This window comes from Flavobacterium sp., assembly GCF_031411595.1.
GTDB lineage: Bacteria > Bacteroidota > Bacteroidia > Flavobacteriales > Flavobacteriaceae > Flavobacterium.
Genome location: NZ_JANOBI010000053.1, coordinates 1 through 57,671, shown reverse-complemented (window position 1 = coordinate 57,671; position 57,671 = coordinate 1). Strand labels below are relative to the sequence as shown.

At 37.2% G+C, this 57,671-nt stretch carries 45 protein-coding genes and 2 tRNA genes (1 of these 47 running past the window's edge); 30 read left to right on the top strand and 17 right to left on the bottom strand.

Features of this window, described 5'->3' with window-relative positions; translation table 11 throughout:
- Positions 1-1,591, bottom strand: partial view of a protein O-mannosyl-transferase family gene (locus RMO03_RS12645; protein WP_309642467.1) — the beginning only. Its footprint begins 1,634 nt before the window's first position; only the first 1,591 of its 3,225 coding nucleotides appear in the window; the start codon lies at positions 1,589-1,591; its stop codon lies beyond the left edge, outside the window.
- Between the two features lie 217 nt (positions 1,592-1,808).
- On the opposite strand from RMO03_RS12645, the gene RMO03_RS12640 reads away from it, so the two are divergent.
- Positions 1,809-1,879: transfer RNA gene (locus RMO03_RS12640), tRNA-Gln, on the top strand.
- A 54-nt stretch (positions 1,880-1,933) separates the two neighbouring features.
- Here the strand turns inward: RMO03_RS12640 and RMO03_RS12635 are convergent.
- A complete protein-coding gene (locus tag RMO03_RS12635; protein WP_309642466.1) occupies positions 1,934-2,758 on the bottom strand; it encodes a universal stress protein in 825 nt (274 codons plus the stop codon).
- Between the two features lie 175 nt (positions 2,759-2,933).
- Between RMO03_RS12635 and rimP the strand changes: the two genes are divergently transcribed.
- The 3 genes from rimP (at position 2,934) to infB (ending at position 7,505) form a co-directional block, all read left to right on the top strand.
- Positions 2,934-3,398 carry a ribosome assembly cofactor RimP gene (gene rimP, locus RMO03_RS12630; RefSeq protein ID WP_309642465.1) on the top strand — a complete coding sequence of 155 codons (465 nt, stop codon included), beginning with the start codon at positions 2,934-2,936 and terminating at the stop codon, positions 3,396-3,398.
- A gap of 14 nt (positions 3,399-3,412) precedes the next feature.
- Positions 3,413-4,657, top strand: coding sequence for a transcription termination factor NusA (nusA, locus tag RMO03_RS12625; RefSeq protein ID WP_309642464.1), 1,245 nt, complete (start codon positions 3,413-3,415; stop codon positions 4,655-4,657).
- A 91-nt stretch (positions 4,658-4,748) separates the two neighbouring features.
- Positions 4,749-7,505: a translation initiation factor IF-2 gene (gene infB, locus RMO03_RS12620; RefSeq protein WP_309642463.1), complete on the top strand. Its 2,757-nt coding sequence runs from the start codon at positions 4,749-4,751 to the stop codon at positions 7,503-7,505.
- A 103-nt stretch (positions 7,506-7,608) separates the two neighbouring features.
- On the opposite strand, the gene RMO03_RS12615 is transcribed toward infB, so the two are convergent.
- Positions 7,609-7,998 (bottom strand): SPOR domain-containing protein, encoded by a 390-nt coding sequence (locus RMO03_RS12615; protein WP_309642462.1) that lies wholly within the window; start codon positions 7,996-7,998, stop codon positions 7,609-7,611.
- A 216-nt stretch (positions 7,999-8,214) separates the two neighbouring features.
- On the opposite strand from RMO03_RS12615, the gene RMO03_RS12610 reads away from it, so the two are divergent.
- The 13 genes from RMO03_RS12610 to RMO03_RS12550 all read left to right on the top strand — a co-directional run bounded on the left by RMO03_RS12610 (position 8,215) and on the right by RMO03_RS12550 (position 24,671).
- A complete protein-coding gene (locus tag RMO03_RS12610) occupies positions 8,215-9,555 on the top strand; it encodes a c-type cytochrome (RefSeq protein ID WP_309642461.1) in 1,341 nt (446 codons plus the stop codon).
- A gap of 36 nt (positions 9,556-9,591) precedes the next feature.
- On the top strand, positions 9,592-12,651 hold the full coding sequence (locus tag RMO03_RS12605) for a TAT-variant-translocated molybdopterin oxidoreductase (protein ID WP_309642460.1): 3,060 nt from the start codon (positions 9,592-9,594) through the stop codon (positions 12,649-12,651).
- A gap of 27 nt (positions 12,652-12,678) precedes the next feature.
- Positions 12,679-14,082 carry an NrfD/PsrC family molybdoenzyme membrane anchor subunit gene (gene nrfD / locus RMO03_RS12600; protein WP_309642459.1) on the top strand — a complete coding sequence of 468 codons (1,404 nt, stop codon included), beginning with the start codon at positions 12,679-12,681 and terminating at the stop codon, positions 14,080-14,082.
- On the top strand, positions 14,075-14,602 hold the full coding sequence (locus RMO03_RS12595; protein ID WP_309642458.1) for a DUF3341 domain-containing protein: 528 nt from the start codon (positions 14,075-14,077) through the stop codon (positions 14,600-14,602). Before nrfD ends, RMO03_RS12595 begins: the two co-directional genes overlap by 8 nt.
- A 4-nt stretch (positions 14,603-14,606) precedes the next feature.
- Positions 14,607-15,149 carry a cytochrome c gene (locus RMO03_RS12590; protein ID WP_309642457.1) on the top strand — a complete coding sequence of 181 codons (543 nt, stop codon included), beginning with the start codon at positions 14,607-14,609 and terminating at the stop codon, positions 15,147-15,149.
- A 30-nt stretch (positions 15,150-15,179) separates the two neighbouring features.
- Positions 15,180-16,649, top strand: coding sequence for a quinol:cytochrome C oxidoreductase (locus tag RMO03_RS12585; protein WP_309642456.1), 1,470 nt, complete (start codon positions 15,180-15,182; stop codon positions 16,647-16,649).
- Positions 16,650-16,667: 18 nt separating this feature from the next.
- Positions 16,668-17,825: a cytochrome c oxidase subunit II gene (locus RMO03_RS12580; RefSeq protein WP_309642455.1), complete on the top strand. Its 1,158-nt coding sequence runs from the start codon at positions 16,668-16,670 to the stop codon at positions 17,823-17,825.
- Between the two features lie 22 nt (positions 17,826-17,847).
- The gene (locus RMO03_RS12575; RefSeq protein WP_309642454.1) at positions 17,848-19,656 is read left to right on the top strand and encodes a cbb3-type cytochrome c oxidase subunit I; all 1,809 of its coding nucleotides are present in this window, start codon (positions 17,848-17,850) and stop codon (positions 19,654-19,656) included.
- A gap of 81 nt (positions 19,657-19,737) precedes the next feature.
- Entirely contained in the window at positions 19,738-20,760 is a 1,023-nt protein-coding gene (ruvB, locus tag RMO03_RS12570) for a Holliday junction branch migration DNA helicase RuvB (protein ID WP_309642453.1), read from the top strand.
- Between the two features lie 10 nt (positions 20,761-20,770).
- Complete coding sequence (locus tag RMO03_RS12565; protein WP_309642452.1) at positions 20,771-22,117, top strand: cytochrome P450; 1,347 nt, start codon at positions 20,771-20,773, stop codon at positions 22,115-22,117.
- Positions 22,114-23,043 carry a tRNA epoxyqueuosine(34) reductase QueG gene (queG, locus tag RMO03_RS12560; protein ID WP_309642451.1) on the top strand — a complete coding sequence of 310 codons (930 nt, stop codon included), beginning with the start codon at positions 22,114-22,116 and terminating at the stop codon, positions 23,041-23,043. The genes RMO03_RS12565 and queG overlap by 4 nt, the downstream gene beginning before the upstream one ends.
- Before the next feature lie 26 nt (positions 23,044-23,069).
- A complete protein-coding gene (locus RMO03_RS12555; RefSeq protein WP_309642450.1) occupies positions 23,070-23,930 on the top strand; it encodes a hypothetical protein in 861 nt (286 codons plus the stop codon).
- Positions 23,931-24,008: 78 nt separating this feature from the next.
- Positions 24,009-24,671 (top strand): VanZ family protein, encoded by a 663-nt coding sequence (locus tag RMO03_RS12550; RefSeq protein WP_309642449.1) that lies wholly within the window; start codon positions 24,009-24,011, stop codon positions 24,669-24,671.
- A 58-nt stretch (positions 24,672-24,729) separates the two neighbouring features.
- On the opposite strand, the gene RMO03_RS12545 is transcribed toward RMO03_RS12550, so the two are convergent.
- Positions 24,730-24,802 (bottom strand) — tRNA-Phe (locus tag RMO03_RS12545).
- Positions 24,803-24,902: 100 nt separating this feature from the next.
- Between RMO03_RS12545 and RMO03_RS12540 the strand changes: the two genes are divergently transcribed.
- The 6 genes from RMO03_RS12540 to RMO03_RS12515 all read left to right on the top strand — a co-directional run bounded on the left by RMO03_RS12540 (position 24,903) and on the right by RMO03_RS12515 (position 31,142).
- Positions 24,903-25,637 carry a type III pantothenate kinase gene (locus RMO03_RS12540; protein ID WP_309642448.1) on the top strand — a complete coding sequence of 245 codons (735 nt, stop codon included), beginning with the start codon at positions 24,903-24,905 and terminating at the stop codon, positions 25,635-25,637.
- Complete coding sequence (locus RMO03_RS12535) at positions 25,630-26,874, top strand: hypothetical protein (RefSeq protein WP_309642447.1); 1,245 nt, start codon at positions 25,630-25,632, stop codon at positions 26,872-26,874. The genes RMO03_RS12540 and RMO03_RS12535 overlap by 8 nt, the downstream gene beginning before the upstream one ends.
- Positions 26,875-26,920: 46 nt before the next feature.
- The gene (gene lptC, locus RMO03_RS12530; protein ID WP_309642446.1) at positions 26,921-27,475 is read left to right on the top strand and encodes an LPS export ABC transporter periplasmic protein LptC; all 555 of its coding nucleotides are present in this window, start codon (positions 26,921-26,923) and stop codon (positions 27,473-27,475) included.
- 14 nt (positions 27,476-27,489) lie between these two features.
- Positions 27,490-27,675 carry a hypothetical protein gene (locus tag RMO03_RS12525; protein ID WP_309642445.1) on the top strand — a complete coding sequence of 62 codons (186 nt, stop codon included), beginning with the start codon at positions 27,490-27,492 and terminating at the stop codon, positions 27,673-27,675.
- A 3-nt stretch (positions 27,676-27,678) separates the two neighbouring features.
- Positions 27,679-28,938, top strand: a complete 1,260-nt coding sequence (locus tag RMO03_RS12520; protein WP_309642444.1) for a hemolysin family protein — start codon at positions 27,679-27,681, stop codon at positions 28,936-28,938.
- Positions 28,939-29,045: 107 nt separating this feature from the next.
- A complete protein-coding gene (locus RMO03_RS12515) occupies positions 29,046-31,142 on the top strand; it encodes a peptidylprolyl isomerase (protein WP_309642443.1) in 2,097 nt (698 codons plus the stop codon).
- Between the two features lie 54 nt (positions 31,143-31,196).
- Here the strand turns inward: RMO03_RS12515 and RMO03_RS12510 are convergent, their stop codons facing one another.
- Together RMO03_RS12510 and RMO03_RS12505 are read right to left on the bottom strand one after the other, a co-directional pair.
- A complete protein-coding gene (locus RMO03_RS12510; protein ID WP_309642442.1) occupies positions 31,197-32,108 on the bottom strand; it encodes a GYDIA family GHMP kinase in 912 nt (303 codons plus the stop codon).
- Positions 32,109-32,309: 201 nt separating this feature from the next.
- Entirely contained in the window at positions 32,310-33,632 is a 1,323-nt protein-coding gene (locus tag RMO03_RS12505) for a hydroxymethylglutaryl-CoA reductase, degradative (protein WP_309642441.1), read from the bottom strand.
- 175 nt (positions 33,633-33,807) lie between these two features.
- Here RMO03_RS12505 and RMO03_RS12500 point away from each other — a divergent pair, with 175 nt between their 5' ends.
- The 6 genes from RMO03_RS12500 to RMO03_RS12475 all read left to right on the top strand — a co-directional run bounded on the left by RMO03_RS12500 (position 33,808) and on the right by RMO03_RS12475 (position 42,690).
- A complete protein-coding gene (locus RMO03_RS12500) occupies positions 33,808-34,887 on the top strand; it encodes a PA0069 family radical SAM protein (RefSeq protein WP_309642440.1) in 1,080 nt (359 codons plus the stop codon).
- A gap of 134 nt (positions 34,888-35,021) precedes the next feature.
- On the top strand, positions 35,022-37,193 hold the full coding sequence (locus tag RMO03_RS12495; protein WP_309642439.1) for a S9 family peptidase: 2,172 nt from the start codon (positions 35,022-35,024) through the stop codon (positions 37,191-37,193).
- A 36-nt stretch (positions 37,194-37,229) separates the two neighbouring features.
- Complete coding sequence (locus RMO03_RS12490; RefSeq protein ID WP_309642438.1) at positions 37,230-38,927, top strand: peptide MFS transporter; 1,698 nt, start codon at positions 37,230-37,232, stop codon at positions 38,925-38,927.
- A 76-nt stretch (positions 38,928-39,003) separates the two neighbouring features.
- Positions 39,004-40,662 carry a peptide MFS transporter gene (locus tag RMO03_RS12485; RefSeq protein ID WP_309642472.1) on the top strand — a complete coding sequence of 553 codons (1,659 nt, stop codon included), beginning with the start codon at positions 39,004-39,006 and terminating at the stop codon, positions 40,660-40,662.
- Between the two features lie 9 nt (positions 40,663-40,671).
- Positions 40,672-42,171: a peptide MFS transporter gene (locus RMO03_RS12480; protein ID WP_309642437.1), complete on the top strand. Its 1,500-nt coding sequence runs from the start codon at positions 40,672-40,674 to the stop codon at positions 42,169-42,171.
- A gap of 54 nt (positions 42,172-42,225) precedes the next feature.
- Positions 42,226-42,690 carry a thioredoxin family protein gene (locus RMO03_RS12475; protein ID WP_309642436.1) on the top strand — a complete coding sequence of 155 codons (465 nt, stop codon included), beginning with the start codon at positions 42,226-42,228 and terminating at the stop codon, positions 42,688-42,690.
- Here RMO03_RS12475 and RMO03_RS12470 read toward each other — a convergent pair whose 3' ends face one another.
- Genes RMO03_RS12470 through surE form a run of 5 tightly spaced genes read right to left on the bottom strand, consistent with a single transcriptional unit; the run spans position 42,691 to position 47,647 of the window.
- Positions 42,691-44,721, bottom strand: coding sequence for a ComEC/Rec2 family competence protein (locus RMO03_RS12470; RefSeq protein ID WP_309642435.1), 2,031 nt, complete (start codon positions 44,719-44,721; stop codon positions 42,691-42,693).
- Positions 44,722-44,761: 40 nt separating this feature from the next.
- Positions 44,762-45,406 (bottom strand): NlpC/P60 family protein, encoded by a 645-nt coding sequence (locus RMO03_RS12465; protein WP_309642434.1) that lies wholly within the window; start codon positions 45,404-45,406, stop codon positions 44,762-44,764.
- A 35-nt stretch (positions 45,407-45,441) separates the two neighbouring features.
- On the bottom strand, positions 45,442-46,554 hold the full coding sequence (gene lpxB / locus RMO03_RS12460; RefSeq protein ID WP_309642433.1) for a lipid-A-disaccharide synthase: 1,113 nt from the start codon (positions 46,552-46,554) through the stop codon (positions 45,442-45,444).
- 12 nt (positions 46,555-46,566) lie between these two features.
- The gene (locus RMO03_RS12455) at positions 46,567-46,839 is read right to left on the bottom strand and encodes a hypothetical protein (protein WP_309642432.1); all 273 of its coding nucleotides are present in this window, start codon (positions 46,837-46,839) and stop codon (positions 46,567-46,569) included.
- A 31-nt stretch (positions 46,840-46,870) separates the two neighbouring features.
- On the bottom strand, positions 46,871-47,647 hold the full coding sequence (gene surE, locus RMO03_RS12450) for a 5'/3'-nucleotidase SurE (RefSeq protein ID WP_309642431.1): 777 nt from the start codon (positions 47,645-47,647) through the stop codon (positions 46,871-46,873).
- 277 nt (positions 47,648-47,924) lie between these two features.
- Here surE and RMO03_RS12445 point away from each other — a divergent pair, with 277 nt between their 5' ends.
- Positions 47,925-50,171 (top strand): carboxy terminal-processing peptidase, encoded by a 2,247-nt coding sequence (locus RMO03_RS12445; RefSeq protein ID WP_309642430.1) that lies wholly within the window; start codon positions 47,925-47,927, stop codon positions 50,169-50,171.
- 127 nt (positions 50,172-50,298) lie between these two features.
- Here the strand turns inward: RMO03_RS12445 and rodA are convergent, their stop codons facing one another.
- The 6 genes from rodA to purH all read right to left on the bottom strand — a co-directional run bounded on the left by rodA (position 50,299) and on the right by purH (position 57,510).
- Positions 50,299-51,555, bottom strand: coding sequence for a rod shape-determining protein RodA (gene rodA, locus RMO03_RS12440; RefSeq protein ID WP_309642429.1), 1,257 nt, complete (start codon positions 51,553-51,555; stop codon positions 50,299-50,301).
- Positions 51,556-51,561: 6 nt separating this feature from the next.
- The gene (mrdA, locus tag RMO03_RS12435) at positions 51,562-53,511 is read right to left on the bottom strand and encodes a penicillin-binding protein 2 (RefSeq protein ID WP_309642428.1); all 1,950 of its coding nucleotides are present in this window, start codon (positions 53,509-53,511) and stop codon (positions 51,562-51,564) included.
- Positions 53,508-54,014: a rod shape-determining protein MreD gene (locus RMO03_RS12430; RefSeq protein WP_309642427.1), complete on the bottom strand. Its 507-nt coding sequence runs from the start codon at positions 54,012-54,014 to the stop codon at positions 53,508-53,510. Before RMO03_RS12430 ends, mrdA begins: the two co-directional genes overlap by 4 nt.
- A complete protein-coding gene (gene mreC, locus RMO03_RS12425) occupies positions 54,007-54,828 on the bottom strand; it encodes a rod shape-determining protein MreC (RefSeq protein WP_309642426.1) in 822 nt (273 codons plus the stop codon). The genes RMO03_RS12430 and mreC overlap by 8 nt, the downstream gene beginning before the upstream one ends.
- Before the next feature lie 69 nt (positions 54,829-54,897).
- Entirely contained in the window at positions 54,898-55,926 is a 1,029-nt protein-coding gene (locus RMO03_RS12420; RefSeq protein WP_298221270.1) for a rod shape-determining protein, read from the bottom strand.
- 57 nt (positions 55,927-55,983) lie between these two features.
- On the bottom strand, positions 55,984-57,510 hold the full coding sequence (purH, locus tag RMO03_RS12415) for a bifunctional phosphoribosylaminoimidazolecarboxamide formyltransferase/IMP cyclohydrolase (protein WP_309642425.1): 1,527 nt from the start codon (positions 57,508-57,510) through the stop codon (positions 55,984-55,986).
- Positions 57,511-57,671 lie beyond the last annotated feature (161 nt).

Here is a 57,671-nt window from a genome sequence, read left to right as displayed (position 1 = left end):
CATCAATAAACGGAATTCCGCTAAGCCAATTGCCGTCGAGATTGTCATATTTTCCTTGAATGTCGTTTTGTCTTCCGGTGAAATTCCACATCAAATAACGCCAATACATATAACCGAATTGGTATTCAAACATAAAGCTAAGGTTGTCAATTGCAGAAGGTTTTTCGATAATCAAATAATCGCCATAACTTTTTAAGAAAGAAATATAACCATCAGTGTCGATTTGTTTTTGGGCATATGCTTTTCTAAATTCTGCAATGATATCGACCAATTCTTTTTCTTCAGAATACTCGGGTTTGATTTTAAATTCGGGCACATGACTAAAATTGATATAGTTTTCGATATGCTCCGTACTCCACATTCTCGGAAGAATGGCTTTGTGCGCATCACTACTGTTTTGCTCCGCATTTTTGAAGTTGTTGGTAATGATGTATTTTTTGGTTTTATAATCTCTTTCGTAGTTAGGCGCTTTGTCTAAATAGGGTGTTTCTTCATCGAGTCCGGCGAATGAATCTGTATACTGAGGGCCGTAGAATAAGGGGTTTATACCGTATTGTTCTCTGTTGTAATACGCTAAAACTTCAGCGGCATCAGAAGGTTTGTTTTCATTAATAACGGTATTGGCATTGGCGCGAATCGGCAACATCATCCAGGTGGAAAATCCAATTAAGATGAATAAGATACAAAGGATAATGGTGTTGTAGAACACGAGTCCTTTTTGTTTGGTATAGCGCAATCCAAAATAAAAGAAAGCTGCAAATAATAGCGCGACGAATATCGTTCCTGAATCGAATGGTAGTCCAAATTCATTGACCATAAAAATTTCCGTCTTTCCGAAAAAAGCCATTGTCCAAGGTAAAAGCGACTTATAGATGAAAAGAAAAATCGCTACCACAATAAGATTCGCAATGATAAAATTCTTGACGGTTACGGTTTTGTAATGTTTGAAGAAATACATCAATCCAATCGAAGGAATGGTCAATAAAGCCATGAAGTGAACGCCGAATGAAAGTCCGATTACGAGACTGATGATCAATAACCATTTGTTTCCTCTTGCGGTGTGCATGTCTTGTTCCCAACGCAATCCGAGCCAAAATAATAATGATATAAATAAGGTTGCCATTGCATAAACTTCGGCTTCAACAGCATTAAACCAGAAGCTGTCTGAAAAAGTAAAAGCCAAAGCGCCTACGAACGAACTTCCAAGAATGACAATCGCATTGCTATTAGTCAATTGAGTATCTTCTCCTTTCGCTTCAGCGGAAAACCCTGTGATTTTTCTCATCACAATGGTTGATGACCAGAAAAGGAATAAAATGGTAAAGGCACTTGAAAAAACCGACATCATATTGACCATCAACGCCACGTGTTTGGCATTGGTTGCAAACATCGCGAAAAAGGCACCAATCATTTGGAATAATGGTGCTCCGGGTGGATGACCAACTTCTAATTTTGCGGCGGTTGCTATATATTCGCCACAATCCCAAAAACTCATAGTGGGTTCGACGGTAAGCGTATATGTTGTTAATGCAATAGCGAAAGCCAGCCAGCCTATAATGGTATTCCATTTTTTAAAGTTCAATGTCGTCATACAGAATCGATATGGTTTTTTTAAGTGATACAAAGAAACTATTTTTTTATGTAAAGAAAGTTGCATTAACAAAAAATTCTACACTATAAAAAGCGAATTGAATTTCTGATTTTCAGCGAAGTGATTCCTTTGAAATTATTTTTTAATAAAATATCTATAAATAGTTGCTCAAAATAAAATTTATATTAAATTTGCACTCGCTTAACAGCAATGGAATTGGTCTATGGTGTAATGGTAACACAACTGTTTTTGGTGCAGTCTTTCAAGGTTCGAGTCCTTGTAGACCAACAAAAAACTCCTCAAGTAATTGAGGAGTTTTTTTATTTTAGGGTTAAATAGAATTTATATTTTGAAAGTAATTACCGGTCGAACAGCGTGATTCACCAAATCTTCACTTATGCTTCCGTTGAAGAAATGCGCGAAACCAGTTCTGCCGTGCGTGCACATTCCGATTAAATCAGCATTGACACTATTGGAGAAATTCAGAATTCCTTTTTCAACATTGACATCATTATAGATGTGTAAAGTGTAATTAGGATAATTAAACTCCTTCATAAAATCGTTCATGATTTTCTCTGCAACGTGTGTTGGTTTAAAGCTGTTAGGTGTGTTGATCATGACCAAACTCAACTTAGAATCAAATGATTTTGCAAAGTCGACCAATTGAGCAAAAGGTTTTTTAATTTCACTTGAAAAATCTGAAGCGAAAACAAAATTCCCGGCTTTGAAACCATCATTTTTATTTTTAATCACTAAAACAGGAGCTTCAGAAAAGCGAACTACTTTTTCAGTATTCGATCCGATAAACATTTCTTGAAAACCGCTAGTTCCGTGAGAACCCATAACGACAAGGTCAACATTGTTTTTTTTGCTGACTGCTAAAATACCATCGAATGCTTTTTCGAATTGAATGATTTCTGAAACATTAATTCCTTCCAAATAATCTACATCCATTAAATCTTCGAGATTGCTGATGGCTTGGTCCTTATAAAACATAATTTCAGGAATTTGATGTCCACTTCCTATTGCATCACCGGCTTGATGAGGTAACTCTAACATATGCAGCAATATAATTTCGCTATTATTCTCTTTGGCAATTTGCGCTGCAACTCTTAAGGCGTATTCAGCATGTTCGGAAAAATCGGTTGGGACTAAGATTCGTTTCATAATAGAAGTGTAAGAAATTTTATAAATCGGTTAGATACATTAATGGAATAAAAGTAATATTTTTTTTTTACAACTCCTATGATTTTTGAATTATAAAAAAACACTATATTTGCACGGTTATTTATTAAAAACTAAATAATGAGGGAAGCAATGCTTCCCTCTTTTTATAAAAAATATGGCATTTAAAGAAAAAGTACATCAATTATTAGCAACAGGATTAGAAGAAAAACCTGAAATCTTTTTAATTGATTTGACGATTACTGAAGCTTTCAAGATTATTGTAACTTTAGATGGAGATCACGGTGTGCAATTGCAAGATTGTATTGATGTCAGTCGCGTCATCGAACATAATCTGGATCGCGAAGAACAAGATTTTTCTTTAGAAGTAGCATCAGTTGGCGTAGGTTCGCCGTTGAAGTTAGTGCGTCAATACATCAAAAATATCGGCAGAACATTAATCGTAAAATTAGCAAATGAAACTATCGAAGCCCAATTGATAGCTGCTAATGAAAATTTTATAACTTTAGCATGGGAAGCTAGAGAACCAAAAAAGATCGGAAAAGGTAAAGAAACGGTTCAGAAAAAACAGGAAATACCTTATTCGGAAATCAAAGAAGCAATTGTTACAGTAACATTTTAAATTAAAAAGTTGGCATGGAAAATTTAGCATTAATCGATTCATTTTCAGAGTTTAAAGACGATAAACTTATTGATCGTGTAACGCTTATGGCGATTTTGGAAGATGTATTTAGAAATGCATTGAAGAAAAAATTCGGGTCGGATGATAATTTTGATATCATCATCAATCCTGATAAAGGTGATATGGAAATCTGGAGAAGAAGAGTTATCGTTGCAGATGAGGACTTGGATTTAGAGAATGAAGAAATTACATTAACCGAAGCCAGAAAAATAGAACCTGATTTCGAAATAGGCGAAGAAGTTTCTGAAGAAGTAAAATTAATCGATTTGGGTAGAAGAGCAATTTTGGCTTTGCGTCAAAACTTGATTTCTAAAATCCACGAACATGATAACACTAATCTTTACAAGCAATTTAAAGATTTAATCGGTGAAATATACACAGCGGAAGTACACCACGTGCGTCCAAGAGTGGTAATTTTGGTTGATGATGAAGGAAACGAAATCGTATTGCCAAAAGAAAAACAAATTCCATCAGACTTTTTCCGTAAAGGGGATAACGTTCGCGGTATCATTGAAAGTGTTGAACTCAAAGGAAACAAACCTCAAATCATCATGTCCAGAACTTCTGAGAAGTTTTTGGAAAAATTGTTTGAGCAAGAAATTCCTGAGGTTTTCGATGGTTTGATTATGGTGAAGAAAGTAGTTCGTATACCAGGAGAAAAAGCTAAAGTTGCCGTAGATTCATACGATGACAGAATTGATCCGGTTGGTGCATGTGTCGGAATGAAAGGTTCTAGAATTCACGGGATCGTTCGAGAATTAGGAAATGAAAATATTGATGTTATCAATTATACTAGCAATATTCAGTTGTTTATCACAAGAGCATTAAGCCCTGCGAAAGTGTCGTCGATTAAAATTAATGATGAGACCAAAAGAGCCGAAGTGTTTTTGAAATTAGAAGAAGTGTCTAAAGCGATTGGTCGTGGTGGTCACAACATCAAATTAGCAGGTTTGTTAACAGGTTATGAATTGGATGTCATTAGAGAAGGCAATATCGCGGAAGAAGAAGATGATGTTGAATTAACAGAATTCTCAGATGAAATTGAAGCTTGGGTCATCGATGAGTTTGCAAAAATTGGTTTGGATACCGCCAGAAGTATTTTGAAACAAGACGTTGAAGACTTAGTGCGAAGAACCGATCTTGAAGAAGAAACCATTCTTGATGTCATGCGCATTTTGAAAGAAGAGTTTAATGCATAAATAAGCATACACAACACAACACCCGAGGCGCAACGCAGCCGAACTGTTTGGAGCGCAGCGGAATAAAAAAAGGTACAAATAAAAAGATTTTATGTCTGAAGAAAGAGTAATAAGAATAAACAAGGTTTTAAGGGAATTCAATATTTCGTTAGAAAGAGCAGTAGATTATCTTAAAGATAAAGGAATTGTCATTGATGCCAATCCAAATGCTAAAATTTCTGACGCGGAATATGGTATTCTTCAAGGCCAATTTGCAGGCGATAAAGGGAATAAAGAAGCTTCGAAAGAAGTGGGCGAGGAAAAAAGAAAAGAAAAAGAAGCTTTACGTTTAGAAAGAGAAAAAGAAATTGAAGACAAACGTAAAATCGATGAAGAGCGTCAACGTCAAGAAGTAATCAAAGCGAAAGCTACAGTTACTGGTCCAAAGCAAGTGGGAACAATCGATCTCAATACTCCAAAAACTCAGACAAAAGCAGTTGAGAATGCAAAACCTGAAGCTGAAAAACTAGCAAAAAAAGAAGTTGAAGCGGTTCAACCAGAATCTAATGTTGATCAAAAACCAGTGGCTAATGCAACGCAAGCCAGTGAATCAACCGAAACTCCGATTGATGAATCGATAACAACGCAATATCAAAAACTTTCAGGTGCTACTTTAACAGGACAAACGATTGATTTGTCTCAGTTTAATAAACCTAAAAAGAAAAAGGAAGAGCCTAAAATCACACCAAACAAACCCGGTGCGGCTGCCAATGCTAATTCCAATCTTAATAAAAATAAAAGAAAACGTATTCCGCCAAAACCGGGTGAAGTAAGACCGGGCGGAGCAGCAACTGCAGGTGGTGCAAATCCTAACAGAATTACACCAAACACAGGAGGAAATAGAGATAGCAAACCAGGTTTCGTAAAAGGAAATAGACCAGCTATCATAGCTAAAGTAGAGCCAACAGAAGAGGAAGTTAAAAACCAAATTCGTGAAACTTTAGAAAAACTTCAAGGTAAAGGTGGAAAATCAAAAGCGGCTAAATACAGACGTGATAAAAGAGAAACACACCGTCAAAAATCGGATGACGAACAAAGATCGATTGAAGAAGGCAGCAAAACCATTAAAGTAACAGAATTTGTTACTGTAGGTGAAATTGCCATCATGATGGATGTGCCAATTACCAAAGTGATTGGAACTTGTATGTCACTTGGAATTATGGTGACGATGAACCAACGCCTCGACGCTGAAACATTAACCATCGTTGCGGATGAATTTGGTTTTGAAGTAGAATTCATCACCACAGAATTAGAAGATTCGATTCAATTAGAAGAAGATAAAGAAGAAGATTTAGTAGCACGTGCGCCGATTGTAACCGTTATGGGTCACGTCGATCACGGAAAAACTTCGTTGCTAGATTACATTCGTAAAGAAAACGTAATAGCCGGTGAATCGGGAGGAATTACCCAACACATTGGTGCTTACGGAGTAACTTTAGATAACGGACAAAAAATCGCATTCCTTGATACACCGGGTCACGAAGCCTTTACGGCGATGCGTGCTCGTGGAGCTCAAGTAACCGATATCGCCATTATTGTGATTGCTGCGGATGATGATATCATGCCACAAACAAAAGAAGCGATTAGCCATGCTCAAGCAGCGAATGTTCCAATTATTTTCGCCATCAATAAGATTGATAAACCCAATGCTAATGTCGAGAAAATCAAAGAAAAATTAGCAGGTATGAACTTGCTCGTTGAAGATTGGGGAGGAAAAATTCAGTCACATGATATTTCAGCGAAAGCAGGAACAGGAGTCAAAGAATTATTAGAAAAAGTATTGTTAGAGGCTGAGATTTTAGATTTAAAATCGAACCCAAACAAATCGGCATCGGGAACTGTTGTTGAAGCTTTCCTTGACAAAGGGAAAGGATATATTTCTACAATTTTGGTTCAAAACGGAACATTGAAAGTCGGCGATTACATGCTTGCAGGAAAACACCATGGAAAAATTAAAGCCATGCATGACGAACGTGGACATGTCATCAAAGAAGCGGGTCCATCAACTCCGGTTTCGGTTTTAGGTTTGGATGGTGCTGCTACAGCGGGAGATAAATTCAATGTTTTTGAAGATGAAAGAGAAGCCAAAGCCATCGCTGCAAAACGTACGCAATTGATGCGTGAGCAATCGGTGAGAACACAACGACATATTACGTTGGCGGAAATCGGAAGACGTATTGCCTTAGGTCAATTTAAAGAATTGAACATCATTCTTAAGGGTGACGTTGACGGTTCTGTGGAAGCGTTATCAGATTCATTCTCAAAATTATCTACTGAAGAAATTCAAATTAATATCATACACAAAGGTGTCGGAGCGATTACTGAAACCGACGTAATGTTGGCTTCTGCTTCCGACGCGATTATCATCGGATTTAATGTTCGTCCGGCCGGAAATGCAAGACAATTAGCTGACAAAGAAGAAATCGATATCCGTAATTATTCAATTATCTACGATGCTATCGATGATTTAAGAGATGCGATGGAAGGTATGCTTTCTCCGGAAATGAAAGAAGAAATTACAGGAACTGCTGAAATCAGAGAGATTTTTAAAATTTCTAAAGTCGGTTCAATCGCAGGTTGTATGGTGATGGATGGTAAAATTTCGAGAAATTCTAAAATCAGAATCATCCGTGAAGGTGTTGTGGTTTTCACAGGAGAATTGATTGCTTTAAAGCGATTTAAAGACGATGTGAAAGAAGTTTCGAAAGGATACGATTGTGGAATTCAAATCAAGAATTATAACGACATCGAGGAAAGAGATACTATTGAAGCGTTCCAAGAAGTTGCTGTCAAAAAGAAATTGAAATAAGTAACTAAGTACCTGAGTTACTGAGATAAAAAAAAGCGTCCAATTTTGGACGCTTTTTTTATGGTTTGAAGCTAAATTACTCAGGCACTCAGTGGCTCAGAAACTATTTATTTGGCTTAATCAAAAAAGCATTTGGGTACCTTTTTTTAAGTTCCACCAAATTGCGTTCAGATTCAATTCTCGATTTAAAATTTCCAATCCATACTTTATACGTTGGTGTACTAAAAACAATGGTGCCGTCGTAATTTTTGAAATCTCTTCTAAATTCACTTAAAGTTTTCTTCGAGCTTTCGCTATCGCCATTATAAATCTGAATTTTATAGCGATCATTTACCGTAATTGAAGCGTTAATTTTTCTTTTTTCATTTAACAACTGTTCGAATTTATCATCTTGGGTAATGGTTAAATTTCCGTCTTGTGCATATAAATTTAAACAACTTACACCTAAGAATGAAGCTATTAAAATGGCATTTCTTAATGTTAAAATTCTCATAAAGCAGTGATTTTTATACAAATGTAGTATTTCTTAAATTAAACAAAAGAACAAACATTATTTAGAATTAATATAAATTGATATTTAAGAGTATTTTAAGGTTTTGAGAATAGTTCATTAATCGTATTTTTGTCCAAGTTTTCAAACAAGGTGTCAATAAATACTGAATTTTCGGTACGAAGTTCATACCATTTTTAGTCGATAATCATTCAAAATATGAAAAAAGTGGGTAACCATAATTCGATTTCAAGAATTTATATCTTTAGCTTAGCATTTTTGCTAACGTTCTCCTTAACTTCCATAGCTCAAAACCCTGCACCGGCTACAGTCGCTACAGCTGCGCCCGCCGCGCCTGTTGCTGCAACCGGAGGAGGCGATGCTGTAAAAGGAAAAGAATTGTTCAACACCAATTGTGCAGCTTGTCACAAACTCGATGCTAAGTCAACCGGCCCTGCGTTGCGTGGTGTTTCAGGCAAACATGATATGGCGTGGATTTACAAATGGGTTCACAACAGTTCAGAAATGATCAAGTCTGGTGATGCCGCTGCTGTAAAACTTTTTGCAGAAAATAACAATGCCGTGATGACTGCTTTCCCGCAGTTGTCAGAAGCAGATATTGATAATATTATTGCCTATACTTCTGAGCCTAAAGCACCACCTGTTGAAGTATTGCCAGGTAAAGAAGCTGCTGGTGGGGGTGGGAATAGCACCGGAGGCATTTCAAACGAATTGATCTTATTCGCACTCGCGATTGTCATGTTGATGTTGGTTGTGATGTTGGTTTTGGTCAACAGAGTTTTGACAAGAATCGCAAAAGCCAACGGTATTGAAGTGGCCGATAAAGAAGCGACAACACCAATCTGGAAAGCTTTCGCAAGAAATCAATTTTTAGTTTTGGTAACTTCAATCTTTTTGATTTTAGCTAGTGGTTATTTTGTGTATGGATACTTAATGCAAATTGGTGTTGATCAAAATTATGAGCCAATTCAACCGATTCATTATTCACACAGAATTCACGCAGGAAGCAACGGTATCAATTGTAAATATTGCCACTCGGCTGCTCGTGTTAGTAAAAACGCAGGAATCCCTTCGTTGAATGTTTGTATGAATTGCCACAAAAATATTGCTGAAGTTTCTGATACTACAGCAACTCCAGATCATTCAAAAGCATTCTACGACGGAGAAATCAAAAAATTATATGCTGCAGTAGGTTGGGATCAAACCACTCAAAAATATACAGGAAAAACACAACCAGTAAAATGGGTTCGCATTCACAACTTGCCTGATTTCGTTTATTTCAACCACTCACAACACGTTACTGTTGCGGGAATTGAATGTCAAACTTGTCACGGACCAGTTCAAACCTATGAAATTCAAAAGCAATTCGCGCCACTTACTATGGGTTGGTGTATCGATTGCCACAGAAAAACGGATGTGAAAATGGAAGGCAACGAATACTATACTAAAATTCACGAAGAACTTTCTAAAAAATATGGTGTAGACAAATTGACTGCAGCACAAATGGGCGGTTTAGAATGCGGTAAATGCCACTACTAATCGAAATTATTAAGAAGCTAAATATTTATATATAATATGTCATCAAACAAAAAATACTGGAAAAGTGTTGAAGAACTAAACGAAAATAGTTCTATTGTTGAGGCACTTAGAAATAACGAGTTTGTTGAGGAAATTCCAACGAATGAGTTTTTGAGTGATGCGGAATCACTTTCAAATTCTTCAACGACACGTCGTGATTTCTTAAAGTACGTCGGATTCAGCACTGCTGCTGCAACATTGGCCGCTTGTGAAGGTCCGGTTCATAAATCAATTCCTTATGTACTTCAGCCGGAGCAAATCATCCCTGGCGTTGCAGATTATTATGCAACTTCAGTTTTTGATGGTTTCGATTTCGCTAATCTTTTAGTGAAAACTCGCGAAGGTCGTCCGATTAAAATAGACAATAACACCATGCCGGGTGCAAAATTTGCAGCCAATGCGAGAATTCATGCTTCTGTACTTTCTTTGTATGACAGCATGCGTTTGAAGCAACCAAAAATTGCAGGTAAAAACGCCACTTGGACTGATGTTGACGCCAAAATAAAAACAAGTTTGACTGCTGCTAAAACCAGCGGAAAGCAAACCGTTTTGTTGACAAGTACCTTAGCAAGTCCATCGACTGAGAAACTAATCGCTGATTTTATCGCTAAAAATCCAAATGCAAAACACGTTGTTTACGACGCTGTTTCTTCTTCGGAAGCTTTAGATGCTTTTGAAACGGTTTATGGAGAAAGAGCTTTAGTGGATTATGATTTCTCAAAGGCTTCTTTGATTGTTTCTGTGGATGCTGATTTTCTTGGGGATTGGCAAGGTGGAAGTTATGATAAAGGTTACTCACAAGGTAGAATTCCTAAAAACGGAAAAATGTCACGTCATTTCCAATTGGAAGCCAACATGACTTTATCCGGAGCTGCTGCTGACAAACGTATTCCGATGACGGTTGCGAATCAGAAACAAGCTTTAGTTAAAATATACAATATCGTTACAAATTCATCTGTAGCAACTGATAAAATCGAAAATGAAGCAACTGTAATCAAAGCTGCGCAACAATTGAAAGCGGCTGGCCGTCAAGGTCTTTTGGTTTCAGGTATTCAAGATAAAAATGCCCAAATGCTGGTGTTGGCGATTAACCAAGCGTTAGGAAGTGAAGCTTTCTCAACGGTTGGAACACGTCAAATCAGAAAAGGTTCAAATGAAAAAATGACACAATTCCTTGCTGATATGAAAGCAGGAAATGTGCATACTTTAATCATGAGCGGCGTCAATCCTGCTTATACTTTATCAAATAGTGCTGAGTTTGTTGCTGCTTTGAAAAAAGTATCACTTTCAGTAGCATTTTCATTGAAAGAAGACGAAACAGCTTCGGTAACTACAATTGCTGCTGCGGCACCACATTATTTAGAATCATGGAATGACGTATCAATCGTAAAAGGTTCTTATGGCATTACGCAACCAACGATTCGCCCATTATTCGATACCAAACAATTTCAAGACGCTTTGATGTCATGGAATGGTACTTCAGGAACTTACTACGATTATTTAAAAGCGAATGCATCAGCGATAGTTTCAGGTTCATCTTGGAACAAAGTTTTGCATGATGGAATTTACGTTGGGGCTTCTGCACCTGCTTCAGGTGGTTCAGCAGATTTTTCTTCTGCAGCAAGTATTTTAGTAGCTGCTAAAAGTCCAGCCGGATTTGAATTGGTTTTATATACTAAAACAGGTTTAGGTGACGGACAACAAGCGAACAATCCATGGTTGCAAGAGTTTCCAGATCCGATTACAAGAGTTTCTTGGGATAACTATGTGACGGTTTCGAGAGCAGATGCTGAAAAATTGGGATTGGAAAATCATAACGTTGCCAACGGTGGTTTGAATGGAAGCTATGCTACATTAACCGTTAATGGAAAAACTTTAGACAACGTTCCGGTAATTATCCAACCGGGTCAAGCACTAGGAACTTTAGGTTTGGCTTTGGGTTATGGTAAAAAAGCAGCTTTAAAAGAAGCAATGCAAGTAGGTGTTAATGCTTACTCATTATATAATAATTTCAACAACGTTCAATCGGTATCGATTAAGAAAGCGTCAGGCGAGCATGAATTTGCTTGTGTACAATCGCAAAAAACCTTAATGGGACGTGGCGATATTATCAAAGAAACGACTTTAGAAATCTTCAATACAAAAGATGCTGAAGTTTGGAATGAACAACCTAAAGTTTCTTTAGATCACGAAGAAGTGGCTGCTACGACTGTAGATTTATGGGCGCCATTTGATCGTTCTGTTGGACATCATTTCAACTTATCTATCGACTTGAATGCTTGTACAGGTTGTGGCGCTTGCGTTATCGCTTGTCACGCTGAAAACAACGTTCCTGTTGTCGGTAAATCGGAAGTAAGAAGAAGCCGTGATATGCACTGGTTGCGTATTGACAGATATTATTCTTCTGAAGATACTTTCGCTGAGGATGATGAGAAAAAAGACAATTTCAAAGGATTGTTCGGAGCTAAAGGTTCGTTAGGTGGTTTCGGTGAAATGGAACATCCAAATGACAATCCTCAAGTGGCTTTCCAACCGGTAATGTGTCAACATTGTAATCACGCTCCATGTGAAACGGTTTGTCCTGTTGCTGCAACATCGCATAGCCGTCAAGGTCAAAACCATATGGCATACAACAGATGTGTGGGTACAAGATATTGCGCAAACAACTGTCCATATAAAGTACGTCGTTTCAACTGGTTCCTATACAACAAAAACAGCGAATTCGATTATCATATGAATGATGATTTAGGACGTATGGTCTTGAATCCTGATGTGAATGTTCGTTCTCGTGGGGTTATGGAAAAATGTTCGATGTGTATTCAAATGACACAAGCCACTATTCTTAGCGCGAAACGTGATGGAAGAGCCATTAAAGATGGTGAATTCCAAACCGCTTGTTCGAATGCCTGTTCTTCAGGAGCGATGGTTTTTGGAGATGTCAATGATGAAATAAGTCAAGTGAAAACTTTGTCTGAAGAAGAAAGAATGTATCACTTATTAGAGCATGTTGGAACAAAACCAAATGTGTTCTACCATGTGAAAGTTAGAAATACTTAAGAAAAATTAAAATCAATTTAAAGGATTATGTCTCATATATACGATTCAAGTATTAGAAAACCTTTAGTTATAGGTGATAAATCATATCACGATGTAACAGTAGATGTAGCGGCACCGGTTGAAGGTAAAGCCAACAAACATTGGTGGATTGTGTTTTCAATTGCATTAGCCGCATTCCTTTGGGGATTGGGTTGCATCATTTACACCATCTCTACCGGTATCGGAACTTGGGGATTAAACAAAACAGTAGGTTGGGCTTGGGATATCACGAATTTCGTTTGGTGGGTTGGTATTGGTCACGCCGGAACGTTAATCTCTGCGGTACTTTTATTATTCCGTCAACGATGGAGAATGGCAATTAACCGATCTGCGGAAGCGATGACCATTTTCTCTGTAATTCAAGCAGGTTTGTTTCCAATCATCCACATGGGGCGCCCTTGGTTAGCGTATTGGGTTTTACCGATTCCAAATCAATTTGGTTCTCTTTGGGTGAATTTTAATTCACCATTACTTTGGGACGTATTTGCAATCTCAACTTATCTTTCTGTTTCACTTGTTTTCTGGTGGACAGGTTTATTACCGGATTTCGCCATGATTCGTGACCGAGCAGTCAATCCTTTTCAAAAAAGAATTTATACCATATTAAGCTTCGGATGGAGTGGTAGAGTGAAAGACTGGCAACGTTTTGAAGAAGTATCTTTGGTACTTGCAGGTTTGGCTACACCACTTGTACTTTCCGTACACACCATCGTATCGATGGACTTCGCCACTTCGGTAATCCCAGGTTGGCATACTACAATCTTCCCTCCGTACTTCGTTGCAGGAGCGGTATTCTCAGGATTCGCGATGGTAAATACTTTACTTATCATCATGAGAAAAGTGTCTAACTTAGAAGCCTACATCACCATCCAACATATCGAATTGATGAACATCATCATCATGATTACCGGTTCTATCGTTGGGGTTGCCTATATCACTGAGTTATTCATCGCTTGGTATTCAGGTGTTGAATACGAACAATACGCCTTCTTAAACAGAGCTACCGGACCTTATTGGTGGGCTTATTGGTCGATGATGACTTGTAATGTGTTCTCGCCTCAATTCATGTGGTTCAAAAAATTAAGAACGAGCATCATGTTCTCATTCATCATCTCGATTGTGGTAAACATCGGAATGTGGTTCGAGCGTTTTGTAATTATCGTGACTTCCTTACACAGAGATTACCTTCCATCATCATGGACGATGTTTTCACCAACATTCGTTGATATCGGAATATTCATAGGTACTATCGGTTTCTTCTTCGTTTTATTCTTATTGTACGCACGTACCTTCCCGGTAATTGCACAAGCAGAAGTTAAAACAATCTTGAAAGCGACTGGAGAATATTATATTAAAGAAAGAGAAGCAAATAAACATTCACATCATGAGTAATAAAGTTATTTACGCCATTTATAATGACGATGACACTTTGATGGATGCTGTTAAGAAAACCAGAGCAGCGCACCACCATATTGAAGAAGTTTTCACGCCATTCCCGGTTCACGGTTTGGATAAAGCGATGGGTATTGCACCGACAAGAATAGCCATCTGTGCTTTTATCTATGGTTTGTGTGGACTATCATTCGGAACTTGGATGATGAATTATGTCATGATTATGGATTGGCCTCAAGATATCGGAGGTAAACCAAGTTTTAGCTATATCCAGAATATGCCGGCTTTCGTGCCGATTATGTTCGAAGAGACCGTATTTTTCGCAGCCCACTTAATGGTAATCACTTTTTATATGAGAAGCAGATTATGGCCATTCAAAGCAGCAGAAAATCCTGATGTGCGAACGACAGACGACCATTTTCTTATGGAAGTTGCCGTAAACAATAACGAAAAAGAACTCGTTTCATTTTTCGAAAGCACAGGAGCAGTAGAAGTTAAAGTAATTGAAAAGCATGATTAGCCCTATGAAAAGCGTATATAAAATATCACTTTTAGTTTGCATTGCTATTTTCGTTTCGTCTTGTCACAACAATTCGCAGCCAAACTATCAATACATGCCTAATATGTATGAAGCGGTAAGCTATGAAACGTACTCAGAATCGGGTGCTTTCAAAAACGGTAAAGAAGGTCAACTACCAGTTGATGGTACAATCAATAGAGGTTCTGAAGTGTATGAATACCCAAATACAACTGCCGGTTTAGAAGCAGCAAGAGCATCTTTGAAATCACCGCTTGATTCGACTTCGGTTGACATGGAGAAAGGAAAAGCACTTTTCGAAATCTATTGTGCCATTTGCCATGGTAATGCCGGAGACGGAAAAGGGAAATTAGTAACGCAAGGAAAATTCTTAGGAGTTCCTAGTTACAAAGACAGACCGATTACGGCTGGAAGTGTTTTTCACGTAGAAACTTACGGTTTGAACTCGATGGGTTCTTACGCAAACCAATTGAACACGCATGAGCGATGGTTGGTTTCGGCGTATGTGATGAAACTTAAAAGCGAATAATAATTGTAGAACAAACTGATCTTAATAGATATGTATACATTTTCAAGTAAATTAAAAACATTCTCCTTCATCCTGATGATCATTGGTATTCTTGGGATTGGATATGGTTTTTTAAATGCGCCTAAAACTAATGAAGACGTTGAAAAAATCTTAGCAGCCAACGAGCATGAAGGTCATCATGCAGCGGGCGCTCACCAACCAGAAGCCGCTGCCGAACACAAAGCAGAAACTCCGGTTGTTGAAAAAGATACAGTAAAAGCGGAACCAGTTGCAACAGCTTTGGATTCTCTTGCGAAACCAATAGATACTACAAAAACTGAAGTGGCTGTTACAGCACCAGTTAAACATAAAGAAGAAAAAGAAGTTTCTGAAGCCGATGCACATGCCGCTCACGAAAAACACTTAGCGCATGTATTACAACAATTGCAAAACAAGCCATGGTCTGCATTATATGTAGCGTGTATATTTTTCATGTTGATTACTATGGGTGTTTTAGCTTTCTACGCCATTCAACAAGTAGCACAAGCAGGATGGTCTCCTGTATTGTTTAGAGTAATGCAAGGAATTACCGCTTACTTACCAGTTGGTTCTGTTATTTTCTTTTTACTATTGATATTATGTGGTATGCATATGAATCATATGTTCCCATGGTTGGATCCGAATGTAGTAGCAGAAGATAAAATTATTCAAAACAAAGCGGGTTATTTGAATTTCCCATTTTGGATTATCAGAGCTGCCATATTCTTGTTGGGTTGGAATCTATACCGTTACTTCTCAAGAAAAAACTGTTTGGCCCAAGACGAATCCAATGACAATAGTTTCTACAAAAAGAACTTCAATATTTCAGCAATGTTCTTGGTATTTTTCATCGTAACTGAATCCATCATGTCATGGGATTGGATTATGTCACTTGATCCACATTGGTTCAGTACATTATTCGGTTGGTATGTTTTCGCAAGTTTCTTTGTAAGCGGCATCACGACAATCTGCATGGTAACAATATACTTGAAAGGAAAAGGATATTTAGAGCATGTCAACACAAGTCACATCCATGATTTAGCAAAATTTATGTTTGGTATCAGCGTATTCTGGACATACTTATGGTTCTCACAATTTATGTTGATTTGGTACGCCAACATTCCAGAAGAGGTAACTTATTTCGTAACCAGAATAGAGCACTACAACCTTCCATTCTTTGGAGCTGTCGTGATGAATTTTGTGTTCCCTATCCTAATCTTAATCAACACCGATTTCAAAAGAATCACATGGGTTTTGGTGATGGCAGGAACTGTAATTCTGTTAGGTCATTATGTTGATTTCTTCAATATGATTATGCCGGCTACCGTTGGTGACCAATGGTTCATCGGCGTGTCTGAAATCAGCTCAGTACTTTTCTTCCTTGGCTTATTCATTTTTGTGGTATTCACCGCTTTAACAAAAGCACCGTTGTTACCAAAAAGAAACCCATACATCGAAGAAAGTAAACATTTTCATTATTAATATTTAAAGTAAAAACAGATGACAAGTTTGTTGGTAATTATAGTTTTATTTTTATTATCAATTGCATTATGGCAGTTAACCAAGATATTTGACTTGACACAAGTGGGTGCCGATTCAAATGATTCTGGTGTAGCCAATGATAATGACAATAATGTTCAAGGATATTTAATGTTTGGCTTTTTAGCTTTTATTTACATATTTACAATTTACGGTTTATTCAAATGGGGCGGATTGGTACTTCATACGCCAGCTTCTGAGCACGGTGGTTTGATTGACAATTTGATGAACATCACTTGGGTTTTAATCTTCATTGTTCAAACGATTACTCAAGCGTTACTGTACTATTTTGCTTTTAAATACAGAGGAAAAAAAGACCAACAAGCATTATATTTCGCGGACAACAACAAACTAGAAGTAATCTGGAGTGTTATTCCTGCTATCGTTCTTGCAGGTTTGATTCTTTACGGATTGTATGCTTGGTCGAACATCATGTTTATCGACAAAGACGAAGACACGATCGAAATTGAACTTTACGCACAACAATTCAAATGGACAGCAAGATATTCCGGAGACGATAATGTTTTGGGAAAAGCCAATGTAAGATACATTGAAGGTATCAATACTTTGGGTATAGATGCATCAGATCCAAATGCGCAAGATGATAAAGTGGTTACGGAATTGCACCTTCCAAAAGGAAAGAAAATTCATTTCAAAATGCGTTCTCAAGATGTATTGCACTCAGCTTACATGCCACACTTTAGAGCACAAATGAACTGTGTTCCAGGTATGGTAACTGAATTTGCATTCACGCCAATCTACACAACGGATGAAATGCGAGAAATGCCATTCATGCAAGAAAAAGTAGCCAACATCAACGCGATAAGAACTAAAAAAAGTGCAGAGTTAGTAGCTCAAGGTCAAACGGCACTTGATCCTTACACTTTTGATTACTTGTTATTGTGTAATAAAATTTGTGGTGCATCGCATTACAATATGCAAATGAAAATTGTGGTAGACACACCAGAAGAATATAAAAAATGGGTAGCGTCTAAACCAACTTTCAAAGAAGAATTAAAAGCTGCAGCAGCTACACCCGCAACTGATGCGAAAGCTAAAGGGGCAGATTCTACAGTTGTGCCTTCTGATAAAATGATGGCCCAAGTAGTTAAAAAGTAAAAATAAAATTTAAACCTATATTATGTCAGCAGAAGCTCTAGATCACGGACACGATCACGCACACGATCATGATCATGAACACCACCATAAAGATACTTTCATAACCAAGTATATCTTTTCTATCGATCATAAAATGATTGCCAGACAATACTTGATTACGGGTATCATCATGGGTGTTATAGGTGTTGGAATGTCGATGCTTTTCAGAATGCAATTGGCATGGCCTGAAGAATCTTTCAAAATTTTCAATTTCCTTTTGGGTGATAAATTTGCTCCAAATGGGGTTATGACCAATGATATTTATTTGGCGTTGGTTACGATTCACGGTACCATCATGGTATTCTTCGTATTGACGGCCGCATTAAGCGGAACCTTCAGTAACCTATTGATTCCACTTCAAATTGGAGCACGAGATATGGCTTCCGGATTCTTGAACATGGTTTCCTACTGGTTGTTTTTCACTTCAAGTGTGATTATGGTTTGTTCTTTATTCGTTGAATCAGGACCAGCATCAGCAGGTTGGACAATTTATCCACCATTGAGCGCATTGCCTCAAGCGATTGGTGGTTCGGGAGCAGGAATGACTTTGTGGTTGGTTTCAATGGCGATATTCATTGCTTCTTCTTTGTTAGGATCACTAAATTATATCGTAACGGTGCTTAATTTAAGAACCAAAGGTATGTCATTTACAAGATTGCCACTAACGATATGGGCTTTCTTCATCACAGCGGTTATCGGTGTGATTTCATTCCCGGTATTATTATCCGCTGCATTATTATTAATCATGGATAGAAGTTTCGGTACTTCTTTCTTCTTATCGGATATCTACATCGCAGGAGAAGTTTTACACTACCAAGGTGGTTCTCCGGTTTTATTTGAACACTTATTCTGGTTCTTAGGACACCCTGAAGTATACATCGTATTATTACCAGCTTTAGGAATTACTTCTGAAGTGATTGCAACCAATTCTCGTAAACCAATCTTTGGATACAGAGCCATGATTATGTCAATTATTGCGATTGCATTCTTGTCAACGATTGTTTGGGGTCACCATATGTTTATGTCGGGAATGAATCCGTTCCTCGGTTCGGTATTTACATTCACCACATTGCTGATTGCGATTCCGTCTGCCGTAAAAGCATTCAACTACATCACAACACTTTGGAAAGGTAACTTACAATTGAATCCTGCCATGTTGTTTTCAATCGGATTGGTTTCTACTTTCATCACTGGAGGTTTAACAGGAATCATTCTTGGAGATAGCACACTAGATATCAACGTGCATGATACGTATTTCGTAGTAGCCCATTTCCACTTAGTAATGGGAATCTCTGCACTTTACGGAATGTTCGCTGGAATCTACCACTGGTTCCCAAAAATGTTCAAACGCATGCTCAATAAAAACTTAGGATACATTCACTTCTGGGTAACAGCTGTTTGTGCTTATGGTGTTTTCTTCCCAATGCACTTTATCGGATTGGCAGGTTTGCCAAGACGTTATTACACCAATACGAATTTCCCATTGTTCGATGATCTTCAAAATGTAAACGTATTGATTACCACTTTCGCTTTGGTTGGAGGGGTTTTCCAATTGGTGTTCTTGTTCAACTTCTTCTATAGTATTTTCTACGGAAAGAAAACTGTTCAAAATCCATGGAAATCAAACACATTAGAATGGACTGCTCCAATCGAGCACATCCACGGAAACTGGCCAGGAGAAATTCCTCACGTATACCGTTGGCCATATGACTACAGCAAACCGGGTCATGATGATGATTTCGTACCTCAGAATGTACCGATGAAACCTGGCGAAGAGCAATTGCATCACTAGCCTTGAATCCATATAAAAAATGCCTTTCCATATCGAAAGGCATTTTTATTTTCACCCCAACTATTTCCTTATATTTGTTTCATGAATGAGAATCTAGACCCAACCAATTTCAACTACAATCCCGAAGAACTCGATCTCGAAAAAAAATTGAGACCGCTTTCTTTTGATGATTTCTCAGGACAAGATCAAATCCTAGACAACCTCAAAGTATTCGTTGAAGCTGCCAATCAAAGAGCCGAAGCTTTAGACCATACACTGTTTCACGGACCGCCGGGGTTGGGAAAAACTACCTTGGCAAACATTCTCGCCAATGAGTTGGGTGTTGGAATCAAAATCACTTCGGGCCCGGTACTCGACAAACCCGGAGACTTAGCAGGATTGCTAACGAACCTCGAAGACAGAGACGTGCTTTTCATAGACGAAATCCACCGATTGAGCCCGATTATAGAAGAATATCTTTATTCGGCAATGGAAGACTTTAAAATCGATATCATGATTGAGTCAGGGCCAAATGCCAGAACAGTTCAACTCAATCTGAATCCATTTACGCTTGTCGGCGCCACAACACGTTCGGGTTTATTGACTGCTCCGATGCGCGCACGATTCGGAATCCAAAGTAGATTGCAATATTACACTACAGAATTACTAACGACGATTATACAACGAAGCGCAGCCATTTTAAAAATGCCCATCACCATGGAAGCTGCCATAGAAATAGCAGGAAGAAGCCGCGGAACACCAAGAATCGCTAATGCATTATTGCGTCGCGTTCGTGATTTTGCACAAATCAAAGGCAATGGCAAAATCGATATTGAAATTGCCCGTTATGCACTAAAAGCACTCAACGTTGATGCGCATGGTTTGGATGAAATGGACAACAAAATCCTAACAACCATCATCGATAAATTTAAAGGTGGACCGGTTGGTTTATCCACTTTAGCCACAGCCGTTTCTGAAAGTAGCGAAACTATCGAAGAAGTCTATGAGCCGTTTCTGATTCAAGAAGGTTTTATCATGCGCACCCCTCGCGGACGAGAAGTGACTGAAAAGGCATACCAACATTTGGGGAAAATCAAAACCAATATTCAAGGCGGACTTTTTTAATTGATGCATCATGTCTGACCATAAAAAATACCATTATCCAAAACAACTTTCGATAGTTAGGTTTTTATTAAAGGCAGAAAGTATCCGTAAAAATCCGATTCCGTTTCACAAAAAATTCTTCGATCAATTTGGAGACACTTTTTCTTTAAAGATTGGTAAAACAAAACATGTTATTCTTTCGAGGGATAATGAGGTAGCGGAATACATACTTCAAAAGAACCACAAGAATTATCAAAAATCTGAACTCCAAACCAAATTCATATCTAAATATTTAGGACATGGATTGTTAACGGCCAATGGCGATTTTTGGTTGAAACAGCGTCGTTTAATCCAACCTGCTTTTCACAAACAGAAAATGAATCAATTGGTTCAGAACATGCAGCAGACCATTGTTGCAGAATTGCAAGATTTACCCGAAGAAAATGCAGTGGCACTTTTTCCAATCATGAATCAATTGGCTTTTAATGTGGTCGCAAAATCGCTATTTCACCTATCAGTCAGTGAAGAAAAATTGAGCCGACTTAAAATCATTATCAATGATGTTCAAGAATTTCTTATCAAAGAAATACGATTGCCTTACAAAGCATTTTGGTTTAAAATCAGCGGTCAAATAAAAAAGCATCAGGCATTAGCACTTGAAAGCGATGCTATCATTAAGGAAATTGTTGAAGAACGCATTACATCCAAAAGCCAACAAAATGACTTGCTCGACATGCTGCTTGAAACGCGATATGAAGATTCCGGCGAATCGATGTCGACCCAACAACTCATCGATGAAATTAAAATTCTTTTCATTGCCGGACACGAAACTACTACCAATGCGCTCACTTTTACATTGCAGCTTTTAGGAAATCATCCCGAAGTGCAGCAAAAAGTTTTTGAGGAGTTAACTGCAATCGCTTCTGAAACAGATGATATTGTAGAGCAACTTCAAAAAATGACTTACACCAATGCAGTGCTCAATGAGTCGATGCGCTTGTATCCGCCGGCTTGGATCACCGATAGAGAAAATATTGCAGATGATACGCTTTTAGGATACAGCATCAAAGAAAAGACACTCATTGGCGTTTCGTTTTATGAATTGCATCGAAACCCAAAATATTGGGAAAATCCCGAAGATTTTAATCCGGAACGGTTTCTTGGCGATCAAAAAAAGCAATCCTATCAATATTTTTATCCTTTTGGAGCTGGGCCGAGAATGTGCATTGGGCTTGGTTTTGCGATGTATGAAATGAGCCTCACATTGGCTTACATTATAAAAAAATACAAAGTAGTTTCGGCTGATAAAAACATCAAAATAAATCCTTTGGTTACTTTAAAACCTGTTGGCGCTGCCGTAACTTTTTCAAAACGATGAAGGCAGATTCTAAAAAAAGTGACTATTCCAAATGGATAAAAGCCGAAGCTAAACGTTTGGGGTTTTTGTCTTGCGGGATTTCCAAATCAGGTTTTCTTGAAGCAGAAGCACCACGTTTGGAAAATTGGCTCAATCAAAACCAACATGGGCAAATGGCCTATATGGAAAACCATTTCGACAAACGGCTCAATCCGAATTTATTGGTTGATGATGCCAAAAGCGTCGTGTCGTTGCTGCTCAATTATTATCCATCCGAAACCCAACCTGACGATACCTATAAAATTTCAAAGTATGCTTACGGACAAGACTATCATTACGTCATCAAAGAAAAATTAAAAGAACTTTTACATTCGATTCAACAAAATATCGGTGAAGTTTCCGGACGCGCATTTGTTGATTCCGCTCCGGTTTTAGATAAAGCTTGGGCAGCTAAAAGCGGTTTAGGTTGGATTGGTAAAAACAGCAACTTGATTACTAAAACCATAGGTTCGTATTATTTCATCGCTGAACTCATCATCGATTTAGAATTAGATTACGACAATCCAACAACCGACCATTGCGGTTCTTGCACGGCTTGCCTCGATGCTTGCCCGACTGAAGCCATTGTGGCGCCGTATGTGGTTGATGGCAGCAAATGCATTTCGTATTTCACAATCGAACTCAAAGATAATATTCCATCTGAGATGAAGGGAAAATTGGATGATTGGGCTTTCGGTTGTGATATTTGTCAAGACGTTTGCCCCTGGAATCGGTTTTCGAAACCGCATAGTGAACCACTATTCAACGCCAATCCTGAGTTATTATCAATGACCAAAAAAGATTGGGAAGAAATTACCGCTGACACCTTTCAAAAGGTTTTCAATAATTCAGCAGTCAAACGCACTAAGTTTGAAGGGTTGAAACGCAACATTGATTTCTTGAAATGATATTTTTAAAATTCATAAAAACCATAATGGTTTTCTGTATGTTGATGGTTTTCTTTAAAACCGCTGCACAACCGTATACAGAAATTTCAAGTTTTAATTTTCAGACTTTTTCGGCACCATATCAAGATAATTCATCGGTTAAGAACACAACCAATATTTATGCGTTGAATGTATTATTGCCAAAACAACTTAAAAATGGTAATGCTGTTTTGTTTCGTTTTAATGGCGAATCGATTCGGGCAACAACAGATTCAAACCAATACGTCTCATCAACAGTTTCGAGTTTTTCAGTTGGTTTGGGATTTCAATGGGTTTCAAAAAGCAAACAATACAAAACAACCATTTTCACGATTCAGAAAGTAGCCAGCGACTTTGCATCGCCATTGCGAAATAAAGATTGGCAGTATGGTGCGCTATTAATGGAAAGTTATAAGTGGAATGCTAAGATGCAAATCAAAGCTGGAATTTACTTCAATCGAGAAGCCTTTGGAAACTTTTTTGTACCGCTAATTGGTCTCGATTGGAAAGTAACTGACAAGATTTATTGCTATGGAATTTTGCCCACGAATTATAAAGTTGAATATGCTGTTACCAATAAATTTTATACAGGAATTAATTTTAAAGCAATGACACGATCGTTTCAACTTTCAGAAGCAAAGCATGATGATTACATCCGTTTTGATGAAGTTGTTTTAAAATATTTTGCCGAATATTATTTCACTAAAAACTGGGTATTAACCGGTGATGTTGGATATGCACTCGGAAAAAATCCAAGACAATACAATAGCAAAACAGATGCATTATCGGATTCGAATTTTGTAAATTATCCAACCAAGAAATACACCGTTTTTACAATTGGAATGGTCTATCGAATTCGAAATGATTAATGATTCAAAAGCTAAAAATAATAATATATTTGTTTTCACTTTTTGACTTCATCGGTTTTAAACTTTAAGAGATTAATAATGGTGCGTAAAATCGTAAAAATCCTCATTCATCCTATTTTTATTTATGCGGTTATAGCTTCTTTAGAATGCATTCCTTATGAGTCTGATCTTGGCAAGAAGGTTTATCATGAAATGCCAAAAATTGGAGATAATTTTAAAAAAAAAGGCGATTTGGGAGTGTATTATTATACAGGAAAAGGCAAGTATTCGTATGCCACACCAGATTGTTATTTTAGTTTTGGAAACCCATCATGGGGAGCAAAATATGAAGATGGTGGAATAAAAACAGTTGATGCGGAGATAGCAAATCAAATTCCACTTCTCGGTACTATGTGTGATGAAAAAAGCAAAGTGATTTTTGTAAAGAGTATCGCTACAAAAGAAAAAATTTATTCAACGAATTTTCTATTGAACTATTTCTCTGGAGTATCACATTTGCTGAGTTATTTGGTTTTTTCGCTTTCTATTTTATACCATTTACGATCACAAAAAAATAAATATTGGGTCGCTTTTGTAACGGTTTTTATAGCCGGCGGTTTATTAGAATTCGTGCAAGAGTTTTTTATTGAAGGAAGAAATGCCAGTTTTGAAGATCAAAATTCCAATTGTTTAGGAGCGATAATTGGCATCATAGTATTTTGGACTTTAAGCAAAATAAAATTTTCACAAAAGATTATGTAAATGCCGAATCTAAATTTCAAACAAAAAACCCGAAACAAAATCGTTTCGGGTTTTTTTGTGGTACCTCCAGGGATCGAACCAGGGACACATGGATTTTCAGTCCATTGCTCTACCATCTGAGCTAAGGTACCTCTCGCTTAAAGCGGTTGCAAATATAGAATGATTTTTAATTTATACAAAACAAATATTAAAAAAAATCTATTCGTAACTTCGCCACATCAAATTAAGGTTATGCTGCTAGCAATTGATATTGGAAATACCCGAATTAAAGGCGCTGTCTTTGAACACTATACCTTGGTGGAAAGCTTTTTTTTTTCAGAAGAAGCACTCGAAATCAACATCAATGCAATTTTAAAACAATACCCAAAATGCACGGATTTAGTAGTAGCTTCCGTTGGAAATACTTCAAAGGAATCTTTTATAGCGTTCCAAAATCAACTCAACATTCACTTTATTTCGCATCAATCGGTTTTTCCTTTTCACAATTTATATCAAACGCCACAAACTTTAGGAATCGATCGAATGGTTTTGGCTTCGGGCGCAGTGTTGCAATATCCAAATCAAAATCGTTTGGTGATTGATGCCGGAACTTGTATTACGTATGATTTTATCGATTCTGGAAATAATTACTTAGGTGGCGCCATTTCCCCAGGAATAAGATTGCGATACGAAGCTTTACATCAGTATACCGCGAAATTGCCCTTATTGGTGGCAACGCATCCAAATCATTACATAGGAAATACAACTGATCAAGCGATTCATGTTGGAGTGGTTCAAGGCATACTTCACGAAATCGACGGATTCATTTCGCAATATCAGGCGCAATACCCAAAAATTATAATAATTTTAACGGGCGGCGACACAGATTTTTTGGCTAAACGATTAAAAAATACCATATTTGCCAATTCAAATTTTCTTCTCGAAAGTCTGAACCAAACTTTTCAATATAAAATCAAAAATGATTAAAAAAATCAATCTTGCTCTTTTTTTACTTTTTTCTATAGTAACAATAGCGCAACAATCTACTTCTTCTCCGTATTCTTTTTATGGTATTGGTGATGTCAGATTCAAAGGAACTGCTGAAAACAGGTTGATGGCTGGCGTTTCAGTTTTCCCGGATAGTATTCACATTAACATTCAAAACCCGGCGGCTTATGCGAGCTTAAAGATGACAACATACACCGTTGGAGGTTCTTTTAATTCCACCAGACTCAATTCTTTTACAAGCAATGAAAAAGCACAACGTTCTACTTTAGATTATTTGGCTGTTGGAATTCCACTTAAAAAAATGGGCTTTGGATTCGGCTTGATTCCTTACTCAGCAGTTGGATATAGAATTAATAACAAAGATGCGTTAGGTGTTGTCAACAGATATAGTGCTACAGGTGGTCTGAATAAAGTATTTCTTGGCTTTGGCTATAAAATCAACCCGAACATTAGTGTTGGAGCAGACATCAACTACAACTTTGGTAAAATAGAAACCGTAGGTATCGAAAAAATACCGGAAGTGCAATTGGGAACTCAAGAAGTAAACACTTCGGAATTGTCTGGAGCCAATGTGAATTTGAGTGTGATGTACCAAAGAAAAATCAACCAAAAACTCGATGCTTATGGCAGTTTTGTATTTAGTCCCGAAAGTAATTTGAGTTCGAAAAACACAAGAGTCAATTCGACCGTTTTGTATTCTGATTTTTTCGATCCACAAAATGTTGATGTTGCCGATGCAATTAAAAACAACAACACCATCAAACTTCCATCAAAAGCAACTTTTGGTTTTGGGGTTGGACAAAGTAAAAAATGGATGGTTGGAGCAGAATTGACTTTTCAACAAAGCAGCCGATTTGGAAATCGCAACAATGATATTACGAATGTTGAATATAAAAATGCAGCCAAGTTTGGTTTAGGCGGGTATTATATTCCAAATTATTCTTCATTCTCTAACTATTTTAAGAAAATCACGTACCGTGGCGGTTTTCGCTATGAGAATACCGGTATGGTGATTAAAAATGAAAACATCCGTGACTACGCGCTTACTGCCGGTCTAGGATTGCCTTTGGGCGGCGCGTTTTCGAACCTTAACATCGGTGTTGAGTACGGAAGACGAGGCACAGCCAAAGCATTATTGATTGAAGAAAACTACACCAATGTCATCATGAGTTTGTCGTTGAATGACCGTTGGTTCATCAAAAGAAAATACGATTAAATTCGAATTCAACGTCTGAATTTCATCAAATTAAAACAGCATAGATTTGAATATTGCTAAACATACAAGTCTTTACTTTTGGATTTCAGCCTGTGCTGTATTTCTGATAGTCGGTTGTGAAAGCAATTTTAAAGAAGTACAGAAAATCAATTTCTCGGAGTTTATGCCGAGTGGAGAAGCGGAAAATTTCAATTTAAAATATACCGATTCAGGAAAAATCAAATCGATTTTGGTCAGCCCGAAAATGCTCGATTATTCGAATGTAGAATTTCCGTTTACCGAATTCCCAAAAGGCATTCACGTGACGATGTACGATAACAAAGGCAAAAGAACTTTTATTACGTCTGAATATGCCGTTACTTTTAAAGGTACAGATTTAATTGATTTGCAAAAAAACGTCAAAATATCGAACGAAACCGGACAACAACTCGAAACCCAACAACTCTATTTCGACCAAAAGAACGAATGGTTTTTTACAGAAAAAAAGTTTAAATTTACAGACCCGAAAGGCGTTTCTTACGGTGAAGGCATCGACTTTAGCAAAGATTTTAAAATTGTAAATTCACAAAGCATCAACGGTGCGATTGACCAAGCAGAATAACTTAACTTTTCTCCATGAATTATTTAAAATATACCCAATACGTTTACCTTGTTTTCAGCGCTTTTTTCATCTATGATGGATTTATGAAATTCAATTCCGAGCAATCGCCTTGGTTGTCTTTCATCATAGCGGCTGTGGCTTTGTTTATGTTTTTTTTCCGAAGAAAATTTGCCAAAAAATTCGAAAACAGAAACGACTAGACCATGGAAATTAGTATTATCATTATATGTCTAATACTAGCGGCTCTTTTTTCAGGAATGGAAATTGCCTTTATTTCTTCGAACAAAATCTACCTTGAGATTGAAAAGAAACAGCAAAATTTCCTTTCACGAATCTTAACCAAACTCACCGAGAAACCATCCAAATTTATCGCTTCAATGCTAATCGGTAATACAATTGTATTGGTGGTTTATGGGTTTTTTATGGGCGAATTACTCATGCGATGGATTACACATTTGGGATTTAATTTTACCAATTTATCCAACGTACTCATTCAAACCACAATCTCGACTTTTGTCGTTTTGATTACTTCCGAGTTTTTGCCGAAAGTTTTTTTTCAGATTTATGCCAATTTTTTTATCAAGTTTTTTGCGCTTCCGGCTTATTTTTTCTACTTGCTTTTTTACTTTATTTCTAGTTTTATTTTGTGGATATCGAATTTCATTCTGAGAAAATTTTTCAAAACTGAAGGCGATCACATTCCTTTATTTTTTAGTAAAATCGAACTCGGAAATTACATCACCGAACAAATGAGCACGGTTGAAGACCACGAAAACATCGATTCAGAAATTCAGATTTTTCAAAATGCTTTGGAGTTTTCGGGTGTGAAAGCACGCGATATTATGACTCCGAGAACGGAAATTTCAGCTGTCGAAATTCACGATTCGATTAACGATTTAAAAGATAAATTCATTGAAACTGGCTATTCTAAAATATTAGTATATCAAAATTCTCTAGATGATATTTTAGGTTATGTGCATTCGTTTGAGTTGTTTAAAAAACCAAGAAGTATCAAGTCGGTGTTGATTCCTGTTGAGTTTGTTCCTGAAACGATTTTTATTAAAGACGTGCTCGATTTATTGACCAAGAAAAGAAAAAGCATCGCCATTGTTCTTGATGAATACGGCGGCACTTCTGGAATGATTACAGTAGAAGATATTGTCGAAGAACTTTTTGGTGAAATTGAAGACGAACACGATTCCATAGAAGAATTAATCGAAAAGAAACTTGATGACCATGTGTATTTATTTTCTACAAGATTGGATGTCGAATATTTAAACCAAACCTACAAACTTCAAATTCCCGAAAGCGATTCTTACGGCACTTTGGGCGGATTCATTGTCAATTTCACCAAAGAAATACCGCAAAAAGGCGAACAAATCACGATTGATAAAATTCATTTCACCATCGAAGAAGCCACAAATAAGAAGATAGAATTGGTGAAAATGAACCTTCAAGAATAAAAATTCAAAAAAAATAAAAAAACTTGCAAAATATAACGATACGGCTATGGTTATTAAATAGATAATTGTATTTTCGCAAACTGAATTAAAAATTAACAATACTAAAAATGGCAGTTTTACAAAAAATTAGACAGCGTTCTTTACTCTTAATACTCGTTATTGGTTTTTCATTATTAGCCTTTATTGTACAGGATTTGTACAGAAAAGGTGGTTTTAATGAAACCCCGAAATACGTCGGAACTGTTAATGGGAAAGACATCTCTTTTGAAGATTTCAGATTGAAAGTAAGCAATGTTGAAAAAAGCGGACAACAAGGAATGACTTCAACGCAAGCCGTAAACCGTGTTTGGGATCAAGAAGTTTCTATCGCTTTAGTAAGCGCAGAATTCGAAAAATTAGGCATTCGTACAAGCGAAAAACACATTATGGAAGTGTTTAAAACAGATCAAAATATCGGTCAAAACCCAATGTTTCAAACCAATGGCACTTTCGATTTGGCGAAATTTAAAGAATACTTCAAATCGAATCCGGAGCAAGCTCAGTTTGTAAAAGACAAAGAAAAAGACGCAGAATTGAATGCAAAATATACGATTTACAATAGCTTGGTTAAAGCAGGAATGTATACGACCGAAGCAGAAGGTAAATTGAAATATGAAATGGAAGCCAACAAAGTCAATTTTGATTATGTAGCTGTTTTATTTTCTTCTATGAAAGACACCGATTTCAAAATCACCGATGCTGAGATCACGGATTATATGAAGAAAAACGAGAAAAAGTACAAAGCAGAAGAAACTCGTGAAGTTGAATACATAACCATTGAAGACAAAGCTTCTCCTGAAGATGAAGCTGAAGTAAAAACAACGATCAATGCTTTATTGAATCAAAGAGTGGTTTACAATCAAGCCACAGGTAAAAACGATACTTTGCCAGGATTTAAAGGCGCTGCCAATACAATTGAATTCGTAAATGAGAATTCTGATGTTCCTTACGATTCTACTTATGTAGCTAAAAAAGATTTGCCAGTTTCAGATGCAGAACAATTGTTTGCTACGCCAGCTGGAGAAATCTACGGGCCATATATGAAAGGTAATATGTACTGTATTTCTAAAGTGATGGGAAGAAAAGCCGGAGCCAACGCTAAAGCAAGTCATATCTTGATTAGCTATGAAGGAACACAAGTACCTAACAAAAAAGAAAAAAGAACCAAAGAGCAAGCGAAAGCAAAAGCAGAGCAATTGTTAGCGCAAGTCAAAGCCAATCCAGGAAACTTCTTTATGGTGGCTTTGATGAATTCTGATGATTCATCAGCACAGCAAGGTGGTGATTTAGGATATTTCGGACCTAACCAAATGGTAAAACCATTCAACGATTTCGTATTCAACAATCCTGTTGGAACGATTGGTTTGGTGGAAACAGATTTTGGTTTCCATATTATTAATGTAACCGAAAAACAAGATGCGATTCGTTTGGCTACTATTGGTCAAAAAATCGAACCTTCTGAAGCAACTACTGACAAGTTATACACCAAAGCTGTGAAGTTTGAAATGGATGCCAATGAGAAAGATTTCGAAAAAGTAGCCAAAGCCGCTAACTTAACCGTAAATCCATCAGTGAAGGTAAAAGCTATGGATGAGAGTTTCGGAGCTACAGGAAACCAAAGACAAATTGTTCGTTGGGCATTTGATAAAGAAACCAATGTAGGCGATGTGAAACGTTTTGAAGTAGTAAATTTAGGGAACATCGTTGCCAAATTGAAAAAAGTAAACGAAAAAGGACTGATGGCTGTTGAAGATGCTCGTCCTATGGTGGAACCGATTTTAATCAAAAAGAAAAAAGCGGAGAAAATCAAAGCGAAGATGAAAGGAAGTTCATTGCAAGCGATTGCAACTGCTTCAGGTGCAACTGTACAACAAGCGGTCGATTTAACCGTAGAAAACGCCAATATTCCAAATGCAGGTTTTGAAAGACAAGTAGTAGGAACTGCTTTCGCGATTGGATTGAATAAAATTTCCGCACCAATTGAAGGTAACGCAGGAGTTTATGTTGTAAAACCAACACTAATTACTAAAGCGCCAGTTTTAAAAAATCATGCGGAATATGTGACTAAACTAAAATCACAAGTTACAGGATATGCTGGAAGAGTAATTCCGGCTTTGAAAGAAGAAGCTGATATTGAAGACAATAGAACGAAGTTCAATTACTAAAAATTGAATTTTATTAAAATAAAAACCCGATTTGAATTTTCAAATCGGGTTTTTTTATAAGATCATTTCAGAATAGCTGAGTAAGGTTTCAAAACCTTTGTCTCTAAAATATTGCGATGGATTTTCTTTTGACAACACCAAAACAAAATCGCCACCCCAAGCGCCTAAACTTTTTACAGTACCCTTAAAGTCGGAAAATAATGTTTGTTGAATTCTCGGCAATCCTAGGATTTGACTCATTTGTGTCTCATGTAATTCTATAGCAACTTCCAGATTATCGTATTGGTTTTGTTGCAATATCGAATCGGTAATCGCATCAAAAGCAGGAATGATTTTCTCGAGCGCATTCAACTTCGAGCGGTAAGCCGCAATAGCACTTTTGCTGTTTTGCTTCTGATTGAGATACACAAAATAAATATTAGAAGCACATTCTGGATCAAAAGCCACTGGTTTTACAATAGGTTTTCCATCAACGAGTTGGTAGAGAATTGGCGTATCGTTTTGCGCACAAGCAATGTCATAACCGCTACCACCAAAAGTATTGCGCAATAAAGTATAAGCATCAATTTCGAGCCATTGTGCCATGTTGTTGATTAATGTGGACGACGTTCCCAAACCCCAAAATTTAGGAAAAGTGAGATGCGTAGTAATGGTATGACCTTCGGCTTGCTTTATAAAATCAGGATTTAAAAGATAAGCTTCGTGCAAAATGACAATCAACATATTTTTTACGGGTTGATTTTCATACGATGCTTTGGTTATTATTTCGGCAAAAGCAAAAGTGTCGTCGAACCAAAAGCTTCCATCATCATCGTAACTCGTCCAGTGGATTTCGTTTTGATTTCCGGGTTCAATAGTTAAATCTTGCCCGAATTTTGTCGGTAATGCCAACGCTTTTGCGCCATCAAGAACGAGATATTCGCCGGTGATCAAAAGTTTTCCGTTGCTGTAGAATGTTTTTTTCATTGGGATGCAAAAATGTTATGGCGTAAAATTCTTATTATCTAGATAAATTTTTTCAGGAGCTAATCCCGCTATACGCTCTAATCTTTTTATCCTGAACTCGTTTCAGGATTTCATCAACAATACTGCAAATATGTAAATATTTAAAGATTCTGAATCGAGTTCAGGATAAAAAGGATAACCGCTGCTATCGGGGCTAAAACACTATCGGTTACCTCTCAAATTCTTAATAAAATCAACCGCTGCCGAATGCGACACCACGTGATCTTTAAAATGATTTTTAATCGTTTGACGTTCTTCAACGGTCGCTTGAAACTGATTTAAAATATTATTCAAATGCATTTTCATGTGTCCTTCTTGAATACCGGTGGTTGTCAACGAACGCAAAGCGGCAAAATTTTGCGCCAAACCGGCAACGGCAACAATCTGCATGAGTTCTTGAGCCGATGGTTTTTCGAGCATTTCCAATGAGAATTTCACCAACGGATGCAACGATGTCAAACCGCCAACGGTGCCCAACGCTAATGGAATTTCAATCCAAAACGTAAATACGTCATTTTCTATTGTTGCATGAGACAAACTCGTGTAATGGCCGTTTCTCGAAGCATATGCATGCACGCCGGCTTCAACTGCACGGAAATCATTTCCGGTAGCAAGCACGACTGCATCGACACCGTTCATAATGCCTTTGTTGTGTGTCACGGCACGGAAAGGTTCGATTTCTGCAATGCGAACCGCTCGGATAATTTTCTCTGCAAACTCTCTTGGGTTTTCAATTTTTTTCTCCGCCAAATCAGCAATAGGACAAGACACTTCCGCGCGAACAATACAATTCGGAACATAATTCGACAGGATGCTCATCACGATTTGGATGTTTTTTTCTTCGGCTGAAAAGGATTCGTATAACTGTGCTTCTGCTTTGAATGTTTTTGAAAACTGCTCCAAACACGAATTGATAAAATTGGCACCCATCGAATCTTTAGTTTCAAAAGTGGCGTGCAATTGGAAGTAATTAGGTAGTTTTTGGGTTTGGTTTTTGAGTTCAATATTCAAAATGCCACCACCGCGTTTCTGCATATTTTTGGTAATGCTTTCGGTTTCAGAAAACAATTTCGATTTGATTTGAATGAAGAAATCTTCTAATTTTTTTACGTTACCGGTATAAAAGAAATGCACTTGTCCGATTTTTTCAGTATTCAAAACCGTTGCTTTAAATCCGCCGCGGGTTGCCCAAAATTTGGCCGATTTTGCTGCGGCAGCTACGACAGAACTTTCTTCAATGGCCATTGGAATCGTATAATTTTTCCCGTTGATGATAAAATTGGGAGCCACACCTAACGGTAAATAAAAATTGGTGATGGTGTTTTCGATGAATTCGTCATGCAATTTTTGAAGTGCTGCATCGGAGTTCCAATAATTCTTTAAAAGTGCTGTGGCTTCAGCAGGATTCGAAAAATATTCGTTCGCAATCCATTCGATTTTTTGTTCTTTCGATAATTTAGAGAATCCGGAAACGGCGTTGTTCATCTTGCAATTTTTTTAACTTCGTTCAATTCGGCCTTTAGGCCTCGAGTCACAAAGATAACTTTTCAGTAAATATAAGGGTTGGTTTGTATGGCATAAATTTTATCAACAACCATCATTTTTTAACAGAAACGATTTTCTTTTTGTGCATTCTCAATGTAACTTTAAAATCAAAGTTATGAACGAAGAAAGCCAATATATCAAAGGAAGAGGTGCCCAAAAAAACATGCACAACCGATTTTTCGCAGAATCTTACGAGATGCTCGATGACTTCTTGAATTATTGCGCTGTGGAAGGCGATAGTGCTGATGACAACAAAACGAGTTTCCTCGAAGTGTTTCCCAAAACGATTGTCAATAAGGTGGAAAGTCCAGATGTGGGCATGGGTTTTTCGATGAATAGCTACCAAGGCTGTGAACATGGGTGTATTTATTGTTATGCCAGAAACAGTCATGAGTATTGGGGTTATAGCGCCGGACTTGACTTTGAACGAAAAATTTTAGTCAAGAAAAATGCGCCGCAATTGCTCGAGGAAAAACTAAAAAGTAAAAATTGGAAAGCGCATACGATTGTGATGTCAGGCAATACAGATTGTTATCAGCCCGCGGAACGCAAGTTTGAGATTACAAGAAAATGCCTTGAAATTTTCCTTAAATACCGACATCCAGTTGCTATCATCACTAAGAATTCGATGATTACGCGCGATCTTGATATTCTTTCCGAACTCGCCAAAGACAATCTGATTGGTGTCAATATTTCGATTACTTCACTTTCGGAAAAAACCAGAATGTTGTTGGAACCTCGAACGGCAACCATCAAAAAAAGACTTGAAACCGTTAAGTTGCTTTCAGAAAATGGTATTCCAGTGAATGTGATGCTTGCGCCGATTATTCCCGGAATCAACAGCCATGAAATACTACCAATGGCAAAAGCAGCTTCCGATGCTGGCGCTTTATCAATGGCATATAACGTAGTTCGGCTCAATGGAGCTATTGGGGAAATTTTCACCGACTGGATTCGAAAAGCAATGCCAGACCGCGCGGATAAAGTTTTGCATCAGATAGCGGAATGCCACGGTGGGACACTCAATGACAGTCGATGGGGCGATCGCATGCGTGGCGAAGGTGAACTGGCACAAATGATTCGTTCGCAGGTTACTTTGGCTCGAAAGAAATATTTTGCCGAAAAACAATTTCCACCATTGAACAAATCGCTGTACGAACAATACAAAGGCGGACAATTGCAATTGTTTGTCTGAAAATCTTTTTGGCGACCATTAAATTCAAAAACTTGATTGCAGCTGTTCGTCAAAAAATTGCATTTAACATAAAAAACTGCCGTTATATCCAAAATTTTCACTAAAATTGACAGTTTTTATATTCAATTTTATCTATGAAATCAAATCAACTGATTGCTGCTTTTCTTTTTCTGTGTTTTTCTGTTGTTGCTCAAGAAAAAATCACTGTCGAATCTATTTATTCAGGAGCATTCCGCGCTAAAGGAATGGATGAATTACAATCTTTAAAAAATACCAATCAATATACGGTGCTCAATTATGACCGAGCAACGAAAAGTATGCAAATCGACTTGTATGATTTCGCCACTTTGAAAAAAGTGTCAACATTAATCGACTCCAAAAACCACAAAGAATTGGCTGAAGGTATTGATAGTTATGCATTCAGCGCTGATGAAAAAATGATTTTGATTGCCAATGGCTCGAATCAGATTTTCAGACATTCGTTTACTGCGGATTATTTTTTATACGATACGACTTCAAAGACTTTAACCAAATTGTTCGATTTTCAAGTACAAGAGCCAACCTTTTCACCAGATGGAAAAAAGATTGCTTATGCCAAAGAAAACAATTTGTTTGTGTATGATATCGCGACTAAAAAATCGACACAAATCACCACTGACGGAAAGAAAAACGCCATCATCAACGGAATCACGGATTGGGTATATGAAGAAGAATTCGCTTTTGTAAGAGCTTTCGATTGGAGTGCTGACAGCAAAAAATTGGCTTTCATACGTTTTGATGAAAGTCAAGTGCCGGAATTCTCAATGTCGATTTTTCACAAAGATTTATACCCAACCGTAGAAACTTTCAAATATCCTAAAGCGGGCGAGAACAATTCGTTGGTTTCTTTACACTTATATGATGTTGCGACCGCTACTAAAAAAGACATTAATCTGAGCAACTATTCCGATTTTTATATTGCCAGAATGAAATGGACGAATGATGCAAATGTATTGTGCGCGCAAGTGTTGAACCGCCATCAAGACAATCTCGATTTGTTGTTTATAGATGGCAATTCAGGAACAACAAAAGTGGTGCTCAACGAAAAAGACAAAGCTTATGTTGATGTGACAGACAATTTGACTTTTCTAAAAGACAACAGTTTTATTTGGACGAGTGAGAAAGACGGTTTCAACCATATTTACCTTTATGACAAAACCGGAAAGCTTAAAAATCAAGTGACCAAAGGCAATTGGGAAATCACAAGTTATTATGGTTTTGACGAAAAATCGAATACCGTATTTTACCAATCTGTTGAAAATGGTTCGATCAATCGTGATGTGTATCGCATTGGCATTGATGGAAAAAACAAAACACGTTTGACTTCACAAACGGGAACGAATGCGGCGACTTTCAGCCCTAATTTTCAATATTTTATTAATGTTTATTCGAGTGCGACGCATCCTCAACTTTATACTTTAAACGAATCGAAATCTGGCAAAGAGGTTAAAGTAATTGAAAATAACGAAGTCTTGTCGACGAAATTGAAAGCGTATAATATACCTACAAAAGAGTTCTTTGTTTTAAAAACCGCTAAAGGAAATTCGCTCAATGCTTGGATGATCAAGCCTAAAGATTTTGACGCTTCTAAAAAGTATCCTGTTTTTATGTACCAATATTCCGGTCCTGGATCGCAACAAGTAAATAATGATTGGAATAGTGCTGATGATTATTGGTTTGCGATGCTCGCTCAAAATGGTTATATCGTGGCTTGTGTTGATGGAAGAGGAACTGGTTTTAAAGGTGCGGATTTCAAAAAATGCACGCAGAAAGAATTAGGAAAATTTGAAGTAGAAGACCAAATTGATGCTGCCAAAGTAATAGGAAGTTACCCTTATGTTGATGCCGCACGCATTGGAATTTGGGGCTGGAGTTACGGTGGGTTCATGGCATCGAATTGTATTATGAAAGGTGCCGATGTATTTAAAATGGCTATTGCCGTGGCACCGGTGACGAACTGGAGATTCTATGACAGCATTTATACAGAACGTTATATGCAAACGCCACAGGAAAATGCAAGCGGATATGACGATAATTCACCAATCAATCATGTGGATAAACTCAAAGGGAAATTTCTTTTGATTCACGGTTCAGGTGATGACAATGTGCATGTTCAGAATTCGATGCAAATGATGGAAGCGCTAATTCAAGCCAACAAACAATTTGATTCGCAAATATATCCGGATAAGAATCATGGAATTTATGGTGGTAAAACCAGAATTCAATTGTTTAATAAGATGACAAATTTCATTAAAGAAAACCTATAATTAAATTAACCAAAACAAAACTAAAACCAAACTAAAATGGCAGAAACTCAAGTAAAAACTGGACATCCAAAAGGACTTTATTTCTTATTCTTCACCGAAATGTGGGAACGATTTAGTTATTATGGCATGAGAGCAATCTTCATTCTATTCATGACTAAAATACTGTTGATGAAAGATGCCGATGCATCACAAATTTACGGAAGTTACACCGGGTTGGTTTATCTAACACCACTTTTAGGAGGTTATTTGTGTGATAAATTTTTAGGAAACAGACGCAGTATTATCATCGGAGGATTATTAATGGCGATTGGTCAGTTCTGTATGTTTTTGAGTGCTTCCGCCGGAGCACATGGCGGTATTTCGATTATGTGGATGGGTTTAACTGCTATCATTATCGGAAACGGATTCTTTAAACCGAATATTTCTACAATGGTAGGGCAGTTGTATCCTGCAAATGACAGAAGAATCGATAGCGCATTTACGATTTTCTACATGGGAATCAATTTGGGTGCGTTTTTCTCTCCTTTGGTTTGTGGATCAATGGATTTTAAATGGGGATTCTTAGCAGCTGGTATTGGAATGTTATTAGGTTTGGTAGCTTTTGTTCTTGGGCAAAAAAAATACCTTATTTCTGAAGAAGGAAAACATATTGGTTTGCCTGTAAAAAAATTAGACGCAAAAAATATAGGAGTTATAGTAGGTTCTATTGCTATTATTTTCTTTATGTTGAATTTCAAACAAATGTTTAAGAGTGATGTTGATATTATCAGTTATTTCATTTATGGTTCAATGGTAGCCATGCCGATAATCATATTCAGCGATAAAAGTTTGACAAAAATTGAAACCCAAAGAATTACTGTAATATTCATTCTAGCGTTTTTCGTTATTTTCTTTTGGGGTGCTTTTGAACAGGCAGGCGCTTCATTGACACTTTTTGCAGACAGACAGGTAAATAGGGATGTAGCTATTAACATTCCAGCCTGGTTGATTTTAATTGTTGGATTGGTAGGAACGTATTTTTTATCAAAAGGTTTAGCTTGGTTTTTTGATTGGTCAAAGAAAACAGGATTAATTGTTACAGGTATAGTAAGTGCAATACTAATTGCATTATTTGCAACTGGAATGATTGCAGATTTTGCACAAAGTGAATTTCCAGCTAGTTGGTTTCAATCTGTAAATCCATTAGCCGTAATTATTTTAGCACCAATTTTTTCATTGATATGGGGATTTTTATATACTAGAAAGTTAGAGCCTTCATCTCCTAAAAAAATGGCAATAGGTCTTGGATTGGTTGCTTTAGGATATGTAATTATAGCAATAGCTGTAAAAGGATTGGGTGTAGGTGATAAAATTTCAATGAGCTGGTTGTTTTCTTTGTATATAATTCATACGATGGGAGAATTGTGCTTGTCACCAATCGGATTGTCGATGGTTTCAAAATTAGCACCGTTGCGTTTGTCTTCTTTGATGATGGGAACTTGGTTTTTGGCCAATGCCGCGGCTAATAAATTTGCAGGAACATTAAGTGCCTTAATTCCTGGTGGTGAAGACGGAACAGGAGGAGCAACGCATTTTCTAGGAATCCAAATTAACAATCTGTATGAGTTTTTCATATTGTTCATCATCATGTCAGGAACTGCGGCTGGGATATTATTTGTGTTGAGTTCATGGTTAGAAAAAAGAATGCACAACGACCATGTTGAGGGTGTTGATTTAGAAGTTGAAAACAGATAATATACTTTTAAAATATTTTTATATCTTTCAAACCTACAAGAACTTCTTGTAGGTTTGTTTTTTAAAACCATAAATGATGTGGAATAAGCACCCAAAAGCATTACCGTATTTATTTTTATCCGAAATGTGGGAACGTTTCGGATATTATTTAATGATAGGAATCTTCACACTTTACCTCAAAGATGTAGAAGCCGGTTTTGCGATGACAGAAAAAGAAGCTTCCGACTTATATGGCACTTTCATCGCATTGGTTTTCCTGACGCCTTTCATTGGTGGTTTGATTGCTGACCGTTATTTTGGATATAAAAAATCGATTATTTTCGGAGGAATTTTAATGGGTATCGGTTATTTCATGATGGGAATTCACAACATTACAATCCTATATGTTGCGATGACTTTTGTAATACTGGGCAATGGTTTTTTCAAACCCAACATTTCAACGCTATTAGGGAATTTCTATTCGAAACAAGAATACAAAGACAAGAAAGACGAAGGCTACAATATTTTCTACATGGGAATCAATGTAGGCGCTTTCATCTGTAATTTCTTCGGTGCCGCACTGCAGATTCTTTTAGGCTGGCAATATGCTTTTATGGCTGCCGGTATCGGAATGTTTATAGGCGTTTTGGTATTCGTTCTTGGATCGAAACACTACCAAGGTTATGACCAGAAAAAAGGGACCCAAGAAGGCGACATGCCTTTTTATAAAATTGTGCTTTTTATACTATTACCATCTGTTATTTTTGGAATCATTGGTTGGATGCTCAAAGGTGTAACTTCAGAAGCGAATCCGGATGCTTATATTTTTGGTTCCGATAGCACAGATGCCTTTATTTTTGCCTGTATTCCTGTTATCTTTTTTTATGCCAGTTTGTATTTCAAGGCCAAACCAGAGGACAAACGACCTATCGGAGCATTGCTGTCTATTTTTGCCGTAGTCATATTGTTTTGGGCAGTTTTCAAACTCAATGGTTCTGCGCTAACCACTTGGGCAGATCGTTACACAGACCGACAAATTACAGGAACCACTGAAAAGGTATTCAATGGTTTGAAGTTGGCGAAGGAAGTCGATTTTAAAAAAGATTCTGTCGAATTATATGATGCCAGTTTTCGACTTCAAAAAGAAAATGGAGTGGTTAAGAAAGTAGTTGATTATCCGGTATATTTTAGAAACGTTGCTCAAGAAAAACTGCCGGAAGAAAATTCAAAAGTAAGTTTATGGGCAACCAATTTGAGTCAATCCATCAATCCGGGTTGGGTCATTATTCTGACGCCATTGGTTGTAGCATTCTTTACATTTTTAAGGTCACGCAAAAAGGAACCTTCAACACCAACAAAAATTGCTTTCGGATTATTGATATCAGCATTATCGGTTTTAGTGATGGTTGCCGCGGTCAAAATGGGTGGTAACGGCTCGGAAAAAGTAAGTGTTTGGTGGCTTGTAGCGAATTACGGAATCATTACCATCGGAGAACTTTTCTTAAGCCCGATGGGATTGTCAGTCGTCTCGAAGTTAAGTCCAACGAATATTACTTCACTGATGATGGGCGGTTGGTTTTTATCGACATCGATTGGAAACAAATTAAGCGGTGTGCTTGCCAGCATGTGGGATACTTATGAAGACAAAACCGATTTCTTTTGGATTAACTTCTCACTGTTGATATTTGCCACTGTATTGATGTTCGTTTTATTAAAACAACTCAATAAAGTCATGCAGGAAAAAGGAATTAATTAAATTACTATTATGGAACAAAATTTAACCTTAGAACAAATTCAAAATTTTGAAGGCAAATACCCAAAACAACTTTGGTATTTGTTTTTAGTCGAAATGTGGGAACGCTTTTGTTTCTACGGAATGCGCGGCGTTTTGACCATTTTTATGGCCGATCAAGTACTGGGTTTGTCTTTGTCTGATAAAGAAGCAAATCTTAAATACGGCGCCATTCAAGCGTTTGTGTATGCTTTTACTTTTATAGGTGGAATTTTCGCCGACAAAATATTAGGATTCAAAAAATCATTAGTGTTTGGTGGGATTGTGATGATTTTAGGAAATTTACTCATCGCATTTTCGCCGCAAGAAATGTTCTATTTGGGCATTACATTGTCGATTATCGGAACGGGTTTTTTCAAACCCAATATTTCCTCGATGGTTGGCGAATTGTATAAAGAAGGCGACAGCAGAAGAGATGCCGGTTTTGGTTTGTTCTATTCAGGAATTAATATTGGGGCGTTACTAGGCGGTGCCGTTTGTGTTTATTTTGGAACCAGTAAAGATTATGGTTGGAGTTATTCCTTTTTATCCGCAGCAGTTGTTATGGTTATTGGTTTAATCACTTTTATGCTGACCAAAAAATCATTAGGCCCAATTGGAGACTCACCATTAATTGAGTTGCCTAAAGCGAAAAGAACTACAAAAGAAATTGCCGTTTATATTGGTTCATTAATCAGCATTCCATTAATCTTTATGATGATTAAAAATACCGATTACACCGATTATTTTATGTACACCATCGGACCATTGGCCATCCTCTATTTTCTATTTGAAACCTATAAAGAACAAGAAATCAAAGCTCAGAAAAAGCTTATTGCTGCTTTTGTGTTCATTATCTTCTCGATTATATTTTGGGCATTTTTCGAACAAAGCGGCGGTTCATTAGCACTTTTTGCCAAAGATAATTTGCATCCAAATTTGTTGTTTTTTGAAATCAATCCGAATATTGTCAACAACACGGCCAATTCGTTATTTGTAATTATTTTCAGTCCAATTCTGGGTTTGCTTTGGTTGGCTATGGCAAAAAAGAAATTGGAACCGAACACGGTTATAAAATTCGGCTTGGGCTTTTTGTTTTTAGCAGCGGCATTTTATGTTTTTTATTACACTAGATTCTTCGCTGATGTCAATGGACTTAGTTCTTTAAATGTCTTTACACTGGCTTATCTAGTGATTACTTTTGGAGAACTCTGCTTGTCGCCAATCGGTTTGTCAATCATGACTAAATTATCACCAAAACGTCTTTCGGGAATGATGATGGGAATGTGGTTTTTAGCGAGTGCTTACGGTCAATATGCTGCGGGATTGTTGGGCGCAGGAATGTCATCACCTGATGAGAATGCTTCTTTACTTACGAAATTGCAAGGCTATACGGATGGTTATTATCAATTGGCTATTTATGCATTAATTTCTGGTGTTGTACTCATTGTATTTACACCATTAATTAAAAAACTGATGCAGGAAGTAAAATAAAATTTGTAATTTCGGCACTGTTATTGTCAAAAGAGGAAAATTAAAATTATAAATATGAAAAAGATATTCATTACATTATTGCTTGTTGTTGGTTCAATAACCATTCAAGCGCAAGAATTAACTTGGGAAACGAATCTAAAAAAAGCGGCAGAAGTTTCCATGAAAACCAAGAAACCTCTATTGCTATTTTTTACAGGAAGCGATTGGTGCGGTTGGTGTATTCGTTTGCAAAATGAAGTATTAAAAACACCCGAATTTGCAGCATGGGCAAAACAAAATGTAGTATTGGTAGAATTGGATTTTCCTCGTAGAACACCACAATTGCCAGACATACAACAACAAAATGCGGAGTTGCAACAAATCTTCGAAATCCGAGGATACCCAACAATATGGCTTGCAAATCCAACTTCGAAAGACGGAAAAACCAACCTCGAGAAATTAGGAAGCACAGGTTACGTTGCTGGTGGTCCATCAAAATGGTTGGAAACGGCCAATCAGATTTTGGCCAATAAGAAATAATTAGTCATCAAGTCTATAAAATCCCTTTTCATTCGTATGATGGAAAGGGATTTTCTGTTTTAAACAAGTAGCTTTCCAAAGCGCTACATACGATTTATAATTGCTCGCATCGGCAACCAATACTTTAGGTTTGCAGGTTTTAAATACGCGCTCTAAATTGATTTTAGGAGAATCACGTAACAACATCACATCAGGATTGACTTGTCTCGGATAACTTCCCAAACTATCAATAATCAAGATTTTTTTATTTTTGAAATAAGCCAAATTCCCTAGTGACTTTTGAGCTGTGATTTTACAAAAATTAGCTACTAGAAAAGGTTGCAAGGGATTGCTTTTCGTTAAATCTATATTGGTAAATGCAGTCACATTGTCACCATTTTTTTCTGCGATTAATGTCGCTCTTTTGACATTAAAAACAATCCACTCTTGTTGGTTTTGAGATTTCCAACTCGAACTGAAATAACTCGCTTGAAATGCCAGAATTGACAGTAGAACAAAAACGATTCTTTGAAAAGAAACTTTTTTAAAACAGCATATAAGGGTTATAATGACTAAGTACAAACTCAATAACATCAATGCATTGAGCGGAATGTCTTTCAAAACAAACTGTTCGAAAGAGGCGATTTCACTAATGATTTTATTTAAAATAGAAATCAACCCTTCGAGTGAAATTAATAAAATTTTGGGAACAAAACCAAACGCAGCAAGCAGCATGACTAAAACGCCGAGCGCCATAATCAAACTCAAAAATGGAATCACAACAATATTGGTGATGAAAAACAAGCCCGAAAATTGATGAAAATAGTACAAGCTTAAAGGCAAAGTTCCGATTTGAGCCGCAAACGAAACCGTTAGTATTTGCCAAAAGTAATCGACGATTTTGTTTTTGGGTTGCCAAAGCGAATGGAATAAAGGTTGCATCCACAGCATAAAAAACAAAGACACATAGCTCAGTTGAAACCCAACATCAAAAAGGAAAGAAGGTTCAAAAAGCAATATCAATAAAAGCGACACGACCAACGTATGAAAAATGTTGGTTTGTCTTTTCAAATGCATGCCAAACGCTACGAAAGAAAACATCGTAACCGATCGAACTACCGATGGAGAAAGTCCGGCTAAAACGGCAAATCCCCACAGCGAAAGTACGATGATGAAGAGTTTGTAATAGGAAGTTCGTTTGGTGTTGGGAATCAATCGCAGCAAAAAATTCATAAACAGCAGTATAAATCCAACATGTAAACCCGAAACAGATAAGATATGAATGGCACCGGCGAATTGATAATCGCGCACAATATCAGGCGCAATATCTTGTTGCTGGCCTAAAATCAAAGCGGCTAAGACGTTTAATTCATCAACATGAAAATGGTTTTTCTTTAAATTATTGAGTATGGTCGTTCGCAGACAATCGGAATAATAAAAAGCATCGCGAATCAGGTTGCCATTGGTTTTCACATTAAAAGCATCAACATACGTTTGCGCTAAAACGGATTTCTGAGTTAAATAATTTCCATAATCAAACTGATTCGGATTTAGCGGTCGAGTAGGACGAATAATGTTGTTTTTGATTTGAAGTTGCGTTCCAATTTTAAAATCACTTTGAAATTGTGAAGCATTGAAATTCACCATCAATTTTCCTGAACATGATTTTCCGTCAATGCGACTTACAAGTGCATAATAACGGCGATAATAAGCAGTCGATTTTAATTTTTCTCGAAGTACAACTTCCAAAACATGTTGCTTTTCCGAAGAATGAATGTGATGAATGTAATTGTCTTTTTGGTACCATCCGGAATGAATAATCGACGTTGAGATTCCAATACAAAACGACAAAAAGTAAGTTGATATTCCGAAAAAGTAATTTTGCAACAATTGTTTTTTCGACCAATAAAAAGCAATGAAAAATAACGAAATGGCTAGACATAGCAAACCAAAGCTCGTCACTGGAGTGAGGAAGTGGGTGTAATTGGCGAATAAAATTCCGAATACAAACCCAATTGTAATTCGGGTTAAAGGAAATTGCATGGCGTTCATGCTTCTAAAGTATTCAATTTTAGCGAATAAGCCAAATAAATTACTCTAAAATTCGATTCGCCTGCGTAAAAGTTCTTCCGTAATAAGCTTCTTTGGTCGACGAAATAATCACGCCTTTTTGGGTAGAAGAATGGATGAATTTGATTTCCTCATCGTTGATTTCTATGACCATTCCAACATGATTGATGACACTTCTTCCGTTGGTTTTAAAGAAAATCAAATCGCCTTTTCGGATGTCGTCTTCGTCTAATTTTCTTCCGATTTTAGCCATATCGACAGATGATCGCGGCAAAGTGATATCGAATTTTTTAAAGGTGCTGTACATCAAACCAGAACAATCAAAACCATCTGGAGTTGTGCCGCCAGTTCTATAATGCGCGCCTAAATTTTCAGAAGCTGCATTGATCAGTTGCTTGACCAAATAACTCGAATCGTCAACGTTAATCACAAGATCATCATCATTCTTATCATTGATGCGGTTGCCCGTTATCACTGCTTTTTTCGGCACTTCTTTAGCAGCAACGCTTTTAGGTGTAGCATTGTTTTTTGCCGCTATTTTGATATTGGCCGGCGCTTTATAAATGCCTCTTTTTTGGGCCTCTTCTTTAGAAGTAATGATGCTAGAAGTTGATTTGCAGCCAACCACAAAAAGAAATAATAGGAGTAATGGAAGAATTCGTTTCAAAAGTTTTTTGTTTTAATGTCAATATAGCAACGCAATTATCGTAAACTTCGTACAATATGTTGCGCTGTTTTTTTACTCGCACCAATACCACCAAGCTTTTCTTCTAAAATTTCGTAGTTGGCAATCAGTTGTTTTCGGTAATCGAGATTCAATAATTTTTGCAATTCGACTTTAATATTTTTAGTGTTACATTGCTCTTGGATCAATTCCGTAACGACTTCTTGATCCATAATCAAATTCACGAGAGAAATATATTTCAGCGTAATGATGCGTTTTGCAATCTGATACGAAGCCCAACTGCCTTTATAACAAACGACTTCAGGTACTTTAAATAACGCCGTTTCTAATGTTGCTGTTCCCGAAGTTACCAAAGCCGCAGTCGAATGACTCAACAAATCATAAGTTTTATTGGCGGTAAAATGCACGTTTTTGTTTTTCAAAAAAGGCAAATAGAAAGCATGCTCTTGACTCGGAGCGCCTGCAATTACAAACTGATATTCTTGAAAATCATCAACCACACTCAACATCACAGAAAGCATTTTGGTAATTTCTTGTTTTCTACTGCCCGGAAGAATCGCAATAATCGGTTTATCGTCAAGTTGGTTTTCTTTGATGAAATCCGATTGGCTTGTAACCTTACGACTGTGAATCGCATCAATCAAAGGGTGCCCAACAAATGTCACTGGAAAATGGTGCTTGTCTTCGTAGAACTCTTTTTCAAAAGGCAATATCACATACAAATGATCAAAGTCGCGTTTGACCGCCGCAATCCGATTTTCTTTCCAAGCCCAAATTTGCGGTGAAATATAATAATGCGTCGGAATGCCACGTTCTTTAGCCCATTTGGCAATACGCATATTAAAACCGGGATAATCAATAAAAATAATCGCATCGGGTTTGAATTGCGCAATGTCGTTTTTACAAAACTTGATATTACTGACTATGGTTTTCAAATTAAAAATCACTTCAATAAATCCCATAAACGCCAACTCGCGGTAATGTTTCACCAAAGTGCCGCCGGTTTTTTGCATCAAGTCGCCACCCCAAAATCGGATGTCGGCTTGAGGATCTTCCTCATAAATTGCCTTCATCAAATTCGAACCGTGTAAATCTCCTGAAGCTTCTCCGGCTATAATGTAATATTTCATTTGCGATTTATTTTAAATAAGCAATGTAACCACGGTCAAAACAATCATGCCCAAAATAACGCCGCGCGCCATCAAATCTTTATTGAATTTTAATAAAATAAAAAACAAAATCAAGTTGAGAATGGCACCTAAAGTGATGATTTTTCCTAGCAATCCGTGTGATTTATAAAACAACATCCCATTCACAAAATCAAAACCTGTAAAAAGTTTAATAAAAATAAAACTGCCAATCACCGAAGCAATCACAGCCATTAAAACGCCTAAAATCAAATCCCTATACTTCATCTTTATTATCTAAAATTGCAATAATTATCAATTATTTTCCATTTAAATCCCAACCATTCAAACGCTGTATTGCATGATGTGCCGTCAAATCAAACTGCACAGGAACTACAGAAATATAGCCGTTTTCCAACGCCCATTCATCGGTATCTTCGCCCAAATCCTGATTCACAAATTCACCCGTAAGCCAATAATAATCCTTGCCATACGGTGTTTTTCTTTTGTCGAATTTCTCCATCCAAATGGCTTTGGCTTGTCTGCAAATCTTAATGCCTTTGATATCGTTTTCGTTCAATTTCGGCAAATTCACATTCAAAACAATGCCTTCCGGCAATCCGTTTTCCAAGGTTTGCAACGCAATTTTTTTGATGAAAGATTTCGCAGGTTCAAAATCTGCATTCCAATCGTAATCCAACAATGAAAATCCAATCGCAGGAATGCCTTCAATTCCAGCTTCTACAGCAGCACTCATCGTTCCCGAATAAATCACATTAATCGAAGAATTTGAACCGTGATTAATCCCCGAAACACACAAATCAGGCTTCTGTTTCAGAATTTCATTAACCGCCAATTTCACACAATCGACAGGTGTTCCCGAGCAATTGTATTCTAAAACAACAGCATTTTCAGCTGAAACTTTATTCAAATATAAAGTGTTGTTAATCGTAATCGCATGCCCCATTGCACTTTGCGGTTTGTCCGGCGCGACAACAACAACGTCGCCAATTTCTGACATGACAGCAATCAAAGCGCGAATGCCTGGAGCCGAAATACCGTCGTCATTAGTAACTAAAATAAGTGGTTTGTTCATTTTTTTTAGGAGCTATTTCCTGCTTTCGCCTTTATCTTGTCATTGCGAGCTTGCGAAGCAATCTCCCAACGCCAAGGATATCGGCTCTATCAGGGCTAGGGGTTCTGTTTTCAAAACAACATTTCTTTGAAACGAGTTGCTTTTATCATCTCAAATAATTCCCCGCAAAAATAAGCATTTTCAACACAAACTTAGTAAATTAGCACCTTTAACAAAAAATTAGCCATCAAAACAGATTGTCGCTTCTGTTTTTATGTAATTTAGTTCAAAAATTTTAATGAATATCTTAATTCAATATATGAAAAGGAATTACAAATTAGTACTAGTAGTCATCGCCATTTCTATGAGTTTGTTTGCGTTCACTACGACGTTAAAACCCAAAGGCGATCCTGAAAAGGATAAAATGTTATTAGAATTATTAACGTTTGTTATCGAACGAGGTCACTACGATCCCGCAACCATAGACGACAAATTTTCTAAAGGAATTTACAAAGACTACATTGAAGCACTAGATCCATCGAAACGGTTTTTTATCCAATCCGACATCGATGAATTTGTAGTATATGAAACCCAACTCGACGATCAAATCAAGAATAAAGACTTATCATTCTTCAATCTAACCTATAACCGATTGATTAAAAGAATCAGCGAAAGCAAAGAATTCTACAAAGAAATTCTAGCCAAACCATTTGATTATTCGGTCAAAGAAGAATTCAATACCGATTATGATAAATTGCCTTATGCCAAAAACACGACCGAGCTTAAAGAAAAATGGCGCAAACAAATCAAATTGTCTACGTTGTCGTCTTTAACTGATAAGTTGAAAATACAGGAAGATAAAAAGAATGGCGTAAAAGACGATAAACCGGCTAAAACGATTGAAGAACTCAACAAAACTAAAGAAGCAGTAAAAGGAGATTCTACAGAAGATACTACTCCAAAAACTTTCGAACAACTCGAGAAAGAAACCCGTGAAAGTTCATTAAAATCCTTAAACGAATATTTCGATTTCATCAACGACCTAGATCAAAATGATTGGTTTTCTGTATATGTGAATGCCATCGCAACGCGCTTTGACCCGCATACAAACTATTTTCCACCTGATGAAAAAGAACGTTTCGATGTGAGTATGAGTGGAAAACTAGAAGGCATTGGTGCTCGTTTACAGAAGAAAAATGACTACACCGAAATTTCAGAATTAATTTCCGGTGGCCCGGCATGGAGAGGCAAAGAACTCGAAGCAGGCGATGTCATTATGAAAGTAGCACAAGGCAATGAAGAACCAGTTGAAGTTGTTGGAATGCACCTTGATGATGTGGTTAAAAAAATCAAAGGACCAAAAGGAACCGAAGTGCGTTTGACCGTTAAGAAAGTTGATGGTACCATCAAAATCATTTCTATTATTAGAGATATTGTAGAAATTGAAGAAACCTATGCTAAGTCGAGTGTAGTAGAAAAAAACGGACTCAAATACGGCGTAATCTATTTGCCAAAATTCTACATTGATTTTGAAAATAACGACAGCCGCGATGCCGGAAAAGACGTAGCGATTGAAGTAGACAGATTGAAAAAAGAAGGTGTTCAAGGCATCATTATGGACTTAAGAGATAACGGAGGTGGTTCTTTGAAAACTGTGGTTGATATTGCCGGATTGTTCATCGAAGATGGCCCGGTGGTTCAAATAAAATCAGCAGGAAAAAAACAAGAAGTGCTTTACGATAAAGATAAAAAAATCCAATGGGATGGCCCGCTTGTGGTGATGCAAAACAGTTTTTCAGCTTCGGCTTCAGAAATTTTTGCAGCTGCGATTCAGGATTACAGAAGAGGAATTATCATCGGTAGCAAACAATCTTACGGAAAAGGAACGGTACAAAACGTCATCGATTTAAATCAGTTTGTGCGAGGAAGTAGTGTTGGTGATTTGGGTGCATTAAAAACGACCACTCAAAAATTCTATAGAATTACCGGAGGTTCAACGCAATTGGAAGGCGTAAGCAGTGATGTTGCGATTCCGGATCGTTATGCTTATTTAAAAATGGGCGAACGTGATATCGACAACGCCATGCCATGGGATAAAATCGAACCGGCTGAATTTAAATTCTGGGACAAACAAAACAACTTCGATGTGGCGATTGACAACAGTAAAAAACGAATTGCGGACAATCCTAAATTCAAACTCATTGATGAGAATGCAAAATGGATTGACCAACGCAATAAGGAAAATGTATACAGTTTAAATATTGATCAATTCAAAGCAGAGCAAAAATCAATTGAAGAAAAATCTAAAAAATACAAATCGATTGCTGACTATAAAAATTCTTTAGAGTTTGCTTCGTTGCCTTACGAAATAGATCAAATGAAAACCGATACTTCTTTGAAAGAAAAACGCGACAGATGGCATGAAAGCCTTTCTAAAGATATTTATGTTGAAGAGGCCATTAATATTCTGGACGATTTGCAACCTAAAACTTTAGAGAAGAAAGATGTCACCAAATTGAAAAAAGACAAGTTGGTGAAGTCGTAAAGATTTTGATTAAAAAAATAAAAAACGCCTTAGGATTCAGCTGAATTTTAAGGCGTTTATTTATATTATAATTTTTGATTTTGTCTGAGTATCTGTGATATATATTCTATTAAATCCTTGTTCAAAATTACCACTCATTCACCTTATTCGCATCCATCTTTAAAAAGATAAACAACAAAATGGTAAAGCCCCAAAGTCCGGAGCCACCATACGAAAAGAACGGAAGCGGCACACCAATCGTTGGGAAAATTCCCGCCACCATCGCAATGTTCACAAAAAAGTGAATGAATAAAATGCAAGCCACACAATAACCGTAAACCCTGCTGAACTTCGTCTTTTGCCTTTCCGACAAGTAAATAATTCTAAAAATTAAACCCACAAACAAAGCAATGACAACCATCGAACCGAGAAAACCCCATTCTTCTCCAACAGTAGTGAAAATATAATCGGTGTGCTGCTCGGGAACAAATCCACCTTTGGTTTGTGTGCCTTCTAGGAAACCTTTTCCAAACCATCCGCCCGAACCAATGGCGATTTCGGATTGGTTGGTGTTGTATCCGATACCTTTCATGTCAACTTCTTTTCCGAGTAGGATATTAAAACGATCACGGTGGTGTTGCTTGAAAACCGATTCAAAAACATAATCGACAGAAAATACAAAACCCGAAATCATCACCATAGCAATCGCACTGGCTATAATGTTTCGGTCTACAATTCTACTTCTGAAATATAACAAAGTGGTGACACCAGCAGCAATTAATACCACAGCCCAAGGCTTTAATATTAATGCCAAAACAAATAAAATGATGGCAATAAATCCCGTCCACAAATACCATGGCGGAAGGCCTTCACGGTATAAAACAAAAAAGAGTGTCATGAAAATTAAAGCACTTCCGGGATCATGAATGACAATTAGTAAAACCGGAATAAAGATAATGCCTAATGCTTGAAGTTGCCTATTGAAATCTTTAAGGTTCACTTGAACATCACTCAGATATTTTGCTAAAGCTAATGAAGTGGCGGCTTTTACAAACTCAGAAGGCTGTAATCCGAAGGCACCAAACGAATACCAATTGGCTTGCCCTTTAATGGTTTTACCAAAAACAAATAATCCGGCTAAGGACAGCAATCCAATGATATAGATAATACTGGAGAATTTCTCGTAAAATTTTCCATCAACAGACAATACAATAAAAATTAGCGGAATAGCCAACCCAATACTCAATAATTGTTTTCCATAGAATTGGGTCAAATCAAGTGTGAAATCAGCATCAGATAAAGACAGCGAAGAAGAATAAATATTCAACCAACCCATGATGACCAATAGGATGTAGATGAATACGCTGATCCAATCTAAATTGTTTGTAACACTTTGGTTCTTCATCTTGAATTAGTTTTCAGTAGCTTCTTCTGGAGTTTTGGCGTCTTTCAGTTTTTCGTCAGCGGCACCTGGAACAACTGAAATAGGAGGTTTCGGTTTCAACAATAGGCTGTCAACTTCTTTCTTGCCCGTATACTTAGCATATTCACCTTGCAAACTCCCTTCTAACATTCTTTTCTCCAAATCGGTACGCGTGATTTTTTTCTTGATGTATTTTTCGATCATCAAACTGGTAATCGGACCAGCCCATCGTGCGCCCCAATAACCGTTTTCAACCAACACAGCAATCGCAATTTTCGGATTGTCTTTCGGTGCAAAAGCTACAAAAATCGAGTGATCTTGAAGCTTCACACGCTTGCCATTAATCTTAGCAAAATTTTCTGCAGTACCGGTTTTGCCACAAATTTCAATGCCTTCGACTTGCAATGCGTGCGCGGTTCCTAAATTATACACATCGAACAAACCATCAATCATGGGTTGAAAATATTTTCTTTCAACGGTTGTGGTATGCTTTGTTCTGTATTTTTTATCGATGACTTGGCCTTTAATGGTTTTAATGATGTGAGGCGTATAATAGAAACCGTGATTGGAAACGGCCGCCATCATATTCGCCAATTGTATTGGTGTCATCAAAACTTCTCCTTGCCCTATCGCGTTTGAAACAATCGCAGTGCTTCGCCAACCGCCATTCGGATAGATTTTTTTATAGGTTTTGGAGGTCGGTGCTTTTCCTCGTCTTCCGGTTGGTAAATCATAGCCCATAAATTCACCCAAACCAAAACTTTTCAAATGACGACTCCAAACATCAACGCCATCGGGGGGTCTTACAAATTTATTAATCGTTTTCATGTAAACGGTTCCGAAATAGGCATTACAAGATTCGTAAATACCACGATGCAGATTTTGTGCGCCACCATGACAGTGACATTTCATAAATCGACCTCGCGCATAACTGAATCCATGTCGACAGTAAACTGTTGTGTTCTCATCAATCACTTGTTCTTGCAAAGCAATCAATCCGGTTAAGATTTTAAATGGTGAACCCGGCGGATATTCAGCCAACAAACCTCTATCGTATAAAGGTTTGGCAATCGAATCCCGGTATAACATCGTATAGTTTCTTGAGCGCTTTCGGCCAACCAAAATTGCAGGATCATAAGACGGTGCGGTAACCAAAGCCAAGATTTCACCCGTTGAAGGTTCAATAGCTACGATGCCACCTCGTTTGTTGACCATTAATTCTTCGCCATATTTTTGAAGTTCGGCATCAATAGTCAAATGAATATCTTTTCCTTGTACGGCAATCGTATCGTATTTACCTTCTTTATAGGAACCAATTTCACGATTGTATTTGTCTTTTTGAATGTATTTCACCCCTTTAATACCACGAAGTGTCGTTTCATAACTTTCCTCAACACCTTGTTTTCCTAACAAATCGCCACTGTTGTAGTAAGGATTTTTTGCCACGGTTTTTTCGTTGGCTTGTGTAATGAATCCAAAAACGTTAGCGCCAAATTTTACTTGATAGTCACGCAGTGATCGTTTTTGAATATAGAAACCTTGAAATTTTCGAATCTTTTCTTGAAAAGCTGCGAATTCTAATTTGTTTAATTGTGGTAAAAACACCGAAGGCAATCTCGGGCTATACACTTTGGCTTTGGCAATGATTTTTATGAAGTCGTCTTTGGTGATATTGAGCAGTTGACAAAACTCTAAAGTGTCAATGTTTTTCATGTCTTTAGGAATGACCATGATATCATAAGAAGGTTGATTGGCAACCAAAAGTGTTCCGTTGCGATCATAAATATAACCGCGTTCAGGATAATCGTATTGAATTTTTATCGCGTTATTATCTGATTTTAATTTGAACGAATCATCAACAATCTGCAAGTAAAATAACCTTAATACCAGCAATAGTGTCGCTATGATAATTACGGTAGGCAGCAAGACTTTTCTCATCGTCGGTTTGGCTTAATTAAATAGATAATGATGATGCACATCAATAATGTGAATAAGGTACTAACGACGGTTTTGAGGATGATTTCCAAAAAGAAATTCATTCTGAATACTTCCAATAAAAATAAGGTGAAGTGATGAATGATGACCGCAATGAGCAAGAATGAAAATCGCTCAGGCGTCAATACATCATTGAGTTTTACGGTTTGATATTCATAACTCAATCCAAACGAAAATTTAAAAATATAAGGTCGATAATAGGCCAATATTAAACAAGCTGCTGCATGAACGCCACCCGAATTACAAAACATATCCAAGATTAATCCCAAGAAGAAACTCGCCAATAAAAGGCCTGTTTTGTTTCCGTTTACGGGATATAAAATGATGAATAAAATATACGGATACGGATTGATGTAGCCCAAAAAATCCATATTGTTGAAAACAAGAATTTGAGCCGCCAACAGCAGCATGAATCGGGCGATATTGACCAATACAGCGCTATTCATTTTCTTTTTTCTCTAAAGTTAGGATTTCCTCTCGGTCTTTGCTTTTGATGATGTATACATGCCCGAGATTGGTCATGTCATTGAAAAGCTTCACATTCAAAGTATAGTAATTCGTTTTGTTGTCTACGAATATATTATTGATAGTACCAATACCAATATTCTCAGGAAAAATCACCGACTGGCCACCTGTCACAATCGTATCGCCTTTTCTTACGGAAGCCAAACGCGGCACATCAATCAACTGAACAAAACCAGTACTTTTTCCATTCCAAACGAGTGAGCCGAAATGGTTGGTCTTTTTGATTTTCGCGTTGATTTGCGATTTTACGTTGAGGATGCTGATGACCGTCGCGTAATTTTTGGAAGTCTTATCGACAATCCCAATAATCCCGGAACTATTGATGACGCCCATATCCGATTTGATTCCGGAAGCACTTCCGCCATCAATCGTGAGGTAATTTTCATAAACGTTATAGGAATTGTGAATGACTTTAGAAACAATGATGTCGTTGGCTTTGACGCCTTTTAAAGAATCTAGTTTTGGTTGTGCAACGGAATCTTTAGTGTTGAAGATAATACTTTTCAATCGGGCATTTTCAAGTGCTAATTCTTCATTTTGATTTTTCAAATTCAAGTATTCACTAACAGAATTAATTTGCTCATAAACACCGCCACTCAAGAAGTTAGCCGAGCTGATGACTTTACTTCTGTGATAAGAATGCGATTGAACTGTGAATACTAACGAAACTACCAAAAGCAGCAAAAACAGCAATCTATAGCTGTTTTTAAATATAAAAATAAATATTTGCTGCATTTTCTAAAGTATAAAATGTAAAGCTATGTTTTGTTTCAAAAGCGAATCTTAACTACTAATCACTAACTATTATTTTATTAAAATACTTCTAAATTTCGGGATGTTTTTTAATGCCATTCCGGTACCGCGAACTACCGCTCTTAATGGGTCTTCCGCAATATACACTGGCAAATCTGTTTTTTGAGAAATACGTTTGTCCAAGCCGCGCAACATCGAACCTCCACCGGCCAAATAGATTCCGGTATTGTAAATATCAGCAGCCAATTCTGGAGGCGTTTGCGATAAAGTTTCCATCACCGCATCTTCAATCCTTTGAATCGATTTGTCTAAAGCTTTGGCAATTTCACGGTAAGAAACATCGACTTGTTTTGGTTTACCGGTTAATAAATCACGTCCTTGCACTGACATATCATCCGGAGCTGTTTCGAGTTCTTCTAACGCAGCGCCAACGGTAATTTTTATTTTTTCTGCTGTACTTTCTCCAACGAATAAGTTGTGTTGCGTACGCATGTAGTATACAATATCATTGGTGAAAACATCGCCCGCAATCTTTACTGATTTGTCACACACGATGCCGCCTAAAGCGATTACGGCAATTTCTGTAGTTCCTCCACCGATATCGACAATCATGTTTCCTTTGGGTTGCATAATGTCGATTCCGATACCGATTGCAGCAGCCATTGGCTCGTGAATTAAGTAAACTTCTTTACCGTTCACGCGCTCACAAGATTCTTTTACAGCACGCATTTCCACTTCTGTAATTCCAGATGGAATACAAACAACCATGCGCAAAGCCGGCGTGAACATTCTTTTCTTTAAAGCAGGAATACTTTTGATGAACATGCTGATCATTTTTTCGGAAGCGTCGAAATCAGCGATAACCCCATCTTTTAGAGGACGAATGGTCTTGATGTTTTCATGCGTTTTACCTTGCATCATATTAGCCTCTTTTCCGACGGCTATGATTTTACCCGATATTCGGTCTCGGGCAACTATCGATGGACTGTCAATGACCACTTTGTCATTGTGAATGATTAAGGTATTAGCGGTACCAAGGTCTATCGCGATATCCTCGGTCATGAAATCAAAAAATCCCATAAGTTTTTTAAGGGTTTATTATGTTTATATAAATTTTAACGCACAAAGTTAAACAAATTAATGTTTAAAATGACGTGTTCCTGTAAATACCATTGCAACTTTATTTTCATTGCAATATTCGATACTCAACGCGTCTTTTATAGAACCTCCGGGTTGAATAACTGCTGTTATTCCTGCCTCTTTTGCAATTTCAACACAATCAGGAAAAGGGAAAAAAGCATCACTCGCCATGACTGATCCGTTTAAATCAAATCCAAAAGTGGCGGCTTTTTCAATGGCTTGTTTTAAAGCATCAACTCTCGAAGTTTGTCCGGTTCCCGAAGCTACTAAAGTTTTGTTTTTTGCAAGTACAATCGTGTTCGATTTGGTGTTTTTACAAATCTTCGATGCAAATAACAAGTCTTCAATTTGCTCGGAAGTCGGAGCTGTTAAGGTAACGGTTTTAAGGTGTTCTTTATTGTCGGTGATGTTGTTTTTATCTTGTACTAAAAGTCCGTTGAGGCAAGTGCGCACTTGTTTCTGCGGCAAGTCGACTTCATGCTGAATCAAAATGATGCGGTTTTTCTTTTCAGATAAAATTGAAATCGCTTCAGCATCGTAACTTGGCGCAATGACCACTTCACAAAATAATGCGTTGATTTCAGTTGCAGTTGCGGTGTCGATTTTCTGATTGGCTATTAATACACCACCAAAAGCAGAAGTCGGATCGCATGCTAAAGCAGCTAAATACGCTTCTTTCATCGAGTTTCTTGTAGCAATTCCACAAGCATTGTTGTGTTTCAATATCGCGAAAGTTGGCGCTTCGTTTTTGAATTCCAGAATCAAATTCACAGCGGCATCTACATCGAGTAAATTATTATACGACAATTCCTTGCCATGTAATTTTTGGAACATCGCATCGAAATCGCCAAAGAAAAACCCTTTTTGGTGTGGATTTTCTCCATAACGTAATATTTCTCCATCAGCTATACTTTGTTTGTAAATCGTTTCATCAGTATTGAAATAATTAAAAATTGCAGTATCGTAATGCGAAGAAACATGAAATGCTTTGGTTGCTAAAAGTCTTCTGTTTTCAAGTGTAGTCGCTCCGTTTTGTGTTGAAATCAAATCGAGCAACAAGCTGTATTCATTCACAGAAGCAACAATTACAGTGTCTTTAAAATTTTTCGCTGCTGCGCGGATTAGTGATATACCACCGATGTCAATTTTTTCAATGATGTCAGTTTCTGAAGCACCTGAAGCGACTGTTTTTTCAAACGGATATAAGTCAACAATCACCAAATCGATTTGCGGAATTTGAAATTCTTCCATTTGTTGTACATCGGTTTCGTTGTCTTGACGGTTTAAAATCCCACCAAAAATTTTCGGATGCAAGGTTTTTACGCGCCCGCCCAAAATGGAAGGATACGAAGTCACATCTTCAACGGCAACAACAGGAATGCCTAAATTCTTGATAAAATCTTCTGTTCCGCCGGTAGAGTAAAGTGTTACGTTTTGTTCGTGTAGTATGCGAACGATGGGCTCTAATCCGTCTTTCGAAAAAACAGAAATCAGTGCCGATTGGATGGTTTTTGTAGTGTTCATGTAGTAGTGTTGTTTAGCTCCGCTCAGTTCGACCTTATGGTCTCGGGTATGGCTGCAAAAGTAGTTTTTTGTTCTGAATTGATTGGATGATTTGCAGACTTTTTTAGCGTAAAAAAGGTGTTTTTTTTAATAGAAATAAGCCGAGGAATAATCTTATTTTT

What these genes read in the sequence shown, in the direction of transcription:
- RMO03_RS12635 (WP_309642466.1), bottom strand. Translation starts at nt 2,758, where the DNA reads ATGAAACGAATCTTAGTCCCAACCGATTTTTCCGAACATGCTGAATAC.
- rimP (WP_309642465.1), top strand. Translation starts at nt 2,934, where the DNA reads ATGGCATTTAAAGAAAAAGTACATCAATTATTAGCAACAGGATTAGAA.
- nusA (WP_309642464.1), top strand. Translation starts at nt 3,413, where the DNA reads ATGGAAAATTTAGCATTAATCGATTCATTTTCAGAGTTTAAAGACGAT.
- infB (WP_309642463.1), top strand. Translation starts at nt 4,749, where the DNA reads ATGTCTGAAGAAAGAGTAATAAGAATAAACAAGGTTTTAAGGGAATTC.
- RMO03_RS12615 (WP_309642462.1), bottom strand. Translation starts at nt 7,998, where the DNA reads ATGAGAATTTTAACATTAAGAAATGCCATTTTAATAGCTTCATTCTTA.
- RMO03_RS12610 (WP_309642461.1), top strand. Translation starts at nt 8,215, where the DNA reads ATGAAAAAAGTGGGTAACCATAATTCGATTTCAAGAATTTATATCTTT.
- RMO03_RS12605 (WP_309642460.1), top strand. Translation starts at nt 9,592, where the DNA reads ATGTCATCAAACAAAAAATACTGGAAAAGTGTTGAAGAACTAAACGAA.
- nrfD (WP_309642459.1), top strand. Translation starts at nt 12,679, where the DNA reads ATGTCTCATATATACGATTCAAGTATTAGAAAACCTTTAGTTATAGGT.
- RMO03_RS12595 (WP_309642458.1), top strand. Translation starts at nt 14,075, where the DNA reads ATGAGTAATAAAGTTATTTACGCCATTTATAATGACGATGACACTTTG.
- RMO03_RS12590 (WP_309642457.1), top strand. Translation starts at nt 14,607, where the DNA reads ATGAAAAGCGTATATAAAATATCACTTTTAGTTTGCATTGCTATTTTC.
- RMO03_RS12585 (WP_309642456.1), top strand. Translation starts at nt 15,180, where the DNA reads ATGTATACATTTTCAAGTAAATTAAAAACATTCTCCTTCATCCTGATG.
- RMO03_RS12580 (WP_309642455.1), top strand. Translation starts at nt 16,668, where the DNA reads ATGACAAGTTTGTTGGTAATTATAGTTTTATTTTTATTATCAATTGCA.
- RMO03_RS12575 (WP_309642454.1), top strand. Translation starts at nt 17,848, where the DNA reads ATGTCAGCAGAAGCTCTAGATCACGGACACGATCACGCACACGATCAT.
- ruvB (WP_309642453.1), top strand. Translation starts at nt 19,738, where the DNA reads ATGAATGAGAATCTAGACCCAACCAATTTCAACTACAATCCCGAAGAA.
- RMO03_RS12565 (WP_309642452.1), top strand. Translation starts at nt 20,771, where the DNA reads ATGTCTGACCATAAAAAATACCATTATCCAAAACAACTTTCGATAGTT.
- queG (WP_309642451.1), top strand. Translation starts at nt 22,114, where the DNA reads ATGAAGGCAGATTCTAAAAAAAGTGACTATTCCAAATGGATAAAAGCC.
- RMO03_RS12555 (WP_309642450.1), top strand. Translation starts at nt 23,070, where the DNA reads ATGGTTTTCTGTATGTTGATGGTTTTCTTTAAAACCGCTGCACAACCG.
- RMO03_RS12550 (WP_309642449.1), top strand. Translation starts at nt 24,009, where the DNA reads ATGGTGCGTAAAATCGTAAAAATCCTCATTCATCCTATTTTTATTTAT.
- RMO03_RS12540 (WP_309642448.1), top strand. Translation starts at nt 24,903, where the DNA reads ATGCTGCTAGCAATTGATATTGGAAATACCCGAATTAAAGGCGCTGTC.
- RMO03_RS12535 (WP_309642447.1), top strand. Translation starts at nt 25,630, where the DNA reads ATGATTAAAAAAATCAATCTTGCTCTTTTTTTACTTTTTTCTATAGTA.
- RMO03_RS12525 (WP_309642445.1), top strand. Translation starts at nt 27,490, where the DNA reads ATGAATTATTTAAAATATACCCAATACGTTTACCTTGTTTTCAGCGCT.
- RMO03_RS12520 (WP_309642444.1), top strand. Translation starts at nt 27,679, where the DNA reads ATGGAAATTAGTATTATCATTATATGTCTAATACTAGCGGCTCTTTTT.
- RMO03_RS12515 (WP_309642443.1), top strand. Translation starts at nt 29,046, where the DNA reads ATGGCAGTTTTACAAAAAATTAGACAGCGTTCTTTACTCTTAATACTC.
- RMO03_RS12510 (WP_309642442.1), bottom strand. Translation starts at nt 32,108, where the DNA reads ATGAAAAAAACATTCTACAGCAACGGAAAACTTTTGATCACCGGCGAA.
- RMO03_RS12505 (WP_309642441.1), bottom strand. Translation starts at nt 33,632, where the DNA reads ATGAACAACGCCGTTTCCGGATTCTCTAAATTATCGAAAGAACAAAAA.
- RMO03_RS12500 (WP_309642440.1), top strand. Translation starts at nt 33,808, where the DNA reads ATGAACGAAGAAAGCCAATATATCAAAGGAAGAGGTGCCCAAAAAAAC.
- RMO03_RS12495 (WP_309642439.1), top strand. Translation starts at nt 35,022, where the DNA reads ATGAAATCAAATCAACTGATTGCTGCTTTTCTTTTTCTGTGTTTTTCT.
- RMO03_RS12490 (WP_309642438.1), top strand. Translation starts at nt 37,230, where the DNA reads ATGGCAGAAACTCAAGTAAAAACTGGACATCCAAAAGGACTTTATTTC.
- RMO03_RS12485 (WP_309642472.1), top strand. Translation starts at nt 39,004, where the DNA reads ATGTGGAATAAGCACCCAAAAGCATTACCGTATTTATTTTTATCCGAA.
- RMO03_RS12480 (WP_309642437.1), top strand. Translation starts at nt 40,672, where the DNA reads ATGGAACAAAATTTAACCTTAGAACAAATTCAAAATTTTGAAGGCAAA.
- RMO03_RS12475 (WP_309642436.1), top strand. Translation starts at nt 42,226, where the DNA reads ATGAAAAAGATATTCATTACATTATTGCTTGTTGTTGGTTCAATAACC.
- RMO03_RS12470 (WP_309642435.1), bottom strand. Translation starts at nt 44,721, where the DNA reads ATGAACGCCATGCAATTTCCTTTAACCCGAATTACAATTGGGTTTGTA.
- lpxB (WP_309642433.1), bottom strand. Translation starts at nt 46,554, where the DNA reads ATGAAATATTACATTATAGCCGGAGAAGCTTCAGGAGATTTACACGGT.
- RMO03_RS12455 (WP_309642432.1), bottom strand. Translation starts at nt 46,839, where the DNA reads ATGAAGTATAGGGATTTGATTTTAGGCGTTTTAATGGCTGTGATTGCT.
- surE (WP_309642431.1), bottom strand. Translation starts at nt 47,647, where the DNA reads ATGAACAAACCACTTATTTTAGTTACTAATGACGACGGTATTTCGGCT.
- RMO03_RS12445 (WP_309642430.1), top strand. Translation starts at nt 47,925, where the DNA reads ATGAATATCTTAATTCAATATATGAAAAGGAATTACAAATTAGTACTA.
- rodA (WP_309642429.1), bottom strand. Translation starts at nt 51,555, where the DNA reads ATGAAGAACCAAAGTGTTACAAACAATTTAGATTGGATCAGCGTATTC.
- mrdA (WP_309642428.1), bottom strand. Translation starts at nt 53,511, where the DNA reads ATGAGAAAAGTCTTGCTGCCTACCGTAATTATCATAGCGACACTATTG.
- RMO03_RS12430 (WP_309642427.1), bottom strand. Translation starts at nt 54,014, where the DNA reads ATGAATAGCGCTGTATTGGTCAATATCGCCCGATTCATGCTGCTGTTG.
- mreC (WP_309642426.1), bottom strand. Translation starts at nt 54,828, where the DNA reads ATGCAGCAAATATTTATTTTTATATTTAAAAACAGCTATAGATTGCTG.
- RMO03_RS12420 (WP_298221270.1), bottom strand. Translation starts at nt 55,926, where the DNA reads ATGGGATTTTTTGATTTCATGACCGAGGATATCGCGATAGACCTTGGT.
- purH (WP_309642425.1), bottom strand. Translation starts at nt 57,510, where the DNA reads ATGAACACTACAAAAACCATCCAATCGGCACTGATTTCTGTTTTTTCG.